We start from the raw sequence: 49,023 nt of genomic DNA, 5'->3' as shown, positions 1-49,023 counted from the left end.
CCCCCGCCCCCCCCCGGGGCCGGCGCCGCCCCCCCCCCCGCGCCCCCCCCCCGCCGCCCCCCCGCGCGGGGGCCCCCCCCCCCCCCCCCCCCCCCCCCCCCCCCCCCCCCCGCCCCCCCCCCGGCCGGGGTGACCGGGTCAGTGGTGCGTGTGCTTGACCGGCTCGGGCAGGCCTGCGTCCGCGCGGATCGCGCGCGACAGCCCCTCGATCGAGCGCAGCGCGTCGACGAGCTCGGGCACGCGGACCTCGAAGGGCATCGCGTGGATGGTCTCGCCCGGGGCGGTCGCGGCCTCGGCGACGCGGCGCAGGTCGCCCACGTCGGCGGTCGTGAGCCCGATCTCGGTGAGCGTGTTGGGCAGCCCGACGCGCGTCGTGAACTCCACGAAGTCGCGGATCTCCTGCGACGGCGCCCCCTCCAGCACGAGCTGGGTCAGCGAGCCGATGTTGACCTTCTGGCCGTGCGTGAGGCCGTGGGTCTGCGGCGCGGCCGTGAGCCCGTTGTGGATCGCGTGGGCCGCCGCGAGGCCACCCGACTCGAAGCCCAGCCCGGACAGCAGGGTGTTGGCCTCGACCACGGCGTCGACCGCGGGCGTGACGAGGTGCTCCTTGACGGCCTCGATCGCGGGCAGCGAGTTCTCCCACAGGATCTTCCAGGAGAGCTCGGCGAGCGCGGTGCCCGTGATGAGCGGCAGGCCGCCCGCCATGGTCGTCGCGTTGGCCTTGGCCACGGCACGGGCCTCGATCCACGTGGCGAGCGCGTCGCCGATGCCCGCGACGAGGAACCTCACCGGGGCGTTCGCGACGAGCTGGGTGTCCACGAGGACCAGGTCGGGGTTGTGCGGGAAGAAGCGGTACTCCTCGAACGCGCCCTCGTCGGTGTAGATGACCGACAGGGCGGAGCAGGGGGCGTCGGTCGACGCGACGGTCGGTACCGAGACCCAGCGGATGCCCTCGAGGTGTCCGGCGGCCTTGACCGCGTCGATCGTGCTGCCGCCACCGATGCCCACGATCACGTCGGCGCCGCTCTCGCGGATGCGCCGTGCGAGATGGTCGACGGCCGCCGCGGTCGCGTACGTGCCGAAGCCCTCGCGCTCGCGGCGGAGGTTCGCGGCCTGGAACGACTCGGCGACGGTGTCCTCGACGATCTCCCAGACCACGTCGTCGGCCACCAGGAGCGGCTTGGTACCGATTGGGGCGACGAACTCACCGAGCCGGGACAGCGCGCCGCGCGACTGCACGTAGCGCAGGGGGCTGATGAGGGTGCGGATCGGGACCTCGGACATGGGGACCTCCTCGAAGTGCTGGACAGGGCGTCGCCGGACCCGCACGGAGGGTCGCTCCTCGCGGACCGCCGACACCTCGACGCTATGTCTAGGCACGCCCGACCGCCCGGTGGGGCCGTGTGACGTCCGTCGTCGTCCCGCGGTCCGAGACGTGGCGCGTCAGTCGACCGTGACGGCCTCCAGCACGGGCAGGCGCGAGGCCCGGATGCCAGGCCAGACGCTCGCGACGAGACCGATCACGACCGCGAGCCCCAGGACCGCGAGCACCTGCCCCCAGGGGATCGCGAGGCTCGTGAGGCCCTGCTCGGCGAGCACCCCCGGCAGGGCGGCCGCGATCGCGATGCCCGTGAGCACGCCCAGCACCGTCCCGTAGACCGCGGTCAGGACCGACTCGATCGTGATGATGCCCGCGAGCTGGAGGCGCCCGAGCCCCACGGCCCGCAGCAGCCCGATCTCCCGCGTGCGCTCGATGATCGACAGCGCGAGCGTGTTGACGATGCCGAGCAGCGCGATGACGATCGACAGCCCGAGCAGCGCGTAGAGGATCACGAGCACCTGGTCCACCTGCGCCGCGGCCGCGTTGGCGAGCTCCTCGCGGTCGAGCACCGAGACGACGAGGAACGGCTTGACGGCCTCGGTGAGCGCGGCGCGCAGCTCGGTGGTCGAGGTCCCCGGGGCGGCCGTGACGTACACGGCGTACGTCGGGATCTCCGTGGCCCCCACGTCCGCGTACGTCGCGTCGGCGAGGACCAGGTCGGACGAGATCACCTGGGTGTCGATGATCGCCCCGACCTGCACGTCCTGGGTCCGGGTGCCGTCGTCGCTCGTGAGGGTCAGGGAGTCGCCGACCGCCCACCCCTTGTCCCGGGCCGCGGTCCGGCGGACCACCGCCTCGCCGTCGGCGAGGGCCTGGTCGGGGTCGCCCTCGACCACGGGAGCGTCGAGGGCCTCGGTGAAGAACCCGGGCGGCACGACCGTGGCCCCGCTGGGCTCGCCGTCGACGTCGAGCGTCCCGAGCCGCAGCGGGAGCGCCTGCCCGACGGCGGGGAGCCCGGTCACGGCATCGGTGACCCCCGGGGGGAGCGCGCCCGTGGCCGCGGCACCCTGGACCACGTAGTCGGCCCGCATCTGCTCGTCGACGATCGACCGGACCGAGGCCTGCGTCGAGGCCGCGATGACCCCGGTCGCGCTCACGAGCGCCATCCCGATCAGCAGCGCCCCCGCGGTGTTCGAGGTGCGGCGCGGGCTGCGCGTGACGTTGCCGCGCGCCAGGCGGCCGAGAGGCCGGATCGCCGCGACCGCCGGCACGGCCAGCACCGTGATCACGGCGCCGGCGATCGCGGGGGACAGGACGAGGACGCCCACGAGCGCCGCGCTCGCGCCGACCGCGAGCAGGACCCGGGGGTTGAGGTCGTCGACCAGGGCCCACCCGGTCGGGTCGGCCGAGGCCGAGCTCCCGAGCCGCGAGGCCAGGACCAGGAGCCCCGCGCCGAGCACCGTCAGCACGAGCCCGACGACCGCCCGGGTGCCGGTCCCGCGGTCCGGTGCGACGTCGTCGTGCATGGCCTGGACCGGGGGAGTGAGGGCCGCGCGGCGGCCCGGGACCGCGGCCGCGACGACGCTCACCAGGACACCCAGCGAGATCGCGACCACGACCGAGGTCGCGCTCAGCGGCACACGCCCCGACAGCTCCATGCCCGTCGAGCCGAACACCGCGCGCAGGCCGCTGACCAGCACCCGGCCCAGCACCACGCCCGTCGCCGCGCCGAGTACCCCGACCGCGACGGCCTGCGCCAGGATGGACGCGAACACCTGCGCGGGCGAGGCCCCCAGCGCCCGCAGCAGGGCGAACTCGCGCTGACGCTCGCGCACCGACATCGCGAACGTGTTGGCGATGATGAACGCCCCCACGAACAGCGCGATCGCGGCGAAGACCAGCAGGAACGTCTCGATGAACCCGAGGATCTGCTCGACCCCCTGGCGGGCCTCCTCGCGCACTGCCTCGCCCGTGAGGGACTCGGCGCCCGCCGGGAGGACCTCGGCCACGCGCTCGGCGAGCACCTCCTCGGACACGTCTCCCGCGGCGTAGACCGAGATCGTGGGGACCGTGCCGTCGGGGGCGTAGGTCGCGAGCGCGGTCGCAGGGTCGAGGCCCACCAGGATCGTGCCGGCCGCTGCCGCCTCGATCGCGAAGACCCCCGTGACCGTGACGGGCTGGGGAGCGCCCGCCAGGACCACGGTCGTCGTGTCTCCGGTGGTCAGGTCGGCGGCCGACGCGGCGCTCTCCTCTAGGGCGATCTCGGCGGGCCCCACGGGCCACGCGCCGCTCGCGAGCGTCACGGTCGGCTCGTCGGGCCCCACCGCGATCCCGATGCTCGGCGGGCCCGACGTCGTGACTGCCGTGCCGTCCGCCGCGACCAGGACGATCGGACCCGACGCGTCGGGCACGGCCCGAGCGACGCCGTCGATCCCCGCGACCGTGTCCGCGAGGGAGACCGGGACCGGGGAGTGTGGCGTCCCGAAGGTGCTGCCCGCCGTGGTGGAGTCGTCGATCTCCTCGGCGCCGCGCACGTACACGTCGGCCACGAGAGTGGTCGCGATGATCTCGTCGAACGTCGAGGACAGCATCGCGCGGAACGTGAACGTCCCCACGACGAACGCGACCCCGAGCATCACGGCGAGCGTCGACAGCACGAAGCGGACGAGGTGCGCCCGGACCCCGCGCAGCGCGACCCGCAGCATCAGTCCTCCTCCGCCTGCCCGAGCGCGTCGAGGATGTCGCGCCGCGTCGGGGCCGCGAGGTCGGCGGTGATCCGCCCGTCGGTGAGGAACAGGACCCGGTGCGCGTACGAGGCCGCGCGCGGGTCGTGCGTGACCATGACGACCGTCTGCCCCAGCTCGTCGACCGACCGCCGCAGGAACCCCAGCACCTCGGCGGACGACCGCGAGTCGAGGTTGCCCGTCGGCTCGTCGGCGAACACCACGGACGGCCGCGAGACCAGGGCCCGCGCGCACGCGACCCGCTGCTGCTGCCCGCCCGAGAGCTCGGACGGACGGTGGTGCAGGCGGTCGCCCAGCCCCACCGCGCCCACGACCTCGTCGAACCACGCCCGGTCCACGGGGACCCGGGCGATGTCGAGCGGGAGCGTGATGTTCTCCGCCGCGGTGAGCGTCGGGACCAGGTTGTAGGACTGGAACACGAACCCGATCCGCGTCCGCCGCAGGGCCGTGAGGCGCCGCTGCGAGAGTCGGCTCACCTCGGTCCCGTCGATCACGACCCGGCCCGACGTCGGTGAGTCCAGGCCAGCCATGCAGTGCATGAGCGTCGACTTCCCCGAGCCCGACGGCCCCATGATCGCCGTGAGCTCGGCCGCACGGAAGTCCACGTCGACGCCGTCGAGCGCACGCACGACCGTCTCGCCCTGGCCGTACGTCTTGACGAGGTCTCGCGCCCAGGCCGCCGTCCCGTCAGGTGCGTCCGGGGGCAGCGCTGGCGCGGCACCGGTTCCCGAGCGGGTGGGCGCGGGTGGGCCGGGCGAGGACGGGGCGGGCTCCATCGGAGCTCCCTTCGGTCGGAACGTCTCCATCGTGGCCCCGAAGGCAGGTGACGTGCGACACATCCGTTGATCTCGCGTCAAGACCCTGCCGCGCCGTGGTCCTCCCCAATACCACGGACCACCCGTCCGTGCGACCCGACGGCTCGACCCCCCTGCCCGCCGGGCACCACCCGAGGAGCCCATCATGACGAACCACACTCAGGCCGGATCCCCCCGGCACGCGGCGGTGCTCGCCGTGCCCCCCACGACGAGGCCCCCCACGCTCGCGTGGCGCCTGCTGTCGACGGCGCTCGCGGCCCTGCTCGTGCTCGTGGGCGTCGTCGCGATGCCCCGCACGGCGTCCGCCGCGGAGCTCGACGCCATCAAGACGGTCACGCTCACCCAGCCGCTGGACGAGGTCCACCTGTGGCAGTCGCTGCGGATCGAGGCCACCTGGGCCGTGCCCGACGGCTCGCACGCGGGGGACACGTTCACCCTGGCGTTCCCGGACTCGCCCCGCGTGACGGGGTTCGCGCAGACGTTCGACCTCAAGACGCCCGCCGGTGCGGTCGTCGGGACGTGTGACGTCACGCAGGACGGTTTCGCGTGCACGCTCAGCTCGTACGTCGAGACCGCGACCAACGTCCACGGCACGCTGTTCTTCTACGCGCAGGTCAGCAGCGTGGGCGAGGGCGGCACGTTCACGTTCACCACGGGCAACGAGATGGTGATCGAGGTCCCCGTCCCGGGTGGCGAGGTCGTCCCCGGGAGCGGCTGGTCCGCCCCGGAGCAGCCCGTCAAGGGCGGCTGGGTCAGCACGGACGGCAGGACCGCCGTCTGGGAGGTCTACGTGCCGAGCGAGTTCCTGGCCGCGTCGGCCGGTGGCCCCGTGGTCGTGACCGACACCTACGACCCGCGGCTGTCCATGCGCGACGACTCGCTCGTCGTCGCGTACGTCCCCCTGGCCGACTGGAACAACGGTGACTACGGCTCGAGCGCGGTACGCCTCAGCCCCGGGACCGGGTACGTCTACACCCCGGACGTGGCCGGCTCGTCGTTCGACCTGACGTTCGTCGACCCCGTCACGGACGGCTCGCGCATGTACATCTTCACGTACCGGATGTCGCTGCCCGTGGGCGTGCAGGACGGCGACACCTTCGCCAACCAGGTCGCGGGCAGCACCGGCTGGGACGACCAGCGCGTGCTCGAGTACGCGGCCGCCGGTGGAGACGGCGGCGGTGACGGCAACGGCGAGCTCCGCCTGACCAAGCACGTCACGGGCGAGGGTGCGGCGTCGGTCCCGGCGGGCACCGAGTTCACCGTCGACTACACGACGGACCGGAACGGTGCGACGACGTCGGGTCGCCTCACGGTGACCGACGGTGCGACGGTCACGATCCCCGGTCTCGCCGCCGGGACCGTGGTGACCCTGAGCGAGGTCTCGCCCGCCGCGATCGACGGGGTGACCTGGGGAGAGCCCGTGTTCTCGGGAGAGGGCGTGACCCCGGTCGAGGGTGGTGCACAGGTCACGGTCGGTGCGGAGGGCGTGGTCGAGGTCGCGCTCGACAACCCCGTCGCCCCCGTGGACCCGCCGGCCCCGCCGGTCCCTCCGACGACGGTGCCGCCCACCACGGTGCCTCCGACGACGGTGCCTCCCGTCACGACGCCGCCCGCCTCGGTCGTCCCGCCGACCAAGGTGCCGACGGTCAAGGCGACGCCCCAGGCGACGACGAAGCACGCGCGTGGTGCGCTCGCGACGACGGGTGCGACGGTCGGCCTGGTCGCCGGTGCGGCCGTGCTGCTCGTCGGCGCCGGGGCCACGCTCGTGGCGCTACGTCGTCGGGGGTCGAGCTCCTGACGGCGGCCTGAGTGCTGCGGCCATCTCGCGGCCCCTGGGCGACCGGGCGATCGACCGGTCGCCCAGGGGCCGCGGCGGTGCTGCGGCACGGCCGCAGTAGCGTGGACGCATGGTCTCTCACGCAGTGGTGAACGTGCTCGACGCCGTGCTCGACCCGGGCGACGCCCCTCCCGTGCGCTGGGGGATCCTGGGGGCGGGGAGGATCGCGGGCTCGTTCGCCGACGAGGTGCGGGCCTTCACGCAGGGCCACGTGGCGGCCGTGGGCTCGCGCGACGAGCACCGGGCGCGGGACTTCGCGCAGCGGCACGCGCCGTCGGCGACCGTGCACGGGTCGTACGAGGCCCTCGTCGCGGACCCCGACGTCGACGTCGTGTACGTCGCGACCCCGCACTCGCACCACCGCGAGCACGGGCTGCTCGCGGTCGCGGCGGGCAAGCCGGTCCTCATGGAGAAGGCGTTCACGCGCAACGAGGCCGAGGCGCGCGAGGTCCTGGACGCCGCGCGGGCGGCGGGAGCGTTCGTCATGGAGGCCGTGCTCACGCGGCACCTGCCGCACGTCGCCGCGATCCGTGCGCTGATCGCGCAGGGGGAGATCGGCGAGGTCCGGTCGGTCACGGCGTCCTACGGCTCGAACGCGGCGTACGACCCGGCGAGCCGGCTCTTCGCGCCCGAGCTCGCGGGCGGCGCGCTGCTGGACATCGGGATCTACCCGCTCGCGTTCGCGACGGACCTCCTGGGCATGCCCGACGACGTCACGGCGGTCGGTCTGCAGGCTCCCACCGGGGTGGACGCCCAGTCGACCGTGGTGCTGCGGTACGGCGACCGGGCGACGGCGACGCTCTCGTCGTCGGTCCTGGCGCAGTCGGCGACGTCGCTCGTGGTCGCGGGCACGGGCGGCCGGATCGAGGTCGTGGACCGGTTCATGGTGCCCACGACGTTCAGCGTGGTGTGGGCCGACGGGGCGCGGCGCGAGTACGACGGGTACGCGACGGGGGCCAAGCAGTACGAGGCGGCCGAGGTCGCGCGCTGCCTGGCGGCGGGGCTGACCGAGAGCCCGCGCATGACGTGGCAGGACACGCTCGACCTGATGCGGGTCATGGACCTGGCACGCGCGCAGCTGGGGGTCGTGTACCCGGGGGAGTAGCGGTGCCGAGAACGAGGTTGGGGCCGTTCTGGCTGCGCGAACGGCCTCGATCGCGGGGTTCGACCGCGCGGAACCTCGTCCTCGGCACGGCGGCCCACCTGGGCGCCGGGCGACCACGCCTCGGGCAATACCCCGTGGCACCGCTCTCACGGGGTTAGCGTGAACCCATGAGCAACGACGCCCGCGCCGCGGCACCGACCGACCAGCCCGCCTCCCTGCCCGACCTCGTCGCGACCGCCGCCGACCTGCCCGAGGTGGTCTCCGGCGTCGTGCCCGATCCGCGGACCGCTCCCACCGTCCGCTGGGGGATCCTGGGCGCCGGAAACATCGCCGGGTCGTTCGCCGAGGCCGTGCGCGACCACACGCGGGCGCGCGTCGTGGCCGTCGGCTCGCGCGACCGCGTCCGGGCCGAGCGCTTCGCGACCGAGCACGGCATCCACACCACGCATGCCGACTACACCGAGCTCGTCGAGGACCCGCAGGTCGACGTCGTGTACGTCGCGACGCCCCACTCGCACCACCGCGACCACGCGCTGCTGGCCATCGCCGCAGGCAAGCACGTCCTCGTCGAGAAGGCGTTCACGCGCAACGAGGCCGAGGCGCGCGAGATCCTCGACGCGGCGCGGGCCGCGGGCGTCTTCGTCATGGAGGCCATGTGGACGCGGTTCCTGCCGCACGTCGCCGCGCTGCGCGGGGTGATCGCGCGCGGGGAGATCGGCGAGATCGTCAACGTCACCGCCGACCACGGCCAGTTCTTCCCGTTCGACCCCGAGCACCGGCTCTACGCCCCCGACCTCGCGGGGGGAGCGCTGCTCGACCTGGGCGTGTACCCCGTGTCGTTCGCGCACGACGTGCTGGGGGCGCCGTCGTCGGTCACGGCGGTCGGCGCGCTCACGGAGACGGGCGTCGACGGCCAGCTCGGCATCACGCTCGGCTACGGCCAGGCCATGGCCACGCTGTCGACCACGCTCTGGTCGCAGACGCCCAACGTCGCGTCGATCTCCGGGACCGCGGGGCGCATCGAGATCGAGGGCACGTTCTACGCCCCGACGTCGTTCCGCGTGATCCGGCACGACGGCGCGCAGTGGCGCTACGAGGGTTTCCGCGGCGAGGGCAAGCAGTACCAGGCGGCCGAGGTCGCGCGCTGCCTCGAGGCCGGCCTGACCGAGAGCCCGCGCATGACGTGGCAGGACACGCTCGACGTCATGCGGACCATGGACGAGATCCGCCGCCAGACGGGCGTGGTCTACCCGAACGAGTGACCTGGGTGTGTCGAGAACGGGGTTGAGGTCGTTCTGCCCGTCAGGACGACCTCAACCCCGTTCTCGACGCCGCGGGCGGGGGTGGCGTGCGGGGCTAGCTCGCCGTCGGCTCGTCCGTGTGCTCGACGACGTAGCTGCGGCCGTCGGGGCCCGTCACGTACTCGAAGCGCGTCTTGAGCTCGCGGTCGCGCTCGGCCTCGGCCGCGGAGACGCCGCGCCCGGGGGAGCCCTGCTTCCCGACCTGTGCCGGTCCGAAGATCGGCAGGAACGTCTCGGTCATGCGCAGGCCCAGGGGGCGTCGTCGCTGCTTGTCGGCCATGCGCCTCTCCTCTCGAGAACGGTGCAAGTAGATGGTGCACCAATGATTGGTGTACCAAGCATAGGGGAGAACTGGCTACGATGACGACATGACCACGTCGATCGAGAGCGCCCCGCTGCCCGGTACCGACCCGCTCGCGCTCGAGTCCCAGGTCTGCTTCGCGCTGTCGGCCGGCGCCCGCGCGATGGTCGCCATGTACAGGCCGCTGCTCGAACCCCTGCGCCTGACCCACCCGCAGTACCTCGTGATGCTCGCGCTGTGGCAGGACGCCGCGGCCGGCGAGCGCACCACGGCCACGTCCCTCGCCGAGCGGCTCCACCTGGACCCCGGCACGCTCTCCCCGCTCGTGCGACGGCTCGAGACCACGGGGTACCTCACGCGCTCGCGCAACGAGCACGACGGTCGCGTCGTCGACGTGACGCTGACCCCGGCCGGGCGCGACCTCCGCACGCAGGCCGAGAAGGTGCCGCCCGCCATCACCGCCGCGACGGGTCTGACCCTCGACGAGCTCATGGAGGTCCACGCCGCGGCCTCGAAGGTCGTGTCCGCCGCGCTGCGCGCCGGCGTCATCTAGCCCGGGCGCCCGTCCCCGGGCGACATGTCGTAGGTGACCCACGGGGTTGCGGTCGCGACCGAGTCGTAGAGCCGCCTGGCCGTGGCGTTCGCCGGGTCCGTGATCCAGCGCACGACGCTCGCCCCCAGGTCCCCGGCGTGCACACCGACGGCCCCGAGCAGCAGGCGCCCGGCCCCGGCCCCCCGTGCCGCCTCGGCGACGAACAGGTCGTCGAGCCAGCACCCGTGCGACCCGTCGAGCGGGCGCTCGAACGTCCGCATCACCGCGATGCCGCCCAGGCGCGTCCCGTCCGTGGCGACCAGACCGCGGACCCCCGAGGCGCCGTCGTGCAGCCAGGACCAGACCAGGCGGTCCCGCGCCGCGTCCGCGGGCATCTCGTAGAACGCGCGGTAGCCCGCGTACAGGTCGAGCCACTCGGGCTCGTCGTCGAGGAGGACGGGGCGCACCCGCCAGGTCGTCGTCACGGCGACACCGTACCCACCCGGAGCCCGCCCCTGCGGGCCCGTCCGAGCCGTGCCTAGGGTGGCGCGATGACCACCCCTGCCCTCCCCGCCCCCCGGGCGACCCGGGCGCGCGGCCTGGCCGCCGCCGCGCTCCGCCAGTGGCACCTGCACCCCCGGTGGGCCATGGCGCTGCGCGGCGCCGTGGCCGCCGCCGTCGCCTGGGTCGTCGGGATCGTGCTACCGCAGCCCTTCTCCGACTACCCGTACTACGCGCCCCTCGGGGCGGTCGTCGCGACCACGAGCACCGTGGCCCGCTCGGTCCGGGAGTCCTTCCAGGCGGTCGGCGCGATCGTCGTCGGGGCGCTCGTGGCGCGCGGCGTGGACCTCGTGCTCGCGCCCAGCGCCCTGTCGATCGCGCTCGTCGTCGCCGTGGCGATCCTCGTCGCAGGGTGGGGGCTCCTGGGAGACATGGGGTCGTGGGCCGTGACCTCGGCGCTGTTCGTCCTCATCATCGGGAACGCGGACAAGGTCGGGTACATGGGGGCGTACATCGGGCTCGTCCTGATCGGGTCGCTCGTCGGGATCGGGATCAACCTGCTCTTCCCGCCGCTGCCCCTCGCGGCGTCCGACGTCGACCTCGACCGGCTCAAGGACGCCCTCGCGGACCAGCTCGACCACCTCGCGGACGGGCTCGACAGCGACGTCGCGCCCTCACCCGAGGAGTGGGACGAGCGGCGCCTGCACCTCGGTCCGGTGGTCGACCGGTCGCAGCGGTCCGCCGAGCAGGCGCGCGAGGCGGCGCACATCAACCGTCGCGCCCGCCGGTACGCCGAGGCGACCCGCGCGCAGGGCTCCCAGGCAGCCGCGCTGGGCGTCACGTCGTCGGTCGTCGGGGACCTGACACGCCTCGTCACCGGGTGGGAGAGGCAGGACCTCGACGACCTCGCGTTCGGCGAGTCCCTGCGGCCCCTCGTGCGCGACGCCCTGCGCGCGTACGCGGACGCCGTGCGGTCCACGGCCGGGGCGCTCGCGGAACCCGAGGCGCTCGACCGCGTCCGTGACACGACCGAGCGCCTGCGGCGCGCCGTGCGCGACGTGCGCAGCGGCGCGGACGAGGACTACTTCGTCGCGGGGGCGACCGTGCTCGCGATCCGGCGCGGGGTCGCGGCGCTGGGCGAGGAGTAGGTCCTCGTCAGGCGTCGGTCACGCTGATCGACCCGTCCTGCCCGACGGCGAAGCGCACCGTGTCGAGCCCGCTCGCGCCCGCGTCGGGAGCCACGGCAGCCTGCGCGAGCTGGGCGAGCGTGTGCGTGCCCTCGACGACGAGCACCGCGCACCCCGCGGCCCGGCCCGCGGCGACCCCGGCGGGCGCGTCCTCGACCACGAGGCAGCGCGACGGGTCGACGCCGAGCCGCTCGGCGCCCAGCAGGAACGGGTCCGGGTCGGGCTTGCCGTGCGTCACGTCGTCGGCCGTGACCACGACCGCGGGCGGCACGAGGCCCGACGCCCCGATGCGCGCCGCCGCGAGCGGGCGCGTGCACGACGTGACGATCGCCTGACGCGTCGCGGGGAGCGACGCGAACGCGTCGACCGTGCCCGGGAGGACGCGCACGCCCTCGGTGTCGTGGAGCTCGAGGTCGTGGATGCGGTGGTACGCCTCCTCGACCAGGTCGGCGGGCAGGAGGCGCGCGATGAACGTCCGCGCCGGGGTGCCGTGCTCGATCTGGAACGTGTCCGCGTCCGGCAGGCCGTACTCGTGCGCCCAGCGGCGCCAGTTCCGGTCGACCGCGGGCACCGAGTCGATCAGGGTGCCGTCCATGTCGAACAGGATCGCGTCGAACGTGCGCCCCGCGAACGCGACGCCCGGGGTGGGGAGCGCGGGGGAGTCGGGGAGGCCAGGACCGGGTACGGGGAGGACGGACATGCCACCGAGGCTACCGGCCGTGTCGCGCGGCCCGTCCCGTGCCGTGCGACCTTCCCTTGTCGGGTGGCCCGACTATCGTGGGCGCGTGAGCACACCCGGTTACTTCATCTCGTTCGAGGGCGGCGACGCCGTCGGCAAGTCCACCCAGTCCCGTCTCCTGGGGGAGTGGCTGGGCGAGCTGACCGGCCGCGAGGTCGTGCTGACCCGCGAACCAGGGGGTACCGAGCTGGGCGTCGAGCTGCGTCAGGCCGTGCTGCACGGCCGGGACATGGACGCCCGCACCGAGGCGCTCATCTACGCGGCCGACCGCGCGCACCACGTCGCGCACCTGGTCCGGCCCGCGCTCGAGCGGGGTGCGGTCGTCGTCACGGACCGCTACCTCGACTCGTCGGTCGCCTACCAGTCGGGTGGCCGTGAGCTGGGCGTCGACGAGGTCGAGCTCATCTCGCTGTGGGCCGTCCAAGGACTCATGCCGCACGTGACGGTCCTGCTGGACCTCGACCCCGCGGTCGCGGCCGAGCGGCTCCAGGGGAAGCCCGACCGCCTGGAGAGCGCGGGGCTCGACTTCCACCGGCGCACCCGCGAGGCGTTCCTCTCGCGTGCCGCGGCGGACCCCGAGCGGTGGGTCGTGATCGACGCGACCGCGTCGATCGACGACATCCAGGCCCAGATCCGGGTCGACCTCGCGGCCCGGCTCGAGCTCACCCCCGTGGTCGAGGAGGCCGAGGACACGGTCGAGGCGCTGCCCGACGACGGGTTCGACGACTCCGACTCCGCGATCGGCTACGCCCCGGACCTCGCCGACCTGCCGGTCACGCGTCCCGTGACGCACCCGGCGCCCGGTCCCGCCGCCGAGACGTCCGCAGGACCCGCCGCCACGGGCGCCGCAGAGACGGCCGCGCCGTGACGGTCTGGGACGACGTCGTCGGGCAGGAGCACGCGGTCGAGATGCTCTCGGCCGCGGCGACCGACCCCGCGGCCATGACCCACGGGTGGCTCCTGACCGGCCCGCCCGGCTCAGGGCGGTCCAACGCGGCCCGGGCGTTCGCCGCCGCGCTGCAGTGCGAGCAGGGCGGGTGCGGCGTGTGCCAGGCGTGCACGACCACGCTCGCGGGCACGCACGCCGACGTGACGATCGTCGCGACCGAGAAGGTGACCATCGCGATCGACGAGGTCCGCGACCTCGTGGGCGTCGCGAGCAGGCGTCCGTCCCAGGGCCGCTGGCGCGTCATCATCGTCGAGGATGCCGACCGCATGGCCGAGCGGACCACGAACGTCCTGCTCAAGGCCATCGAGGAGCCACCGCCTCGCACGGTCTGGATCCTGTGCGCGCCCAGCCCGCAGGACGTCCTGGTGACGATCCGGTCCCGCTGCCGGGGCGTCGCGCTCCGGGTCCCCCCGGTCGAGGCCGTCGCACGGCTGCTCGTCGCGCGGGACGGCGTCGACCCGGTCGTCGCCGAGGCCGCGGCGCGTGCCGCGCAGAGCCACATCGGCCTCGCCCGGCGCCTGGCCCGGGACGGCAGGGCGCGCGAGCGCAGGTCGTCGGTGCTGGCCCTCGCGCGCCGGATCCGTGGCGTCGGGGACGCCGTGGTCGCCGCGGGCGAGCTCGTCGAGGTCGCGCAGGCCGAGGCCAAGGCCGCGACCGAGGAGCGCGACGCGATCGAGAAGGCCGAGCTCCTGCGCGCCCTGGGGGTCGAGCCGGGAGGAACCATGCCGCCCCGGCTCCGGTCCCAGCTCACCGACCTCGAGAAGGACCAGAAGCGTCGCGCGACCCGTCACCAGCGCGACGTCCTCGACCGGTCGATGCTGGACCTGCTCTCGCTCTACCGCGACGTGCTCGTGGTCCAGCTCGGGGCGCAGGTCGACCTCGTCAACGCCGAGCTCGCGGAGACCGTGCAGGCGCTCGCGGAGGACTCCACGCCCGAGCAGACGGTGCGCCGCATGGACGCGATCGGCGTCGCGCGCGAGCGGCTCGGCGGCAACGTGGCGCCGCTGCTTGCGCTCGAGGCGATGGCGATCGCGCTCCGTCCGCAGGGCTGAGCGGGCCGGCAGGGGGCCGGCCTCAGACCGTCGACGCCTCGCGCGCCGCGGCGATGCGGTCGCCGTGGATCTCGCACCAGGCGCGGATCGCGTCGACGGGCTCGAGCAGGGAGCGCCCCAGGTCGGTCAGCGTGTACTCGACGCGCGGCGGGACCTCGGCGTAGACGGTGCGGGTCACGATCCCGTCCCGTTCGAGCGAGCGGAGGGTCTGCGTGAGGACCTTGGGGGTCACGGCGCCGATCTTGTCGCGCAGCTCGCCGAAGCGCAGCACGCCGGGTCGCAGCGCCATGAGGACGAGCAGGGTCCACTTGTCGCCGAGGCGCTCGACGACGAGCCGCGAGGGGCAGGACGGCGAGAACACGTCGGGCACGTCCTCGACCGGGACCGCAACAGTATCCATGAGGTAATAATGGCACGTTGAAGTCATTGGTACCCGCTGGATACTGTCGCCTCATCGCGACGCGCCAGGCGTCGCCGGCACCCCGGGTGGGGTCGAGGAGGCTGACATGAAGGTTCTGCTCACGGGTGGCACGGGGTACATCGGGTCCGCGGTGCTGACCGCGCTCACGGCGCACGGCCACGAGGTGACTGCGCTCGTCCGCAGCGAGGGGTCCGCGCGCACGGTCGAGGCCGCGGGCGCGACGCCCGTGGTCGCCGACATCACCGACACGGCCGCCGTCGGCGCGCTCCTCGTCGACGTCGACGCCGCGGTCCACGCGGCGGCCGCGAGCGACGGCACGAGCCTCGCGATCGACACCTCGGTCGTCGACGCGGTCCTCGCGACGTTCGACGGCACGACCAGGCCGTTCGTCCACACGGGCGGCATCTGGGTCTACGGGGACGGGGACGCGATCGTCGAGGACTCGCCCCTGGACCCGCCCGCGATCGTCGCGTGGCGCGTCCCGATCGAGGAGCGCCTCCTCGCGGCCGCGGCCCAGGGCGGCGTGGTCGCCTCGGTCGTCGTCCCTGGCGTCGTGTACGGCCACGGGGCGGGCATCCCGCCCCTCCTCGCGGGGGCCCCGCGCACAGGTCCCGACGGCGCCGCGCTCACCCTGGTCGGCAGCGGCACCCAGCACTGGGCGACGGTCCACGTCGACGACCTCGCCGAGCTCTACGTGCTCGCGCTCGAGCAGGGGCTCACGGGTCGCCTCCTCGGCACGGGCGACGACGGCGCCACGGTCGCCGACCTCACGCGGGCCGCGAGCCGTGCTGCCGGGCTGGGCGGCGCCGTCGGGCCGGAGAGCGACGACGCGAGCCGCGAGCGGCTCGGTACGCCCTTCGCCGACGCGCTCCTGCTCGACCAGCGCGCCGCGACCACGACGCGCTCGCGTGCGGCGGGCTGGGCGCCCACGCGGCCGTCGCTCACGCAGGAGCTCGAGACCGGGAGCTACGCGCCCGCCCCCGCGGCGCACTGAGGCCCACCGGGCCGGGGCTGGACGCAGCCCCGGCCCTCCGGGAGGATGTGGCGACCCGCCCCGCGACGAGAGCGAGACCATGGCCGACAGTGCTTCCCCCCGGACGTCCGACCGTCGCGAGGCCCGCGCCCGCGACGAGGGCAAGGCCGGTGCGCTCGCCCTGACGGGTGCCGTGATCGCCTGGGGCCTCGCGCTGATCCACCTCGTCAACGGCTTCACCCGGCCGCTCGGGCTCGTCGACGTGCGCCTTCTCGACGCCGCCAGGGCCACCGGTGCCGCGGAGGTCGGGACCGACGAGGTCGGGGTGACCGCCGTCCTGGGGGAGTCCATGCCCTGGACCGACGTCTACCTCCACCGCCCCCTCGACAAGGTCGACCTGATCGCGTTCTTCGCGCTGGCCGGCGTCGCGCTGTTCCTCACCTACCTGCTCGCCCGGCGAGGCCCGCGAGGAGCGCGCGCCGTCCTGCACGGCACGGCGACTGCCGGCTGGCTCGGGATCGTGCTCGTCGCCGTGGGCGTCGTGCCGGCGCTCGCCCAGGAGCAGGGCACCCTCGTGCGCCTCGCCGACGCCGGCCTCTCGGACGTCCTCGCCCCGGCACACCCGGACCTCGGGTGGGGGTGGATCGTCGCGGGGATCGGCGTGACGTTCGTGGTCCCGGCCCTTCGGAGGGCGTCGCGGCGGGGTCGCGCCTGACAGGACGGGAGGCACGCGACGTTCATCGGATCGTCGTGCGGGCGCCCCGCGGGGGACACCGCGGCGCCGGACGTCGGGGCTAGCGTCGCGAGCGACAACGCACCGGACCACCGGAAAGGGCACTTCGACGATGACCCTCACACTGACGCTCGTCCGCCACGGCCAGACCGTCCTCAACGCCCGCCGCCACCTGCAGGGCGCGTGCGACTCGCCGCTCACGCGGACGGGCCGCGCGGGGGTGCGCGTCACCGCGCAGCACCTCTCGCGCCACGAGTTCGACGCCGCCTACTCCTCGCCCCAGGGGCGCGCCGTGCTCACGGCGATCGAGATACTGCGTCACCACCCCGGCCTGAGGCTCTCGGTCGACGAGGACCTGCGCGAGCTGTCCTTCGGCACGTTCGAGCGACGGCCCGAGCGAGAGCTCGACGCGGTCGTCCCGTGGAGCACCCTCGTGCCCGCGGTGCTCGCGGGCACCCACCCGGGCATCGGCGGGGGAGAGCCCGGTGCGGAGTTCATGGCGCGCGTGCGGGCGGTCCTCGACCGCATCGTCGCGGCGCACGACGACGCGGCGGGCGCGGGCCGTGACGAGCACGTGCTCGTCGTGGGCCACGGGCTGACGCTCGGCGCGATGCTCGCGACGATCGACCCGACTGGGCTCGTCGCGCTGCCCAACGCCTCGGTCTCGACGGTCGAGGTCTCGGGCGGTGTCGCGCGCGTCGTCGCCGCGGGGATCGACGTCGCCGGGCATGGATCGCTCGCTGTGTCACTGGCGGCCCCGGCCGCGGCGCCGCTGTCCGCCTGAGGTCCGCCTGAGGCCGGCCGGGCGTCCGCCGGGCACTCGCGGCACGTCCGCCGGGGGCTGCCGCGCATACGGTGCCGGACCGCCGCCCGCCCGCTGCCGACCGCCCGGTGAGGCGTGCGTCACTCCTGCCCCGGAACGGGTGCCTCGGTCATCCGTCGTTCAGGTACCCGACATGTCGGGCCACCTCCGGTTCACACCGGTTTCCTATGGTCCAGCGGAACCCCCACGACCGGGAAAGACCGGAGGAACCCGCATGTCCCTGACCAGACGACTCACCGGCTGCGTCGCCGTGGTGTCGATCGGCCTCACGACGGCCGTCGGCACCGCGGCGGTCGCGACGGCCGGTGCGCCGACAGCGCCCGCGGCCCTGGCGGCCCTGCCCCACGCTGCCGCGAGCACGCCGTTCCCGCTCTTCGTCTCCGAGCTCGCCCCGGACAACGCCGGCGTCGACGACTTCGAGTACGTCGAGCTCTTCAACCGCTCGGACGCGCCGGTGGACCTGACGGCAGCGGGCATCGGGCTCGCGTACACGTACGCCGACTCGGACGACCGCTCGCGCGACGTGCCGCTGAACGTCCCGGCGGGCACGGTCGTGCCGGCCGGGCAGGCCGTGGTCCTGTGGCTCGACTACACGTCGGGCAACGTCGACACCTCGGTCCGCACCGAGCAGGACTTCCGCGACCACTACGCCGCCGCGGGCGCGACCGCGAGCGACTACGTGCTCGTGCGGGTGAGCGGCCAGGCGGGCATGGCCAACGGTGGGGACCGTGGCATCCGCGTCCTCGGGCCCGACGGCGCGTCCCCCACCTGGTCGTTCTACCCGGCCGGGTCGGTCGCGGCCGGGCGCACGGCGCACTTCCAGGTGCCGGCCGCAGGTGCGGCGTCGGCGGGGCTGCTCGAGGCGAAGGGCGTCCCGTCACCCGGGGTCGTCGCGCCCGAGGCGCTCGTCCCGCCCGTCACGCCCGACCCGGAGCCCACCCCCGAGCCGACGGACCCGCCGACGGACCAGCCCACCGAGCCGACGCCCGGCCCGGGCGAGACCCCGACCGACCCGCCCACGACCGAGCCCGCCCCGGGGAACGGCGCGCACCTCCAGGTGACCGAGCTCCTGCCGGACTCCTCGAACGTGGGCACCGGGGACGGCTACGAGTTCGTCGAGCTGTACAACGCGTCGAGCACCCCCGTGGACTTCGACGACTACACGCTGAACTACCTCTACCCGCTCGACGACCTGACCAACAGCCAGGTCGTGGAGTGGCCTGCCGTGCCGGGCGACGTCGTCGTGCCCGCGGGCGGGACGCTCGTGCTGTGGGTCAAGAACGGCCAGAACGACCACCTCACCGGGGCCGACTTCAACGCGAAGTTCGGCACGCACCTGGTGGCCGGGACCGACCTGCTGGAGATCCACTCGGGCGGCATGGCCAACGGTTCGCCCCGTGGGCTGGAGATCGCGACTCGCACGGGCTTCGCGCTCAACCGCGCCTACTACAACCTGGGCGGCGTGAAGGACCCTGTCGCGGACCGCGGCATCCAGTACGCGGCCGACGCCGCCGACGCCATGGTCCAGCGCAAGATCGGCGTGAGCGCCGCGACGCCCGGCGCGGTCTCGGCCGCGCAGAGGCCCGCCACGCCCGTCGAGGTCCCGGCCGACACGGTCGCGCCGAAGGTCGCGGACACGACCCCGGCGCAGGTCGACCCGGCCGACGAGCTCGCGATCGAGGCGACCGTGACCGACGACGTCCAGGTGCGCTCGGTGCGGCTGCTGCTGCGCAGCGACGTCGACGCCGACTACCAGCGGATCGACCTGACGGCGGGCCTCGCCGCGGACGGGTCCGGTGCCCGGACGGCGTTCCGGCACGCGATCCACCCGGCCGACCTCACGGGCAAGCGCTGGTACGAGTACGTGCTCGTCGCCTCCGACGGCACCCACCAGACCCGCACGACCCCGCGCCGGATCGAGATCACGGGGGTCGACACGGCGCCCGTGCGCCTGAACGTGGACGAGGGCGAGTTCGTCACGGGCACGACGCCCGTCGCCGCTGCGGGCGACACGTACCCGAGCCCGCTGTCGCTCACGATCGACGGCACGAGCGTCGCCCCCGTGGCACCCGCGCTCGAGGACGAGCCCGTCTTCGCGTTCGAGGCCGGCGGCGTCAACACCTTCTTCCGCAACGGCGTGCTGTCGGGCGGCGAGGTGCTGAACATCTTCGACGACGGCATCTACGAGGGCTACGAGACGATCGCGACCGACGTGCCGCTGCGCATGGTGCGCCAGGGCGACGAGCTCGTCGTGAGCGTCTACGCGGGCACCAAGGCGGCCCCGGAGATCGACCCCGACGAGAACAACGACGACTTCCAGATCAAGAACCTTCGCCTGGTCCTGCCCGACGGCCGCACGCTGCGCCCCGCCGGGTACGACGACCCGACCACGGTCCTCCAGATGGGCGACAGCGTCGGCAAGCTCGACTTCCTCGACGCCCGCTTCACGCTCCCGGACGACGCCTTCACCGCGGTGTCCCACGCCTGGGACACCACGGCCGTGGCCGACGGCGAGCACACGGTCGCCGCGACCGACGGTACCGGCTCGGCGCGCGCCACCGTGGTCGTCGACAACACGAGCCCGGTCATCGCGACCGACGCCGTGGACGGCACGGACTACCGCGGCGAGTTCACGCTCGACGCGTCCGCGACCGACACGGGCTCGGGGCTCGCGTCGCTCACCGCGACGCTCGACGGCCAGGCCGTCACGCTCCCGTACGCGACGTCCTCGCTCGTCCTGCCCGACGGCGAGCACACGTTCGCGCTGACGGCGCGCGACGTCGTCGGGAACCGGAGCGAGCGGACCGTGACCTTCACGACCCCGGTCGAGAACCCCGGTTCCGAGGCCGTCTCGCCCGCGGGCGGTACGACGGTCGAGGGCGAGGAGGTCGAGCTGCGCGCCAAGGTCACCGACCCGAGCGGCGACCGCCTCGACGTCTCGTTCCGCGAGGGCTACCGGCTCGACGACGAGGACGCGGCGGTCGTGACGACGTCGGGCACGACGCGTGTCGCCGCCGACGCCGCGCTCGCCCTGCCCGGACCCGGCGCCCGCGCCGGCGGCGCGACCACGGCCTCCGACTCCCAGTTCCCCTACCGGACCTACCAGGTCACGATCCCCGAGGACGCCGGCGAGGACTACGCGACGCGCCTCACGTGGGACGGGTCGGCCAACGCCGACGCCAAGGTGCTCCTGTACGTGCTCAACACCGCGACGGGCGACTGGGACGAGGTCGACCGGCACGTCACCGCAGCCGCGGCGACCGAGCCCGAGGCGTTCACCCTCGCCGCGACCGTCCCCGCGAAGGACCACGCGCGGGACGGCGTCCTCACGGTGCTCGTGCAGCACTCCGAGGGCTTCGCGGGCGAGGACCTCTCGACGCGCCAGACGCCCGTGACCCCGAACCACCCCGAGGACACGCCGCGCTCGTCGTACGACTTCACGCTCGGCTGGGAGTCCGACACCCAGTACTACAACGACTCGTACTACGACCGTCAGCTCGACATCCACGACTACTTCCTCGACCAGCGGGACGACGTCAACCTGCAGTACGTCTTCCACACGGGCGACATCGTGGACAACCACACCCAGCCCCACCAGTGGGCCAACGCGGACGCGGCGTACTCGATGCTCGACGACGCCGGACTGCCCTACGGGGTGCTCGCGGGCAACCACGACGTGGGCCACAAGGAGATCGACTACGGGCCGTACTCTCAGCTCTTCGGCGAGGCCCGCTACGCGGCCAACCCCTGGTACGGCGGCTCGTACCAGGACAACCGCGGGCACTACGACCTGATCACCGCGGGCGGCATCGACTTCCTCATGCTCTACATGGGCTGGGGGCCGGGTGACGACGAGATCGCGTGGATGAACGAGGTCCTCGCGCGCTACCCCGAGCGCGAGGCGATCATCAACCTGCACGAGTACATGCTCACGACCGGTGGCCTGGGCCCCGTGCCGCAGCGCATCTACGACGAGGTCGTGGCGACCAACCCGAACGTCAAGATGGTCTTCTCGGGCCATTACCACGACGCGTTCACGCGGGTCGACGCGTTCGACGACGACGGGGACGGCGTGACCGACCGCTCGGTCCACCAGATCCTCTTCGACTACCAGGGCCTCCCCGAGGGCGGTCAGTCGTTCCTGCGGCTGCTCCAGTTCGACAACCAGGGGCGGACGGTCCACGCCCGGACGTACTCGCCGTACCTCGACCGGTACGGGTCCGACGACCCGTCGCTCGCCCCCGAGCACCAGGACTTCGTGATCCCGTACGCGGCGCTCGGCATCGAGCCGCGGACCAAGACCCTCACGTCGGACGCGTTCACCGCCGAGGTCCTCATGACGCGGTCCATCGCCGAGTTCGACGACGTCGAGAGCGGCACCGAGCTGTCCGCGACCTGGCAGCGCCCCGGCGCGGGCGAGCACGGCTGGTACGTCGTGACCGCCGACCCGTACGGCGGCACCGACTCCTCGGAGGTGTACCTGGTGAACTTCGCCGAGGTCACCGGCGGCGGTGACGGTGACGGCGGTTCGACGGGCGGCACGGGCGGTACGGGCGGTGGGGGAGCCGGTGGCTCGACCACCGACCCGGGAGCGGGATCCGGCACCGGCGGGAGCGCCGGCAACGGTTCCCGGCTTCCCGCGACCGGGACCCAGGTGGGTCTCCTCGTCGGGCTCGCGCTGCTGCTCGTCGCGGGCGGCGGAGTGCTCGTCGCGCGCACCCGGCGCACGGCGAGCGCCCCCGCGAGCGGTGCTGGGGACACGGGCGACGACGCGCCGTAGCGCGCGCCACGCCCACGCCCGACGGCGCCGCTCCCCTCCCCGGGGGAGCGGCGCCGTCGGGCGTGGTGGCCGGGCGGATCCGGCGGCTGCGCGAACCCCGAGGGTCAGTCCTTGTGCAGCGCGTCCTTGACGACGCCCTTGGCCTTGTCCAGGGTGTTCGACGTCGGCGTGGTGCCGTGGAACCTCGGGTCCGGCACGGTCGGCGCAGGCATCGGGACCCCTGCGGGCGGCGTCGGGACGTACTCGAACTCGCCCCTTCCGTCGGGCGTGGGGCCGGAGGCCCAGCGGCCCTCCGACGCGTGCTCCCCGTCGGAGAAGTTGATGTACTGGTACGACACGTCACGGTCCTCGTTCGACAGCGGGAACGTGCTCGGCACGGGCAGCTCCTCGACCCCCTCGTCCCGCAGCTCCTGAGCTGCGGCGAGCCACTGGTTCTGGTGCATGGTGTCGCGGGCCAGGAGGAACGCCAGGAGGTCCTTGACGCCGTGGTCGTCGGTCATGTGGTAGAGCCGGGCGACCTGCAGACGACCCTGCATCTCGGCGTTCGCGTTGGCGGTGAAGTCGGCCAGGAGGTTGCCGCTCGCCGTCACGTACCCGGCGGACCACGGGTTGCCGTTGGAGTCCACCGGACGCGCTCCGGCACCCGCGACGATGGCCTGCTGGGGGTCGGTGCCCCCCACGACGGCGGCGACGGTCGGGTCGTCCTGGACGGCTCCCTCGACCACGCCCAGAGGAGCGTCGGCCAGAAGCTGGGCGATCATGGTCGCGAGCATCTCGACGTGCCCGAACTCCTCCGCCCCGATCCCGTACAGCAGGTCGCGGTACTTCCCGGGCAGGTGGGCGTTCCAGGACTGGAACCCGTACTGCATGGCCACGGTGATCTCGCCGTACTGGCCGCCGAGCACCTCCTGCAGCTTGCGGGCATAGACCGCGTCAGGGCGTTCGGGGGTCGCGGAGTGCTGAAGCTCTTGCTTGTGGAAGAACATGGACCGGCTCCTTCGAGAAGGTGGTCCGGCACCGGCCCGCTCACGGCTTCCCGTCGCGTGGCAGCAGTGCCAGGGGGAGGCGCGCACTGGTCTCGACGCGTTGGAAAATCACGGTCCGTCCACTGTGACCACACCGGCGCCGGGCCCGCATCTCGGACGGGCAGACCTCGAACCGACGGGCGAGGACGGCAGCATGGCACGTGGAGCAGCGCGGACGGGGTCGCGTCACCGGCACGAAGAGACCCCCCCACCCAGTGCTGGTTCCCGCTCTTTGAGTTCCAGCCTGCTGCTTCCTGGGTACCCCGTCGTGCGAAGCGCTCTCATTGTGTTCTGCCGGGACGCCCGGGCGCCAGCAAGGAGCGACGAGATCACCCGCTCTGGCGAGCGGGAGGCGTGCGTCGTACCGTCGGAAGCACGCAGCGAGTCAGGACGCGGCTCCCCTCCCGGTCTGAGGAGACCTGGCCATGACGTCCTCCACCCACCAGCCCCCGCATTCTCGGTACAGGGGGCGCCCTCCGCGTTCCACCGGTACGCGCTCTCCACGAGGTCGCCCGCTCCTGGCCGTCGCCCTGCCGTGGGCCGTGGCCTCTCTCGGCACGGTGGTCCTCGGCATCTGGTCCTTCGACTGGACCTGGTTCGTCGTCGCGGCGGCTGCCGCGACGATGTCGGTCGGGACCCTGCTCAGACACTCCCGGCAGCCCGCGCGCCCGTTGGCGGCCGGGTACACGATGCCTGACCGGAGGGTCGCGCAGGACCCATGGCACGGCAAGCGGCAGACGAGTAAAATCGAGGGCACGATCTGCGGGTCAGGCAGCCGGCTCACGCATCCTTCGCCCAGGAGACGCACTGTCATGTCCATCGAACGTCGGGCGTTCGTGCGCCCTCTCGACGATGCACCCGAACGCCGCACGCCCGGTCCCGGTGAGCACCACCAGCAGCCCACCACCGGCCAGTGGCGGTACGAACTGGCCACCGGGCAATGGTGGTGGTCGGAGGAGAGCTTCCGGCTCCACGGCTTCGAGCCGCACGAAGTGGTGCCCACGACCGCCCTGGTGCTGGCGCACAAGCATCCGGAGGACCGGGAGGCGTTCCGCCGGCTGCTCGACTCGGCCAAGGCCACCGGTGCGCCGTTCCACAGCATCCACCGGATCCTCGACGCGCGGAGCCACGAACGTGTGGTGGTCGTGGTGGGCCAAGGCCGCCGCGATCCGGACACCGGCGAGGTCGTCGAGCTCATGGGGTACCTGCTGGACGCGACCCGAAAGGTCGGCGACCGGGCGGAGGTCATGGCGGGTGACCACATCCGCGCCGCGGCCGCGCACCGCGGGGTGATCGAGCAGGCCAAGGGCATCCTGTCGGTGACGCACGGCCTGACGATCGACCAGGCGTTCGAGACGCTGCGGACCACCTCGAACCAGCGGAACGTCCCCGTGCGGGTCCTTGCCGAACGCCTGGTGAACCTCGGACGTGTCCTGCCCCTGGACGAGCATCGTCGGCACTGTGTCGACGAGTTCCTGCGCAACCCGCTGTGACGGCATGTTCAGCGTGACGTCGCTTGCCGAGCTGGGGGAGCTGGCCGAGACCGGCGTGCCGTTGTACGTCCGGTACAGCAGAGGACCCGAGGCGGATGCGGGCGAGGTGAGCGTCGACCACGAGAGCGGCTGCCGACTGCCCGGCCTGTCGGTCAACCCTCTTGATCCCGAGCCGTGGTGGGACCGGCCGGTGCAGCACTGGGTGGCGCGGCAGCTGCGCCAGTACGTCCACCTCGCCGAAGGGGACCGTTACGCCTGGGTGCTCACGGGAACGGTCGTGGGCAGGGGCCCGGACTGCGAACCGCTGCTCACGTCGGTCAGGCCGGTCGCACGCCTGAGCGACCAGGTCCTCGACGAGGCTGCCCGCCTCTACCGGCAGGTCTTCGACGTCGGCGACGACGGCACCTGACCGTCAGCCGCCAGGAGCCCGTGGGTGCGGTCGGGCGGCATCGGTGCGTCGCGAGCGCCGTCGACCCTCGGCGCGGGTGCGAGCCCGCAGCCCTCGTGCGAGCCTGCTGGAAGCCTGGTCCGGCGTGCCCTGCCGGTGACCGTCCCCGTTCCCTCGCCCGGCCCGAAGGAGAGACCGTATGAGCTCGACCCCCGTGGACCTCTCGAAGCGCGACTCGGTCCGTGTCGTCCGTGACGTGCTCGGACCGATGGTCGCGCAGGGCGCGATCATCCGGCGACCTCGCGTCACCGGGTGGGCCGAGCGGCGTCAGGTCGACGCCCGCGGCCGGGCGACCCTGACCGACCTGCGCCGCGAGCACGGTGCCGCGCCCCTCCGGTTGCGCCTGGGACCGCGCACCATGGTGCTGCCCACCGACGCTCGCGACGTGCGCCGGCTGCTCCAGGACTCGCCTGTGCCGTTCACGCCCGCGTCGAAGGAGAAGCGGGGAGCGCTGAGACACTTCCAGCCCGACGGAGTGCTGATCTCGACGACCTCCGAGCGCGCGCGCAGACGACCGTTCAACGAGGTGGTTCTCGACATGCACGAGCCGGTCCACCGCGACGCGACGTGGTTCACCGAGGTCGTCGACCGCGAGACCGCGCTGCTCGCGAGAGAGAGTCACCAGCAGGGTTGCCTCGACTGGGAGACGTTCTCGGCGGCGTTCTGGCGGGTCGTGCGTACCGTCACCCTGGGGGAGAGCGCGCGCGACGACGTCCGCCTCACGAGCGTCCTGAACGCGCTGCGCCGCGACGCGAACTGGTCCTCGTTCCGGCCCCGGCGGCCGCGTCTGCGCCGCGAGCTCGAGTCGCGGTTGTCCGGGTACGTGGAGGCCGCGACGCCTCCGACGCTCGCCGCACGCGCCCAGGACGTCGGCGACGGCGTCGACCCGGTGGGGCAGGTCCCGCACTGGCTGTTCGCCTTCGACGCCGCGGGCATCGCCGCGTTCCGTGCGCTGGCGGTCCTCGGCGCACGGGCCGAGGAACGGGACAAGGTCAGGACGGAGGCGCTGTCGCCCGGCCCGCTGGCGGCCCTGCTGCCCTACACCCGGGGGGTCGTGCTGGAGTCCGTGCGTCTGTGGCCCACCACGCTCGTGATCCTGCGGGACAGCACCGACGTCACGCGATGGGGAGAGGCCGAGGTGCCCGCAGGGACGGGCTTCGCGATAGTCAGCAGCTTCTTCCACCGCGACCCCCAGCGGTCCGACCTCGCCGACGCGTTCGCGCCCGACGCCTGGCTCGACGGGCGGGCCGACGACGACTGGGGCCTGGTCCCGTTCAGCGGGGGCCCCGTCTCGTGTCCCGGCCGTAACCTCGTCCTGCTCGTCGCCTCGCAGTTCCTGGCGCGGACTGCCGCGCTGGACCTGCACCTCCCGCGCGGCAGGTATCTCGCCCAGGACCCGCTGCCGCTGACCATGGACTACGCGGGCCTGAGGTTCCTCGTGCCCTAGCTCGCCGGGTGTGGAGTCCGGTCATCGGGCCGCGAAGGGTGCCCTTTCCCGCCCCTGACCCGTGCCCGTGCCAGTGGCAGAGGGGTCGGCTAGCGTGAGATCGGGGTCGAGCCAAGGCACCGTCGCAGCACTACGCTCCGGTCGCACCCGCCGCAGTGGTACGGGTCGCGGGCGGCGCACGCCACCGGGAGGACCGATGACGATGACCACCGCCCGCCGTCGAGCACGAGCTCTCGGAGGGAAGCCATGACGGCGACGGCGACGCCCCAGGTCGGCTGCGCGTCGATGCCGATGCCTGGTCCGCGCGGCCCGATGGGCGAGGCCCTGGTGGCCCTCCTCCACGGGCACCCTGCAGCGACCGACGTTGCCGGGCTCCGTCGGCAGGCGGACCGCAACGCCCAGGAGGGCGGCCGCGCGACCGACGACGAGGACCTGCAGCACACGCTCCTGTGCCTGTACGAGCTGCACTATCGCGGGCTCGCGGGCGTCGACGACCGGTGGGAGTGGCATCCGGACCTCCTGGCCGTCCGTGCTGCCCTGGAGGAGCGGTTCGAGGACGAGCTGCACGAGCGGGTCGTTGCACCGGCGTCCGAGCGCTCTGACGCGCGGGGTGTCGCCGACACGCTGTTCGCACTGACCGCCGACGACGGGGGACCCAGCCTGTCTCGCTTCGTGGCCAAGAAGGCCACGGAGGAACAGCTGCGCGAGCTCCTCGTCCTCCGGTCGGTGTACCAGCTCAAGGAGGCCGACCCGCACACCTGGGCGATCCCGCGGCTGAGCGGTGCCCCCAAGGCCGCGCTGGTCGAGATCCAGGCGGACGAGTACGGAGACGGCCGACCCGAGCGGATGCACTCCGCGCTGTTCGCGCAGGCCATGCGGGGCACGGGCCTCGACGACACGTACGGCGCCTACGTCGACCTCGTGCCCGCCTCGACCCTGGCCTCCCTGAACATGATGTCGATGTTCGGTCTGCACCGTCGGCTGCGCGGCGCGATCGTGGGTCACCTGGCTGCGTTCGAGATGACGTCGTCCATCCCCAACAAGCTCTACGGGAACGGGTTCAGACGCCACGGCCACGACGCTGCGACCACCCGGTACTTCGACGAGCACGTGGAGGCCGACGCGGTGCACGAGCAGATCGCAGGCCGCGACCTCGCGGGCAGGCTCGCCGAGCAGGAGCCCGCGCTGCTGCCGGACATCCTCTTCGGGGCCGCGGCATGCCTGGCGGTCGACGGCTGGGCGGGGGAGCGGACCCTGGAACGGTGGCAGAGGGGCGAGAGCGCCCTGCGAGCGAAGGTCTCGCATGACTGAACCCCGCGACGGTCGGATCGCCGACGCCGTGTACGTGCTGCCGCTGCGCTGGTCCCGGGCGGACGACGGCGACCTCACGGCCTACCTGACGCGGCTCTCCTCGTGGATCGAGGTCGTCGTGGTCGACGGTTCGCCACCCGACGTCTTCGCCGAGCATCACGCACGGTGGGCGGGACTGGTGACCCACGTCGCGCCCCGCCCGCCGGGGGACGACGAGAACGGAAAGGTCGTCGGAGTGCTCTGCGGTCTGCGGACGACTCGGAGCTCCCTCGTCGTGGTCGCGGACGACGACGTGCGGTACGACCGTGCCGACCTGGTCCGCCTGGTCGAGCTGCTCGGCGACGCCGAGCTCGTCCGTCCGCAGAACGTCTTCCGGCCGATGCCCTGGCACGCCGTCTGGGACACCGCGCGCACGTTGATCAACCGGGCGCTCGGTGGGGACCACCCCGGCACGATCGGGTTCCGGCGTGCTGCGCTGCCGGAGGGTTACGACTCGCACGTCCTGTTCGAGAACCTCGAGCTCGTGCGCACCGTGCGGGCGGGCGGGGGGCGCGAGATCCGGGCGCAGGACCTCTTCGTGGAGCGTCGACCGCCTTCCACCGCGCGCTTCATCGCGCAGCGGGTCCGCCAGGCCTACGACAGCCAGGCGCAGCCCGCGCGCCTCGCCGTCGAGCTCTCACTGCTCCCCGCCACGCTCTGGGCTGCCAGACGTCCCTGGCGCCTCGCGCTGCTCGCCTGCGCAGCCGTCCTCGTGGCCCAGCGCGGGCGGCTGCGTGCCGGTGGCCGGGAGCGGTTCCCGGCAGCCGCCCTCGCGTTCGCTCCTGTCTGGGTGGTCGAACGTGCGCTGTGCTCCTGGGCGGCTCTGGGGTGCCGGCTGACCGGAGGCATCGGCTATGCGGGATCACGCCTGCGCACCGCGGCGCACTCCGAACGCTGGATCCGGCGCCACCGGCCACCGGGGACACCGACGACCCGGAGCGTGGGAGCGAGCAGGGCCAGGCCCGCCCCGCTGTCGAGAGAGACGAGCCGGCGATGAATCCCGACGCCACGGCGGACGGCGCCCACCTCGCCGAGGGGGAGGACCTCTCGATCACGCTGTGCCCCGACGGGCCGCTCCTCGTCCGCGGGCGCCCCACGATCCTCGACGGCGACGGGAACCAGGTCGACGCGCGCCGCGGGACGGTCGCATTGTGCCGATGCGGCGCGTCAGCCATCAAGCCCTTCTGCGACGGGACCCACAAGGTCAACGGGTTCCGGTCGGGCGACTGAACTGCTCGGGCGGTGCGGTGGGGAGAAGCGCTTCCGCGAGTCTCCCGCTTCCCGTCTCCTCTCCGAGGAGAGGAAAGGAGAGGAGTCCGGGCCCGAGGGTCCCAGGGCGAAATGGTCGACCATCGCCACAGTTCTCCTTCGGACACAGAGGAACTTCGTCGAAGGCATCGCCACGACGGGCGCCGTGAGCCCGCCTGCGCCCGCAGAGCGTCGTGCTACGACGTCGCGAAAAAATGGCCCGAGCGGTGGCGAGCGCGCCGAAGAGGACTACGTTCGGAAGAGGTCATGAAGTGGCCGACAGGGAGCCCGGGCACCGGACCGCTCGATCACTTCGCGAGCCGGGACCGACGCCGCAGGGCTCACCCACCTCGCCCACCCGCCCACTCACGGGACGACCGTCGACGGGGACGGCGAGGACGACCTTGGGAGAACACCATGAGCGAGAGTCATGTCCCGACCCGGACGCCGACGGGCGTCGACCCGGCACGGTCGCAGGACCCGCCGTCGGCTGGGGCGCCCCAGGACAGTGAAACGGGCGGCGTCCAGGACCGGGTGAAAGAGACGACCCACCAGGCGACCGAGTCGCTCGGAGACATCGCGCACGAGGCCCGTGACCAGGCCTCGGAGGTGGCTGGCGCCGCCACCAAGCAGGTCAGGAGCCTCGCCGACCAGGCCCGTGGCGAGCTGGACGCACAAGCGCAGTCGCAGCAGAAGAAGGCAGCGGAAGGCCTGCGTTCCCTGAGCGCAGAGCTGTCGAGCATGGCCCGGAGCAGCGAGGATCCCGGCTACGCCACCGACCTCGTCCAGCAGGCCTCGGACGCGACCGACCGGGTCGCGTCGTGGCTCGACGAGCGTGACCCCGGCTCCCTCGTCCGGGAGGTCCAGGACTTCGCCCGACGGCGTCCCGGACTCTTCATCGCCCTGGCGGCCGGCGCGGGGCTCCTCGTCGGAAGGCTCGCGAGGGGGATGAAGGATGCGCCGTCGTCCGGGCAAGGGTCGTCCGGGCAGGGGGAACGATCGACGACAGGTCCGACGGTCGCCGCGCCGGGCGGAGCCAACGCTGGATCGGCGGGCACGCCTGACACGCTCGGCACGACCGGGAACCTCGGCGTGCCGGGGAGCACAGGCACGGGTGCGACGGCGCAGCCGGACACGAGCGGCGCGCACAGCGCCGGCTGGTCGTCCTCGTCGAGCCTCCTCGATCGGGAGTCGCTGGGGGCGGCGTCGGGGACGACGCCGGTGACCTCCGCGCCGGCCGAGGGTGCGAGGCACGGTGAGACCGATGACGACCGCGTCTGAGCCGGGCGGCTGGGCGCCCGCGTCGGCCCCCGGCCAGGACGACCGCGCCCGGAGGCCGGATCCCGCTGACGGCCCCCCGGAGGATCCCTCCCGGCAGAGCGTCGGCGAGCTGTTCGCCGATGTCACACGCGACATGTCCACCCTGCTGCGTCAGGAGGTGGCCCTCGCGAAGGCCGAGGCCACTGCGTCCGCACGGCGCGCGGGCAAGGGGGCCGGGATGTTCGCCGGCGCCGGCGTCGCGGGGCACATGGTCCTGCTCTTCCTCTCGATCGCCCTGTGGTGGTCGGTGGGGACGCAGATCGGGCACGGCTGGTCGGCGCTGGTCGTGGCCGGCGTCTGGGCGGTCGTGGCGGTCGTGCTCGCGCTCGCGGGGCGAGCCGAGACCCAGAAGATCAAGGGGATGCCGGAAACCGTGGACTCCGTCAAGAAGATCCCGCACGCACTGCAAGGGCACGAGGAGAAGAACTCATGAGCACCGATCCGGAACAGCTCAGGAACGACATCGAGCGCACGCGCAGCGAGCTGAGCGACGACGTGGACGCGTTGGGCGACAAGGTCAACCCCACGCACGTCGCCCGGCGCCAGACCGACAAGGTGCGGCGCTCCTTCACGTCCGTCAAGGACAGGGTGATGGGCACGGGGAGCGCAGCCGTGCACTCGACCCAGGACGCTGCGTCCTCCGTGACCGACCGTGTCAAGGGTGCTGCCGGCACGACCTCGGAAGGGATCTCGTCGGCCGCGTCCACGGTGCGCGACCAGGCGGAGGGCAACCCGCTCGGGGTCGGCCTGGTGGCGTTCGGCCTGGGCCTGGTCGTCGCCAGCCTGCTGCCTGCCACCCAGGCCGAGCAACGTGCCGCGAGCAAGGTGCAGGATGCTGCGGCGCCGCTGGTCGACGACGTGAAGGAGGCGGCGAGCACCGTGGCCGACCACCTGAAGGAGCCCGCACAGGACAGCGCCCACGCGGTGCAGGAAGCCGCCAAGGAGGCTGCGTCGTCGGTCGCGGAAGGAGGGAGAGAAGCGGTGTCCGACGTCCGCTCGACCGCCCAGCAGGGGTGAGGCCCCGGGCTCTCGCCGCAGCGCGTCCCGCGGCGAGAGCCCGGGTGCTCCGGTGACCCCGGGAGTTCCCGGTGCGCCGGGGCCCCGGCGCACCGGGACACGCGGCCCTTCGAGCCGTCAGTGCCTGCGAGCCTCGTCGATCGTGGCGGCTGCCGCCGCCGTGAGCGACGTGCTGTCTCGTTCGCTGCGCCTCAGGAGCTCGTCATACGCGGCCGCCATGTCGATGTCGAGCTGGTAGGCGAGGACCCCCTTGGCCTGCTCGACCACGACGCGCCCCTCGAGCGCACGACGGAGGTTACCGAGAAGGTCGGACTCGTCGACGTGCTGTGGCTGCACGATCACGAGCGCCGCCACGTCGGCGAACGTCTGACCGAGCTGACGGCTGTCCTCGCTGAGCGGCTCCTCGCTGACGGCGAACAGGTTCAGGCCGCCGATCGCGCGGCCGTGCCAATGCAGCGGAAAGGCGAAGACCGAGGAGAAGCCGGCCTCGATGATGGCTGGACCGACCGTCGGCCACCGGCCCGTGACCTGATCCTCGCCCAGCGCCTCGACACGTTCCCCGGATCGCACGACGTCGACGCACGGGCCCTCGTCGCGCTGCGCCTGGTAGAGCTCGAGCTCGGTGGTCCGGGGGGAGGTCGCGCTGAGAAACTCCAGCTGGTCGCTCTCGCTGCGCAGCAGGAGTCCCGCGGCGTCTGCGGGGACGAAGGCGGGCACTGTCCTGGACCAGTCGTGCGAGCAGCCCCGTGACGTCGTGGTCCTGGAGCAGGGCCGAGGTCACGGCGGCCAGTGCCTGGGCAGACGTGCGGGGAATCATGTCTCCTCGTTTCCGGGCGTCTCGCGCGAGACGACCCCGTCGGACGTGCCGTCGCGGCGAGCGAAGTTCAGGTGGCCGGTGACGACCTCTCCGGCGACCTGGTCGAGTGTCTCTGAATGGGCGTACGCGCTGGCACGCAACAGTGCGAGCGCGTCCTGGGGCCCGACGCCGAGCTGGGCCACGACCATCCCGGTGGCCTGATGGACGCGGGCGCGCTCCGGCCAGGTGGGGAACGACAGGGCGTTGACGGACACCGGGTCCCCCAGGAGCGCCGCACCGACGGCGTCCGCGAGGAACTGTGCGTCCGGGGTGCTGTAGGTGAGCGATCCGGCGACGGAGTACACCGTGAGCACCCCGATCGTGTGGCCTGCCGGTCGCATGGGCACCGCGTAGAGGGTCACCGGGCCCGAGATGTCTTCTGCGAGCTCGCTGAAGACGGGGAAGCGGGCGCTGTCGACCCCGTCGATGACCTCCACCACTGTCCGGCCCTCGCTGTACGCGACCTGCCCGGGCCCCTCGCCCAGGACCTCCTGCAGGTCCTCGAACCGTGCCGAGGTCCCGTTCGACGTGCTGACCGTGAGTCGTTCCAGAGTGGTCGAGGACAGCGTGAGCGCGCCGCCGTCCGCCGCGAGGATCTCCACGCAGGCCCGGCACAGCCGCACCGCGAGCGGGGCGGAAAGGTCCCCACCGGCGAGCGAGCGCGCCAGCAGGCCGAGCATCGCCGCCTGGCCGACCATCGTTGCCTCCGTCTCCCCGTCCGTTCTCCTCACGTCCCCCCACAAGTCTTGCACCACCCGCGACCGGTTCGCAGGAGGCGTGTGCGCACCTCGTCGGGCGCTCTGCGAGAGGGCACCGGCCCGGCCTATGGTGGAAGGAGGTCGAGACGGGGCCGTGGCGTTCGTGCCCGCGGGAGCGGGAGGGTGGGGTCGGAGCGATGTTCCCTCGGATCGAGACGTTCTACGAGGACAACCTGTGGAAGAACCGCCGGTCCGGCGACGCCCAGGTCTTCGCGGTCTTCGACACCAAGGCGGAAGCGGTGCTCGCTGCGCGCGAGGCGGCGCTCCGGGAAGGCGCCGAGCACGTGGTCCGCGGGGTCGGGGGCGACGTCGAGCAGATCGTCTTTCCGGGCGACCGGCCCTGGCGGCGAGTCGGGTGACCCGTCCGCAGCCCTGTTGCGGGGATCCTGGGCGTGCCTACCATCGGTAGGGAAGGAACCAGGCGGAGGGCAGCCGCCGGGGAACACTGGGGAGCGTCGACGTGATGGCACGGGACGAGAAGGACCAGGACGGCGGCGATCTTGACGCGGCTCTCCTCTCCGGCGGTCGGCAGCCGGTCGCGCGCTACACGCTCGACGTGCCCAGCGGCCGGTGGTGGTGGTCCGACGAGCTGTACGAGATGCATGGTTTCGCGCCCCACGAGGTCGTCCCGACGACGCAGCTCATGTTGGCCCACAAGCACCCTGACGACGTGACGCGGGTCGCCGGGATCCTCGCGGACGTCACGCGTACCGGCGACCCGTTCAGCTGCACGCACCGGATCATCGATGCCGCCGGGCGGACCCGCGTCCTCGGGGTCGTCGGCCAGGGCGACGTCGACGCGGCCACCGGCGAGATCACACAGGTCACCGGCTACTTCATGGATCTCACCGGGTCGCAGGAGGCGTTCGCCCAGGCGCAAGCGACCGAGGCCGTCTCGGCGTCAGCGGCGCGCAGGGCGACGATCGAGCAGGCCAAGGGCGCGCTCATGGTCGTCTACGGCCTGGACGACGCAGAGGCGTTCGAGGTGCTCCGGCATCACTCGTCGGTCACCAACGAGCCGGTCCGCGAGCTGGCGGAGCGGCTGCTCGCGAGCCTCGCGGGCGCTCATGACGGTGCGTCGCTGACCCGGGACGACCTGGACCACTTCTTCGAGACCCCGCGACCACCGACGTGGGCGAGCCAGGTGGGCTAGGCGACCCTCCGCCGTCGGGCCGTCTCCGACGGAGGCTCAGGCGGAGGGCGTGCCACCGGCGGCGGACGCGCGTCGCGAGAGCGCGACGTCCCCCAGGATCACCGCGAGCAGCACGCCGTTCGAGACCCAGTTGACCGCGAGCGGCGACAGCACCGGGTACGAGGCGTAGAGCAGGCCCAGCGCAGCCACGCCCGCGAGGTGCGGCACCGACCACGGCCCGCCCGTCGCACGCCGGAACAGCGTGTTCCCCACGAGGTAGACCATGCCGGCGCCGCAGATCAGCGCGGCCGTCCACGGGTCGGAGTGCCCCGCGTCCTCGTGGCCCAGAGGGTGCAGCAGGACGATCTCGTCCGCGACGGCCGTGAGCACGATCCCGACCACGAGCAGGTACGGGACGTACGTGTACGCCGTCTGCGCGATCATGCCGGGCGAGTCGGACCCCGCGAAGAACGCCGTCGCCCGCCGCTCGGAGCGGTCGAAGTACAGCAGCCACATGAGGACCGTCGACGCGAAGGCCGCGAGGAACGCGAGGAGCACCGTGCCCGTCAGCTCGAGCTCCCCGAACGCGGTCCCCGTGACGATGATCGACTCGCCCAGGCTGATGATGATGAACAGTCCGACGCGCTCGGCCATGTGCCCGCCGCGCACGACCCACGTCGCGGGATCGGTGGGCCCCAGCACCGGGACCCGGAACAGCGCGCGGGGTCCCGCGTAGTCGACGAGCACCGCCGCGACCCACAGGAGCAGGCGCCACGACCCGTCCGGGGCCAGGGCACCCGCGACCCACAGGATCCCCGAGGACACCTGCCACACCGTGATGCGCACGAAGTTCGTGCCGTTCTCCGGCCAGTGCCGGTGGAGCGCGTACGCCGTCCACGCCGAGCGCCCCACCTGGATCGCGACGAACGTCCCCGCGAACAGCAGCGCCTTGTCGCCGAACGCCTCGGGGATCGCGCTCGACATGAGCAGCCCCAGCAGCATGAGGACGATCAGCAGGGTCCGCACGGGCGTGCGTTCGGGGTCGAGCCAGTTGGTGACCCACGTCGTGTCGATCCACAGGTACCAGACCGCGGCTCCGAGGACGAGCGTCTGGACCAGGGTCGTGCCGTCGGGGTGGGCGATGAGCGAGTGCGAGAGCTGGGTGACCGCGAAGACGAACACCAGGTCGAAGAACAGCTCGACGTAGCCGACCTTGTCCGAGTCGTGGCCGTGGCCGTGACGCAGCACGTCGGTACGCATGCCCCAGGAGCCGGGCGGGCCGGAGGGGGCCGTGCGGGGCGCGGCGGCGCTCATGGTCGCGATCCTCGCACGCGGGGCACGCGGCGGCGCGGGGTGCAGGTCGATGCGCACGACGACGTGGGCCGGGCCGGCCGGGCCGGGCGCTTCAGGTCGCGGTGTACGGCTTGCTGGGCCAGTACGCCCACTCCGCGAAGTCCTCGACGCGGCCGTCGTCCGCGAACCGCAGGATCCACAGGTCGCGGTACTCCTGCGGCGTCGGCCCGTCGTAGCGGACCTCGACCCGGACGACGGCGGCGAGCCCGTCGACCGCGACGGGCTGGGCCGTCATGGTGAACGTCTCCCCGGCGTCGGCGAGCCAGAAGTCGCGGATCGCGTCGTGCCCGCGCAGCGGGTCGTCGTAGGGCGACCGCGCATAGGTGGCGTCCTCGGTGAACAGCGACGCGACGGCCCCCCGGTCCTCGCCGCGCCAGGCCGCCTCGTAGGCAGCCACCCAGCTCATGACGGACTCGCGGTCCATGCGTACCTCCGGGGGTGGGGTCCGGCCGGCGGGGCCTGCGAGGGGGCCCGGCCGGCCGGGCGGTTCAGCGGACGTCCGTCCCTTCGAGGACCTTGCGGAGCGCGGACGCGAACCCGTCGGGGTCGCCGGGCATGCCGTACTCGTCCCCCATGAACCCGCCGTGCCCGCTGGGGAACGCGACGGCCTCGGTGCCGATGTTCCTCGCGACCCCGCGGGCCGCGCGTGCGGCCATCTGCTCGCCCGACTCCTCACCGGCCGCCAGGACGACGCGGGTCGAGACGCGGGACAGCGCGTCGTAGTCGTGCTCGTAGTGGGTGCAGCTGATCAGGTTCTGCCCCAGCAGGGCGTCGTCGCGCGACCCGTCGTCGTCGGTGGGGAACCCGAACGCGCCCGGGTCGGGCGCAGGCTGGTCGGCGAAGTCGTCGGGGAACGGGCCCTCCCAGCTCGTGAGGGCGATGAAGTGCGCCATGCCCGCGCCGAACCCCTTGTCCTGGTAGGACCGCGAGACGGCCTGCACCGCGGCGAGCGCAGCGTCGCGGTCCGGCAGCGCGGGACCCGACGGCGGCTCGTGCGCTACGAGCGTCCGGACCTGCTCGGGGTGCTGGGTGACGAGCGCGAGGGCGTTGACCGCCCCGCCGCTGCTCGCCAGGACGTCGACCGGCCCGGCACCCAGTGCCTCGATCACGAGGTGCAGGTCGTCCGCGTGGTGGTCGGGCGTGACGGGCGCAGACGGGTCGGTGCGGGTGCTGCGGGACACCCCGCGCGGGTCGTACGTCACGACCGGCCGGTCCGTGAAGTGCGAGGCCAGGGTGACGAACCCGTCGGCACCCATGGGGGAGCCGACGATCAGGAGCACGGGGGCCTCGGGGGTGGTGTCGGCGAGGTTCCCGCGGACGTCGTAGGTGATGGTCGCCCCCGGGGCTTCGAGGGTGCGGGTCTCGATGTCGGTCACGGTCGTGCCTCTCGGTCGGGTGAGCGGGACGGCGTGGGTGCCGGCCGTCTCAGCGGTATGGGAACCAAGACCTGCCGCGTCGTCGGAACTCATCGCACCGTCTCGTCCCACCCTGCCTCGCGGGTGGTGGTCGTGCACGGTGAGCGGGTACCGTCGCGAGAGCGCTGGGTGCCTCCGCCGGTCTGCGGTCAGGATGCACGGGACGAGAAGGAGACCACGCATGGTCGGTACGGCAGCGGTCCTGGGCATGACGGCGGTCGCCCTCGGGATGGTCCTGACCCCCGGGCCCAACATGGTCTACCTGGTCTCGCGCAGCATCAGCCAGGGGTGGCAGGCGGGCATGGTCTCGCTCGCGGGGACGGCCGTGGGTTTCCTCGTCTACATGACGATGGCGAACGTGGGCCTCGCGGCGGTCTTCGTGGTGGTGCCGTGGCTGTACGTCGCGCTGAAGGTCGCGGGCGCCGGCTACCTGCTGTACCTCGCGTGGCGGACCCTGCGCCCGGGCGGCCGCGGTCCCTTCGAGGCGCAGGACCTGCCGCGCGACTCCCGCGGCCGGCTGTTCCGCATGGGGTTGCTGACGAACCTGCTCAACCCGAAGGCCGCGATCATGTACCTCGCGCTCATCCCGCAGTTCATCGACCCGGCTGCCGGGGGCGTCATGGCGCAGGGGTTCGTGCTGGGCGGGGTGCAGATCGGGGTCAGCATGGTCGTCAACGCCGCGTTCGTGCTCGCGGCGGGCAGCATCGCGGTGTTCCTGCGCGCGCGGCCGACGTGGATGCGCTGGCAGCGCCGCGCGACCGGGACGCTGCTGGGCGCCGTCGGGGTGAAGCTGGCGATCGACGCCCCGTCCCCGGCGACCGCGTGAGGACCGTGGACCTGGGCGAGCTCGACCGAGGGTCGTGGGTCCGGCTCGGGGTCCTCGCCGTCCTGGTGCTGGGAGCGGTGGTGTGGTGGACGTCCTCCGACGCCGCGCTCGTCGCCCGCGGGGGAGAGGAGCTCGACCTGATCCGGGACTACTCCTCGATCGACGAGCTGGCGGACGAGGCCACGGACGTCGCGGTCGTCGAGCCGACGGGCCGGACGTGGACCGAGCGCGTCGGTACCGCGCCCTTCGCCGTGACCGAGGTCCGGGTCGTCACGTCGGACGGTGGACCGCTCGTGACGGACGATGTCGTCGCGGTCCGCCAGGACTCCGGCCACTACGTCAACGCCGCGCCGACGCCCGAGGAGGGCGAGCGCTACCTGGTGTTCCTCCACCCGTCGGGGGTCGAGGCGGACGGGCGGCAGTACTCGGTCGTGGGCGCTCAGGCGGTGTGGCGTCTCGACGGGTCGACGGGGCGTCTCACGACGCCAAAGAGCTCGTTGCCCCGCCGGGTGTCGGTCGAGGGCGCGGACGGGCGGCTCGTCGCGTCGTCCCGGTAGCGGGCGTGCGCAGCGAGCGCGACCCCAGCGTGAGCAGCGGTGCCGTGAGGGTCACCGCGGCGACGAAGATCGCGACCCCGGGCCACCCGGCGTGCACCCAGGTCACGCCGCCGAGCCAGCCGAGCAGGCTCGACGCGGCGTAGTAGAAGGCGTTGTACAGGGAGGTCGCCTGCGAGCGGCCCACGACCGCCCGGTGCCCGACCCACCCCGACGCGACCGCGTGCGCGCCGAAGAAGGAGGCGGTGAGGATCACGAGCCCCAGCAGGATCAGGGGGATCTGGGGGGCGAGCGTCAGGAGGGCCCCGGCGCTCATCGTGGCGCCCGCGACGGCCAGGACCCGTCGGCGTCCCCAGCGGACGGTGAGGCTGCCCGCGAGGCGGGAGGACACGGTCCCGCCCAGGTAGGCGAAGAACACGAGCGACGTGACCGCCGGGGACAGCAGGTAGGGCGGTGCCTCGAGGCGGAACCCGAGGTAGTTGTAGATCGTCACGAACCCGCCGATGACGAGGGCGCCGTTGGCGTACAGGACGAGCAGGCCGCGGTCGCGCAGGTTCGTCAGGACGAGCGAGCCGACGTGCCGCAGCCCTTCGCGGTCCGGCACGAAGCCCCGCGCCCGCGGCGCGAGCACGACGAACGCGACGGTCGTGAGCACGCACAGCCCCGACACGGTGGCCAGGCCCACGCGCCAGCCGGCGAGCTCGGCGACGCCCGCGGCGAGCACCCGGCCCGCGAGCCCGCCGATCGACACCCCGCCCACGAACATCCCCGCGACGACCGCGGTGTGCGCGGAGTGGATCTCCTCGTGGAGCAGGGTGACGGCGAGCGCCGGCACCCCGCCGAGCGCGGCGCCCTCGAGGAAGCGACCGACGACGAGCAGCTCGATCGTGGGCGCGAACGGGGCCAGCAGGCCGATGGTCGTCGCGGCGATCAGGGCGATCTGGATGGCGCGGACGCGGCCGATGCGGTCGGCGACCACGGACCAGGGCAGGACGGCGAGCGCGAGGCCCAGCGTCGCGGCCGAGACCGTGAGCGAGGCGGTGGGGGCGGCGACCCGGAGGTCGGAGGAGATCATCGGCAGGATGCCCTGCGGCGAGTAGAGCTGGGCGAACGTCGCGAGCCCCGCGCACACGAGCGCCACGACCGTCCTGCGGTAGCCCTGGGAGCTGCGCCGGTGTCCGGTCCACGGGGTGTGTGGTGGGACGACGAGCGCACGGGTCGTGCCCGGTGCGGGGGGTGTGTGCATGGTTTCGACGCTAGGAGCCTTCGACTCTTGCGTCCAATGCATGTATCTATGGTGAACGATACGCTTTGAGCATGGATGCCGCGCTGGACGAAGAGACCCGCCGCCTGCTGCCCCTGCTGCCCGCGTTCGTCGCGGTCGCCGAGGTCGAGCAGGTCACGCTCGCGGCCGCGATGCTCCGCGCCCCGCAACCGACCGTGTCGCGGGCCGTCGCGCGTGTCGGCGAGGTGCTGGGCGTGCCCGTGGTCGAGCGCCGCGGGCGCGGCATCAGGCTCACCGACGCGGGCCGTGCCCTCCTGCCGCACGCCCGCCAGGCGCTCGCGGCGCTCGGCGCCGGTGTGGACGCGGTGCGGTCGAGGGAGGCGCTCGCGCGCGGCACCCTGTCGGTCGCGTTCCAGACCTCGCTCGGCGAGTCCGTCGTCCCGGCCCTCATCAAGGAGTTCCTCGCCGACCACCCTGCCGTGCGGTTCACCATGACGCAGGGCGCCCGCCGCTCGTGCCTCGACGCGCTCGACGCGGGCGAGGCCGACATCGCGCTCGTGTCCCGGCTCGTCCCGGCCCCGGCCGGTCGCGAGATCCTCACGCTCTTCCAGGAGCCGCTCGTCCTCATCGTCCCCGCGGGGCACGAGCTCGCGTCGCGCCCCGGCGCCACGCTGCGCGAGGCCGCCCGCTCGACGTTCATCACGCTCAAGCACGGGTTCGGCCTGCGGGGGACGGTCGACGCACTGTGCGCCGCCGCGGGCGTGCGCCCGACCATCGGGTTCGAGGGCGAGGACCTGCACACCGTGCGCGGCCTCGTCGCTGCGGGCCTCGGCGTGAGCGTCCTGCCGCCGGCTCGTCAGCCCGTGCACGACGTCGTCGAGATCCGCCTCGACGAGCCCGTGCCGTCGCGCGACATCGGCGCGGCCTGGTCGCCCGACAACACCTCGCCGACGCTCGCGGCGTTCGTCGAGATGCTCCGTGCGGGGGTCGTGGACACCGGCACGCCCGACGGCGGCGCGCCCGGCCGCTGAGCGGCGCCGTGTCGCCACGCAAGAACCGCGGTCCCCACGACATGATGAGAGTGAGGGGTGTACGCCACCGCGGCGCCCGTGCCGAAGCCCGAAGGAGACCCCGCCCATGACTTCCCTGCGCCGACTCGCCCCCGCCGTCTCGCTCGTCGCGCTCTTGGCGCTCACCGCGTGCGGGACGGACACCGACTCCGGCGGGAACGCCTCGGACACGCCCAGCGCCGAGGAGAGCACCGCGGACGAGAGCACGCCCTCCGACGAGTCGCCCGAGGCGCCCCTCGACGCAGCCGACCTGCCGATCGAGGCCGGTGCGAACGGCGTCGACCTGCCCGCGGGGATCGACGCCCCCACGAGCGGCGGCACGGGCGCGGCCTGGACCGCGGAGGACGGCTACCTGTACGTCGTGACGTTCGGGTCGAGCACGTGCCCGCACATCGCCGAGGGTGACGCGACGCTGGACGGGAGCGACGTCGTCGTGACCTTCCAGAAGGTCGACGAGACCAAGCCCTGCACCATGGACCTGCGCCCCTGGACCACGGTCGTCAAGGCCCCTGAGGGTGTCGACGAGTCGGCCGACGTGACCGTGCGCCTCGACGAGGCAGGCTCTGTCGTGCTGGCGCCGCGCGCAGCCGCCGGGCAGGTCGGCGAGGCCGCATGGGTCGCCCAGTCCTGACCTGGTGACGGGGGCGGTCGTGGCCCGGGGCGGCGCGCGGGCCCGCCGCCCGTGAAGTTCGCGTGAAAGGGCAGGGCCGGGGGCGTCGTTCGAGGTCCCCGGCCCAGCCCGACCCGTTACCGTTGCCGGGTGAAGACGCCCCACCGCCGCACCACAGCGCTGTCCGCCGCGACGCTCGCCGTCGCCCTGCTGCTCGGGGCGTGCGCCCCCTCGCCCAAGGTGCAGAGCCCCGCCGAGACGGGGTCGTCCTCGACGGGGTCCACGGGGACGGGCGAGGACGTGCCGGCCGAGCTTGCGGAGTTCTACGGGCAGAGCCTCGTGTGGGACGACTGCGGCGGCGGGTTCGAGTGCGCGACCGCGATCGCACCCCTGAGCTGGGACGACCCCGCGCAGGGCAAGACCGAGCTCGCGCTCAAGCGGCTGCCCGCCTCGGGCGAGAAGATCGGGTCGCTGCTGACCAACCCCGGTGGGCCGGGCGGGTCGGGCATCGAGTACGTCACGAGCGCGGCAGGCAGCATCGGCGAGCCCGTCAAGGAGGCGTACGACGTCATCGGGTTCGACCCGCGCGGCGTCGGTGCCTCGACGCCCGTCGTGTGCCTCGACGACGCGGCCAAGGACGCCTCGCTGTCCCGCGCCTACCCCGACAGCGGCGAGGGCCGCGCCGAGATGACCGCCGACCTCAAGGCATGGGCCGACGCGTGCGCGCAGAACACGGGCGACCTCCTCGGCAACGTCGACACCCAGAGCGCCGCGCGCGACATGGACATGCTGCGCGCAGTCCTCGGCGACTCGACGCTCAACTACCTCGGCTTCTCCTACGGGACCCAGCTCGGCGCGACGTACGCAGGGCTCTACCCGGAGAAGGTCGGGCGCATGGTCCTCGACGGTGCGATCGACACCACGCTGACCTCCGACGAGGTCTCCGCACAGCAGGCCGTCGGCTTCGAGAACGCGCTGCGCGCCTACGTGAAGGACTGCCAGGGCGGCAAGGACTGCCCGCTGACCGGCTCGGTCGACGACGGCATGGCCCAGGTCAAGGCGTTCCTCGACCAGGTCTCCGAGCGCCCCCTGCGGACCTCGAGCGACCGCCGACTGACGTCCACGCTCGCGTTCTACGGGATCGCGCTGCCGCTCTACAACAACGAGAGCTGGTACGCCCTGACGGCCGGCCTGGACGCCGCGCTCAACGACGGCGACGGCACCATGCTGCTCGGCTTCGCCGACCTGTACAACGGCCGCAACGCCGACGGCACGTTCAACGACAACTCGGCCGAGGCGTTCCGAGCCGTCAACTGCCTCGACGCGCGCGGCAACCCCGACCCCGCGTTCATGGCCGAGCAGGCCGCCCAGATCGAGGAGGCGGCCCCGACCATGGGCTCGTTCTTCACCTACGGCGGCCTGTCGTGCGTCGACTGGGCCTACCCCGTCGTGGACCAGGAGCTCGACCTCCACGCCAAGGGCGCCGCGCCGATCGTCGTCGTCGGGACCACCAACGACCCCGCGACCCCGTACGTCTGGGCCGAGGGCCTCGCCAAGACCCTCGACTCCGCGACGCTCCTCACCTGGGAGGGTGAGGGGCACACGGCCTACGGCCGGTCCAACGCGTGCGTCGCCGACGCCGTGGACGCGTACCTGGTCGACGGGAAGGTCCCGGAGGACGGGAAGGTCTGCTGAGGGTGCTCTGACCTGGTGGCCCACGGGCCCCTCGTGCGGGCGGCCTCGCAGGCGGCCCGACGGCGCCGCGGCAGCCAGTTTGTCCTCACGCCCCCGCGTTGGGTACAGTTGCGACGCTTGCTGAAACGGAGCGCCGCAAGGCGTGACGTCCGGTACGCGCCGCCTTAGCTCAGTCGGTAGAGCGTCTCACTCGTAATGAGAAGGTCATCAGTTCGATTCTGATAGGCGGCTCAGGCACGAAGGCCCGGAACCTCAACGGTTCCGGGCCTTTCGCGTTGTCGGGGCTGGTGGGGAACCTCGAGCTGCGCCTCTCTGGGTGGCCGCTTTCGCGCTCCAGTGGTCGATGACCTGACGAGTGTGTCGACCAGCCCGTATTGTCCCTGCATGACGAGTGCGACCTGCGCCCTGGTGGCTACCGTGATCCCGGTGTTCCTCCTCGCCGGCTTTCTCGGGCAGGGACTGCTTCGCAAGTCCCGGACGTTCAGGGGCTCCACGAGGTTGCTCCTCCTGGGCTACGTGGCATTCTCTGCAGGAATGACGTTGGTCGCAGCGGTCGGTGCGAACGATGACGGGCTGTCCGGGGTTGCGGCGTGGCTCGCGTGGACGGCTCTCTCCCTGGGAGTTTTCGCGATCACCCTGGAGGCATACATCCAGATCTTCGAACCGTCCGCTGAGCAGCGCTGAGTACCTGCCGCCGGATCGATGCGCTTGAGCACCACCTAGGCTTGTCCCCATGTTCACCTTCGGCCGTCGTCGCCCCGCCACCTACGTCCTGGGCCAGCCGGTCAAGTCCTTCCCGGAGATCGCCCCCGAGGTCGAGCGCGGCAACATCCTGCGCATCACCGAGATCGGCGAGTCCGTCCTGCACACCCCGGCCCGCGAGGTGACCGAGTTCGGCACGCCCGAGCTCGCGCAGCTCGTCGACGACCTGTTCACGACGATGTTCGTCGCGGAGGGTGTGGGCCTCGCGGCGCCGCAGGTTGGCGTGGACCTGCGGGTCTTCGTGTACGACGTGGAGGACGAGAACGAGGACCGTCACGTCGGGCACATGGTCAACCCGGTGCTCGAGGTCTTCGACGGACCCGAGGACGAGATCGAGGAGAGCGACGAGGGGTGCCTCTCGATCCCGGGCGCGTACTCGCCGCTCGCCCGCCCCGTGAAGGCGATCGTGCGCGGGTTCGACCAGCACGGGAAGCCGGTCGAGCTCACCGGGTCGCACTTCCTGGGCCGTGCGCTCCAGCACGAGGCGCAGCACCTCGACGGGACGCTCTACTTCGACCACCTCACGCCCGCCGCGCAGGAGGCCGTGATCGCCGAGATGCACCGGGAGCGCCCCGGGGTCCTGGAGGAGCGGCTCGAGCTGTCCGAGGCCCTGGGCAAGACGCCGGCCGAGTACCCGGCCGCGCCGCTGCGCTGACCGCACCTGTGGATCACAGGTGAGAGGGGTGGGGGGGGGGGGGGGGGGGGGGGGGGGGGGGGGGGGGGGGGGGGGGGGGGGGGGGGGGGGGGGGGGGCGGGGCGGGGCCCGCGGCCGCCCCCCCCCCCCCCCCCCCGCGCCCCCCCCCCCCCCCCCCCCCCCCCCACCCCTCTCGTCCTGGGGGAAGCGTCAGGCGCGCCGCGACCGGCGGCTCAGCAGCACCGCGACGATCCCGGCGGCCAGCAGCACGACCGCCCCGCCCGTGACGAGCAGCGCGTTCGAGCCGGTCGCCGCGAGGCCCTCGTCGTCGGCCGCCGTCGCCGTGCCGGTTGCCGCCGCACCAGGCGTGGCCGCACCAGGTGCCGCCGACGGGACGGCCTGCGCGACCGGTGTCGCACCTGCCACGGGAACGTCCTCGGGCGCGGGGCCCGTCGCGGCGAGCTCGCGCTCGGTGACCGGAGGCGCCGTCGTCGGGGTTTCCGCGACCGGAGGCGAGGTGGGCGCCTCGACCGGTGTGCCGCCGTCGGGCACCTCGCTGCTCGGGACCGGCGACGGGGCGGGCCGCGTGACGGGCGGGGCCGGGCTCAGCGGTGTCGGCTCGGGCGTGCACTCGGGCGCCTGGCCGCCCTCGCCGAAGTGCTCGTCGAACCCCTCGACCTGGACCCACGTCACGCAGAACCCGGCGGGGAACGCGGCGACGGCGCCCGCGAAGTCGAGAAAGCTCGCGCCCACGTAGGCCGCGGTCGATCGCCCGTTGGCCGTCTCGAGGTGGACGTTGAAGCTCTGCTCGCCGGTCCCGTCGAGCGCGGTCGCGCGGTAGTTGACGTGCCCGTGCTCGCGGAACACCTGGCCTGCGGGCAGGCTCACGCCGCTCGCGGTCACGGTGTACGGGGTGGGGGAGTCGGACCCTGCGGACGCGATCGTGGGGGTGGCCACGAGGATCGCTGCCGTGAGGAGGGCGACGGGCGCTGCGCGCATCGAGGAGGACCTTTCGGGGGGGGTGGTCGGAGGGGCGCGCCCTCGGCTCTCGGGTGCGAGCGGGGCTGTGCCGGACGGTTGATCACCGTACTCGTCCGACATGCTCGGATCGACGGGGCGAACGCGACATATCAGCGCCAAAGGTACTCGGGACCGGGTGATTGTGGAAGCGCTCCCAGCGTGTCGCTCGCGTGTCGCCCGCATGTCCGTTCGCCCAGGGGCGACGACCGACGTGGCTACCCTCGTCGCATGGCTCCCGCGAGCACGCCCCCGGCTCCTACCCCGCCCCTGCTCGTCCCCGTCCCCGGCGGCGCGCTCGCCCTGCGCGACGCGCGCACCGGATCAGCCCGGGACGTCACCCTCCAGGGCTTCGAGATCGGTCGGACCCCGATCACCTGGGCGGAGCTCCGCTCCGTTCCCACCCCGCCGGGCAGCACGCCCCAGAGCAGCGCGCCCCCGGACGGCTCCCGGCCCGGCGACGCCCCCGCGCACCCCGTGACCTGGTTCGACGCGGTGCGCTGGTGCAACGCGGCGTCGGCCGCCGCAGGCCTGGCTCCTGCCTACGTGCTCGACGGCCGTGCGGTCCGGTGGGACGTCGGCGTCGACGGGTTCCGGTTGCCGACCGAGGCCGAGTGGGAGTGGGCGTGCCGCGCGGGGACGACCACTCCGACCTACGGGCCGCTGGCCGCCGTCGCCTGGACCGCTGCCGACCAGGTCCAGGGCCCGCAGCCGGTCGGCCGCAAGGTACCCAACGCGTTCGGTACGCACGACCAGCTCGGCAACGTCTGGGAATGGTGCTGGGACCACGCCGACACCGCCCGCTACGGCGACTACCGCAGCCTGCGCGGGGGAGGGTGGGCAGACCGCGAGTGGAGCGTGCGCGCCTCGGTACGCCGGGGCAGCGCGCCCGACGCCGTCCTCGAGGACGTGGGCTTCCGGGTGGCGCGTGGCGCCGTCGGGCAGCGCGGGGCGCTCGAAGCACAAGGGTGGTCGGCTGCGGCCGACCGCGAGCGTGCCGACGTCCGCGGACCGCGGCCGGTCGGCTGGACCCCGCTGCGCGGGCTCTGAGCGGCGGAGCTCAGAGCGTCGCGAGCCACCGCACGACGGCGTCGCTCACCGCCGCGTGGTCGTTGCGCACGTCGTGGGCGCCGGGCAGGCGCACCTGGGTGACGGGCCCCGGGATCGCGGCGACGTGCTCGTCGAACTCCTCGGGCGAGCCGAACGGGTCGGTCGTCCCGGACACGAACAGCACGGGGACCGTGAGCTGCGGCAAGTGGTCGACGCGCAGCTTGTCGGGCTTGCCCGGCGGGTGCAGGGGGTAGCTCAGCAGCACGAGACCGGCCGCAGGCAGGCCCTCGGCCACGGCGATCGAGCACATGCGCCCGCCGTAGGAGCGGCCGCCGAGCACGAGCCGGTCGGGCGCGAAGCCTTCCTCGGTCGCGAAGCGGGCGGCCTCCTCGACCAGGTGCGCGACCGCGACCGGCGCCCGGTCCGGCATGCGCTTCCCGGCGAGCCGGTACGGGAAGTCGACCCGGCGCACGGGCAGCGGCACGACGGCCTCCTCGACCGCGACGAGCGTCGGGTGGTCGCGACCCGCCCCGGCCCCCGGCGTGAGAAGAAGCCCGCCGACCGCTGCGCCTGATGATCGCGTCATGGTTCTAGTCTGGCAGCGGCGGCTGACCAGGACCTTTCCTGCGGTCGACCACGGGGTTGAGGTCGTCAATCTGCCCAGAACGACCTCAACCCCGTGCTCGGCACCTGGCTGGAACCGCTAGAGGGCCAGCAGCAGGTCCTGCATCTCCGCGATCTCCGACTCCTGGGCGTCGATGATCTCCTGGGCCAGGGCGAGCGCCTCGGCGTTCTCACCGTCCGCGATCTCGGCCTTCGCCATGTCCACGGCGCCCTCGTGGTGCGCGATCATGCCCTCGAGGAACAGTCGTGAGACGGTCGCGGCGTCCGCCGCCTCGAGCGCCTGGATCTCCGCCTCGCTCAGCATCCCGTCCATCTCGTGGCCCGAGTGGTCGCCCATCGGCTCGGCGCCCCACTCGTCGAGGAAGCCCTCCATGGTCGCGATCTCGGGCTCCTGCGCGCTCTCGATGCGGGTTGCGAGGTCGACGACCGCAGGGTCGACCCCCTCCGTGTCGAGCACGATGCGCGACATCACGAGCGCCTGCTCGTGGTGCGGGATCATCATCTGCGCGAACATGACGTCCGCGTCGTTGGCCCCGGCTGCGTCCGCGCCCGTGTCCTGCGACGGCGAGCCGTTGCCCATGTCGTGGCCCTCCATGTCTGCGCCGTCGCCGGCGTCGGCGCAGCCCGCGAGGACCAGTGTCGAGCCGAGGGTCAGGCCGATGCCGACCTTGGTCAGGGTGTGCTTGTTCATGAGTCGTCCTTCGGGTGATCGGTCGGTGTGCCACGGGTGCCCCGCGGCGGTGACGGTCGCTGCGGCCCTGGTCGGGCCGAGCTCCTATCTCCGACTGATCCCGAGCGCGACGAGCGACGGCGGCCGCAGCACCGACCCGAGCCGCCACCAGGGCGCGACGACGCGCGCGAGGTGCGTGACGCCGTCGGGCAGGCGACGCACCAGCGCCGGGCCACCGAGCGAGACCATCGCGACGAGCACCAAGAGGCACATGGCCTCCATCTCGCCGTGCCCCGTGCCCGACGGCGCCTCCTCCTCCGCGCCCACGTCGCCCGAGGCATGGGGAGCCGCCTCGGCGGCGACGGTGTGCGCGGGCCCGTGCGCCACGGGGCTGCCCGACATCTGGTGCATCCCGACGAACCCGCCGAGCAGCACCACCATCCCGAGCAGCACCACGAACCGCCGGACGAGACCGGCGGTTCGGGAGGGCCGGACCGCGTCGCCCAGGTGGGCGGTCGACACGGCCCCGGCCGGGGCGATCGGGGACATCTCGGACATCGCCTACGAGGCTGCCACGCGCTCGGGGTCGAGGTCCAGCCGGCGCAGGAGCTGCGCGTTGAGGGCCACGATCACGGTCGACAGGGACATGAGCAGCGCGCCCACCGCCATGGGCATGACGAACCCGACCGGCGCCAGGACGCCCGCCGCGAGGGGCACCGACACCAGGTTGTACCCGGCGGCCCACCACAGGTTCTGCTTCATCTTGCGGTAGCTGGCCCGGGACAGCTCGATGACCGACAGGACCGAGCGCGGGTCGTCGCTCGCGAGGATGACCCCGGCCGACGCGATGGCCACGTCGGTGCCCGCACCGATCGCGATGCCCACGTCCGCCTGGGCGAGCGCGGGGGCGTCGTTGACGCCGTCGCCGACCATCGCGACCTTGTGCCCTCGCGCCTGGAGCTCGGAGACCTTGTCGCCCTTGTCGCCCGGGCGGACCCCGGCGAAGACCTCGTCGATGCCGAGCTCGTCCGCGACCGACTGCGCCACCGCCTGTGCGTCACCCGTGATCATGACGACCCGGATGTTGCGCCGGTGCAGGGCGTCGATCGCCTCGCGGGACTCGGGCCGGATCTCGTCGGCCAGCGCGAAGCCGCCCAGGACGCGCGGGGTACCGGAGCCCAGGTCGAGCGCGTGCAGGACCGTCGCGCCCTCGCCCTCCCACGCGGCGGCGTCGGGCGCGGGGTCGAGGCCGTGCTCCCGCAGGAGCGACGGGCCGCCCACCGCGACCCGGCGACCGTCCACGAGACCCG

At 73.3% G+C, this 49,023-nt stretch carries 48 protein-coding genes, 1 tRNA gene and 1 pseudogene (1 of these 50 cut by a window edge); 31 read left to right on the top strand and 19 right to left on the bottom strand.

The genetic code is table 11. The annotated features are described in order from the left end of the window. Window positions 1-138: 138 nt before the first annotated feature. The 3 genes from WFH32_RS16545 to WFH32_RS16535 form a co-directional block, all read right to left on the bottom strand. Window positions 139-1,284 (bottom strand): glycerol dehydrogenase, encoded by a 1,146-nt coding sequence (locus WFH32_RS16545; protein ID WP_138826084.1) that lies wholly within the window; start codon window positions 1,282-1,284, stop codon window positions 139-141. A 159-nt stretch (window positions 1,285-1,443) separates the two neighbouring features. Continuing rightward, window positions 1,444-4,026, bottom strand: coding sequence for an ABC transporter permease (locus WFH32_RS16540; RefSeq protein ID WP_336708417.1), 2,583 nt, complete (start codon window positions 4,024-4,026; stop codon window positions 1,444-1,446). Next, on the bottom strand, window positions 4,026-4,841 hold the full coding sequence (locus WFH32_RS16535; RefSeq protein WP_336708416.1) for an ABC transporter ATP-binding protein: 816 nt from the start codon (window positions 4,839-4,841) through the stop codon (window positions 4,026-4,028). Before WFH32_RS16535 ends, WFH32_RS16540 begins: the two co-directional genes overlap by 1 nt. Before the next feature lie 184 nt (window positions 4,842-5,025). Between WFH32_RS16535 and WFH32_RS16530 the strand changes: the two genes are divergently transcribed. The 3 genes from WFH32_RS16530 (at window position 5,026) to WFH32_RS16520 (ending at window position 9,084) form a co-directional block, all read left to right on the top strand. Next, complete coding sequence (locus WFH32_RS16530; protein WP_336708415.1) at window positions 5,026-6,678, top strand: Ig-like domain-containing protein; 1,653 nt, start codon at window positions 5,026-5,028, stop codon at window positions 6,676-6,678. A gap of 109 nt (window positions 6,679-6,787) precedes the next feature. Further along, window positions 6,788-7,822: a Gfo/Idh/MocA family protein gene (locus WFH32_RS16525; protein WP_336708413.1), complete on the top strand. Its 1,035-nt coding sequence runs from the start codon at window positions 6,788-6,790 to the stop codon at window positions 7,820-7,822. 167 nt (window positions 7,823-7,989) lie between these two features. Further along, window positions 7,990-9,084, top strand: coding sequence for a Gfo/Idh/MocA family protein (locus WFH32_RS16520; protein WP_191797235.1), 1,095 nt, complete (start codon window positions 7,990-7,992; stop codon window positions 9,082-9,084). A gap of 94 nt (window positions 9,085-9,178) precedes the next feature. Here WFH32_RS16520 and WFH32_RS16515 read toward each other — a convergent pair whose 3' ends face one another. Beyond that, a complete protein-coding gene (locus tag WFH32_RS16515; RefSeq protein ID WP_191791796.1) occupies window positions 9,179-9,403 on the bottom strand; it encodes a hypothetical protein in 225 nt (74 codons plus the stop codon). Window positions 9,404-9,491: 88 nt separating this feature from the next. Here WFH32_RS16515 and WFH32_RS16510 point away from each other — a divergent pair, with 88 nt between their 5' ends. Further along, complete coding sequence (locus tag WFH32_RS16510) at window positions 9,492-9,977, top strand: MarR family winged helix-turn-helix transcriptional regulator (protein WP_191797233.1); 486 nt, start codon at window positions 9,492-9,494, stop codon at window positions 9,975-9,977. Here the strand turns inward: WFH32_RS16510 and WFH32_RS16505 are convergent. Next, a complete protein-coding gene (locus tag WFH32_RS16505) occupies window positions 9,974-10,441 on the bottom strand; it encodes a GNAT family N-acetyltransferase (protein WP_336708411.1) in 468 nt (155 codons plus the stop codon). The genes WFH32_RS16510 and WFH32_RS16505 overlap by 4 nt on opposite strands. Before the next feature lie 66 nt (window positions 10,442-10,507). Between WFH32_RS16505 and WFH32_RS16500 the strand changes: the two genes are divergently transcribed. Then, entirely contained in the window at window positions 10,508-11,605 is a 1,098-nt protein-coding gene (locus WFH32_RS16500) for an FUSC family protein (protein WP_336708409.1), read from the top strand. A gap of 7 nt (window positions 11,606-11,612) precedes the next feature. Here WFH32_RS16500 and WFH32_RS16495 read toward each other — a convergent pair whose 3' ends face one another. Further along, window positions 11,613-12,344 carry an HAD-IA family hydrolase gene (locus WFH32_RS16495; protein WP_191797229.1) on the bottom strand — a complete coding sequence of 244 codons (732 nt, stop codon included), beginning with the start codon at window positions 12,342-12,344 and terminating at the stop codon, window positions 11,613-11,615. 85 nt (window positions 12,345-12,429) lie between these two features. Here WFH32_RS16495 and tmk point away from each other — a divergent pair. Together tmk and WFH32_RS16485 are read left to right on the top strand one after the other, a co-directional pair. Continuing rightward, a pseudogene (gene tmk, locus WFH32_RS16490) lies at window positions 12,430-13,050 on the top strand (dTMP kinase); the annotation flags it as partial. A gap of 197 nt (window positions 13,051-13,247) precedes the next feature. Further along, window positions 13,248-14,384 carry a DNA polymerase III subunit delta' gene (locus WFH32_RS16485; protein WP_191797225.1) on the top strand — a complete coding sequence of 379 codons (1,137 nt, stop codon included), beginning with the start codon at window positions 13,248-13,250 and terminating at the stop codon, window positions 14,382-14,384. 22 nt (window positions 14,385-14,406) lie between these two features. Here WFH32_RS16485 and WFH32_RS16480 read toward each other — a convergent pair whose 3' ends face one another. Further along, window positions 14,407-14,784, bottom strand: a complete 378-nt coding sequence (locus tag WFH32_RS16480; protein ID WP_191797223.1) for a winged helix-turn-helix transcriptional regulator — start codon at window positions 14,782-14,784, stop codon at window positions 14,407-14,409. 106 nt (window positions 14,785-14,890) lie between these two features. Between WFH32_RS16480 and WFH32_RS16475 the strand changes: the two genes are divergently transcribed. The 4 genes from WFH32_RS16475 to WFH32_RS16460 all read left to right on the top strand — a co-directional run bounded on the left by WFH32_RS16475 (window position 14,891) and on the right by WFH32_RS16460 (window position 22,114). Next, window positions 14,891-15,799 carry an NAD-dependent epimerase/dehydratase family protein gene (locus WFH32_RS16475; protein ID WP_336708407.1) on the top strand — a complete coding sequence of 303 codons (909 nt, stop codon included), beginning with the start codon at window positions 14,891-14,893 and terminating at the stop codon, window positions 15,797-15,799. 79 nt (window positions 15,800-15,878) lie between these two features. After that, a complete protein-coding gene (locus tag WFH32_RS16470; RefSeq protein ID WP_191797270.1) occupies window positions 15,879-16,493 on the top strand; it encodes a hypothetical protein in 615 nt (204 codons plus the stop codon). Between the two features lie 130 nt (window positions 16,494-16,623). After that, window positions 16,624-17,295 carry a histidine phosphatase family protein gene (locus WFH32_RS16465; RefSeq protein ID WP_191797221.1) on the top strand — a complete coding sequence of 224 codons (672 nt, stop codon included), beginning with the start codon at window positions 16,624-16,626 and terminating at the stop codon, window positions 17,293-17,295. 253 nt (window positions 17,296-17,548) lie between these two features. Beyond that, window positions 17,549-22,114, top strand: coding sequence for a metallophosphoesterase (locus WFH32_RS16460; RefSeq protein ID WP_336708406.1), 4,566 nt, complete (start codon window positions 17,549-17,551; stop codon window positions 22,112-22,114). A gap of 104 nt (window positions 22,115-22,218) precedes the next feature. Here the strand turns inward: WFH32_RS16460 and WFH32_RS16455 are convergent, their stop codons facing one another. Beyond that, window positions 22,219-23,100, bottom strand: coding sequence for a manganese catalase family protein (locus WFH32_RS16455; RefSeq protein WP_336708404.1), 882 nt, complete (start codon window positions 23,098-23,100; stop codon window positions 22,219-22,221). A 599-nt stretch (window positions 23,101-23,699) separates the two neighbouring features. Here WFH32_RS16455 and WFH32_RS16450 point away from each other — a divergent pair. From WFH32_RS16450 to WFH32_RS16410, 9 genes are all read left to right on the top strand, one after another. Further along, window positions 23,700-24,632 (top strand): PAS and ANTAR domain-containing protein, encoded by a 933-nt coding sequence (locus WFH32_RS16450; RefSeq protein WP_336708403.1) that lies wholly within the window; start codon window positions 23,700-23,702, stop codon window positions 24,630-24,632. A gap of 4 nt (window positions 24,633-24,636) precedes the next feature. Beyond that, a complete protein-coding gene (locus WFH32_RS16445) occupies window positions 24,637-25,041 on the top strand; it encodes a DUF6098 family protein (protein ID WP_336708401.1) in 405 nt (134 codons plus the stop codon). A 178-nt stretch (window positions 25,042-25,219) separates the two neighbouring features. Beyond that, the gene (locus tag WFH32_RS16440; protein WP_336708400.1) at window positions 25,220-26,527 is read left to right on the top strand and encodes a cytochrome P450; all 1,308 of its coding nucleotides are present in this window, start codon (window positions 25,220-25,222) and stop codon (window positions 26,525-26,527) included. Between the two features lie 285 nt (window positions 26,528-26,812). After that, complete coding sequence (locus tag WFH32_RS16435; protein WP_336708426.1) at window positions 26,813-27,838, top strand: iron-containing redox enzyme family protein; 1,026 nt, start codon at window positions 26,813-26,815, stop codon at window positions 27,836-27,838. Continuing rightward, window positions 27,831-28,874 carry a glycosyltransferase family 2 protein gene (locus tag WFH32_RS16430; RefSeq protein WP_336708398.1) on the top strand — a complete coding sequence of 348 codons (1,044 nt, stop codon included), beginning with the start codon at window positions 27,831-27,833 and terminating at the stop codon, window positions 28,872-28,874. Before WFH32_RS16435 ends, WFH32_RS16430 begins: the two co-directional genes overlap by 8 nt. After that, window positions 28,871-29,107: a CDGSH iron-sulfur domain-containing protein gene (locus WFH32_RS16425; protein ID WP_336708396.1), complete on the top strand. Its 237-nt coding sequence runs from the start codon at window positions 28,871-28,873 to the stop codon at window positions 29,105-29,107. Before WFH32_RS16430 ends, WFH32_RS16425 begins: the two co-directional genes overlap by 4 nt. 435 nt (window positions 29,108-29,542) lie before the next feature. Further along, on the top strand, window positions 29,543-30,406 hold the full coding sequence (locus WFH32_RS16420) for a hypothetical protein (protein ID WP_336708395.1): 864 nt from the start codon (window positions 29,543-29,545) through the stop codon (window positions 30,404-30,406). Then, the gene (locus WFH32_RS16415; protein ID WP_336708393.1) at window positions 30,390-30,878 is read left to right on the top strand and encodes a phage holin family protein; all 489 of its coding nucleotides are present in this window, start codon (window positions 30,390-30,392) and stop codon (window positions 30,876-30,878) included. Before WFH32_RS16420 ends, WFH32_RS16415 begins: the two co-directional genes overlap by 17 nt. Continuing rightward, window positions 30,875-31,462 (top strand): DUF3618 domain-containing protein, encoded by a 588-nt coding sequence (locus WFH32_RS16410; protein WP_336708391.1) that lies wholly within the window; start codon window positions 30,875-30,877, stop codon window positions 31,460-31,462. The genes WFH32_RS16415 and WFH32_RS16410 overlap by 4 nt, the downstream gene beginning before the upstream one ends. A 117-nt stretch (window positions 31,463-31,579) precedes the next feature. Here WFH32_RS16410 and WFH32_RS16405 read toward each other — a convergent pair whose 3' ends face one another. Next, a complete protein-coding gene (locus tag WFH32_RS16405; RefSeq protein WP_336708389.1) occupies window positions 31,580-32,179 on the bottom strand; it encodes a GAF and ANTAR domain-containing protein in 600 nt (199 codons plus the stop codon). A 96-nt stretch (window positions 32,180-32,275) separates the two neighbouring features. After that, window positions 32,276-33,016, bottom strand: coding sequence for an ANTAR domain-containing protein (locus WFH32_RS16400; protein ID WP_336708388.1), 741 nt, complete (start codon window positions 33,014-33,016; stop codon window positions 32,276-32,278). Between the two features lie 197 nt (window positions 33,017-33,213). Between WFH32_RS16400 and WFH32_RS16395 the strand changes: the two genes are divergently transcribed. Both WFH32_RS16395 and WFH32_RS16390 read left to right on the top strand, forming a co-directional pair. Then, on the top strand, window positions 33,214-33,435 hold the full coding sequence (locus WFH32_RS16395) for a DUF2188 domain-containing protein (protein ID WP_336708387.1): 222 nt from the start codon (window positions 33,214-33,216) through the stop codon (window positions 33,433-33,435). Window positions 33,436-33,539: 104 nt separating this feature from the next. Beyond that, on the top strand, window positions 33,540-34,229 hold the full coding sequence (locus WFH32_RS16390) for a PAS and ANTAR domain-containing protein (protein ID WP_336708385.1): 690 nt from the start codon (window positions 33,540-33,542) through the stop codon (window positions 34,227-34,229). A 36-nt stretch (window positions 34,230-34,265) separates the two neighbouring features. On the opposite strand, the gene WFH32_RS16385 is transcribed toward WFH32_RS16390, so the two are convergent. The 3 genes from WFH32_RS16385 to WFH32_RS16375 form a co-directional block, all read right to left on the bottom strand. Continuing rightward, window positions 34,266-35,522, bottom strand: a complete 1,257-nt coding sequence (locus WFH32_RS16385; protein WP_191797215.1) for a low temperature requirement protein A — start codon at window positions 35,520-35,522, stop codon at window positions 34,266-34,268. A 91-nt stretch (window positions 35,523-35,613) separates the two neighbouring features. Continuing rightward, window positions 35,614-35,985: a nuclear transport factor 2 family protein gene (locus WFH32_RS16380; protein ID WP_191797213.1), complete on the bottom strand. Its 372-nt coding sequence runs from the start codon at window positions 35,983-35,985 to the stop codon at window positions 35,614-35,616. A 64-nt stretch (window positions 35,986-36,049) separates the two neighbouring features. Further along, window positions 36,050-36,937: an alpha/beta fold hydrolase gene (locus tag WFH32_RS16375; RefSeq protein WP_336708382.1), complete on the bottom strand. Its 888-nt coding sequence runs from the start codon at window positions 36,935-36,937 to the stop codon at window positions 36,050-36,052. Window positions 36,938-37,157: 220 nt separating this feature from the next. Between WFH32_RS16375 and WFH32_RS16370 the strand changes: the two genes are divergently transcribed. Next, the gene (locus WFH32_RS16370) at window positions 37,158-37,802 is read left to right on the top strand and encodes a LysE family translocator (protein ID WP_191797868.1); all 645 of its coding nucleotides are present in this window, start codon (window positions 37,158-37,160) and stop codon (window positions 37,800-37,802) included. Beyond that, the gene (locus WFH32_RS16365) at window positions 37,799-38,359 is read left to right on the top strand and encodes a hypothetical protein (protein WP_336708380.1); all 561 of its coding nucleotides are present in this window, start codon (window positions 37,799-37,801) and stop codon (window positions 38,357-38,359) included. Before WFH32_RS16370 ends, WFH32_RS16365 begins: the two co-directional genes overlap by 4 nt. Here the strand turns inward: WFH32_RS16365 and WFH32_RS16360 are convergent. Beyond that, window positions 38,280-39,602: an MFS transporter gene (locus WFH32_RS16360; RefSeq protein ID WP_336708378.1), complete on the bottom strand. Its 1,323-nt coding sequence runs from the start codon at window positions 39,600-39,602 to the stop codon at window positions 38,280-38,282. The genes WFH32_RS16365 and WFH32_RS16360 overlap by 80 nt on opposite strands. A gap of 71 nt (window positions 39,603-39,673) precedes the next feature. On the opposite strand from WFH32_RS16360, the gene WFH32_RS16355 reads away from it, so the two are divergent. The 6 genes from WFH32_RS16355 to def all read left to right on the top strand — a co-directional run bounded on the left by WFH32_RS16355 (window position 39,674) and on the right by def (window position 44,373). Further along, window positions 39,674-40,612, top strand: coding sequence for a LysR substrate-binding domain-containing protein (locus WFH32_RS16355; protein ID WP_336708377.1), 939 nt, complete (start codon window positions 39,674-39,676; stop codon window positions 40,610-40,612). A 106-nt stretch (window positions 40,613-40,718) separates the two neighbouring features. After that, window positions 40,719-41,282 carry a hypothetical protein gene (locus WFH32_RS16350; RefSeq protein ID WP_191797863.1) on the top strand — a complete coding sequence of 188 codons (564 nt, stop codon included), beginning with the start codon at window positions 40,719-40,721 and terminating at the stop codon, window positions 41,280-41,282. 129 nt (window positions 41,283-41,411) lie between these two features. Further along, window positions 41,412-42,956, top strand: a complete 1,545-nt coding sequence (locus WFH32_RS16345; RefSeq protein WP_336708375.1) for an alpha/beta hydrolase — start codon at window positions 41,412-41,414, stop codon at window positions 42,954-42,956. Between the two features lie 158 nt (window positions 42,957-43,114). After that, window positions 43,115-43,187, top strand: a tRNA-Thr gene (locus WFH32_RS16340). 153 nt (window positions 43,188-43,340) lie between these two features. Then, window positions 43,341-43,640 (top strand): hypothetical protein, encoded by a 300-nt coding sequence (locus tag WFH32_RS16335; RefSeq protein ID WP_191797859.1) that lies wholly within the window; start codon window positions 43,341-43,343, stop codon window positions 43,638-43,640. Between the two features lie 49 nt (window positions 43,641-43,689). Further along, complete coding sequence (gene def, locus WFH32_RS16330; protein WP_336708372.1) at window positions 43,690-44,373, top strand: peptide deformylase; 684 nt, start codon at window positions 43,690-43,692, stop codon at window positions 44,371-44,373. Window positions 44,374-44,562: 189 nt separating this feature from the next. Here def and WFH32_RS16325 read toward each other — a convergent pair whose 3' ends face one another. Continuing rightward, window positions 44,563-45,351 (bottom strand): hypothetical protein, encoded by a 789-nt coding sequence (locus tag WFH32_RS16325; RefSeq protein ID WP_336708370.1) that lies wholly within the window; start codon window positions 45,349-45,351, stop codon window positions 44,563-44,565. A 249-nt stretch (window positions 45,352-45,600) separates the two neighbouring features. On the opposite strand from WFH32_RS16325, the gene WFH32_RS16320 reads away from it, so the two are divergent. Next, window positions 45,601-46,419 (top strand): formylglycine-generating enzyme family protein, encoded by an 819-nt coding sequence (locus tag WFH32_RS16320; protein WP_336708367.1) that lies wholly within the window; start codon window positions 45,601-45,603, stop codon window positions 46,417-46,419. Between the two features lie 10 nt (window positions 46,420-46,429). Here WFH32_RS16320 and WFH32_RS16315 read toward each other — a convergent pair whose 3' ends face one another. The 4 genes from WFH32_RS16315 to WFH32_RS16300 form a co-directional block, all read right to left on the bottom strand. Continuing rightward, on the bottom strand, window positions 46,430-47,005 hold the full coding sequence (locus WFH32_RS16315) for an alpha/beta hydrolase family protein (RefSeq protein ID WP_191798222.1): 576 nt from the start codon (window positions 47,003-47,005) through the stop codon (window positions 46,430-46,432). Between the two features lie 117 nt (window positions 47,006-47,122). Continuing rightward, the gene (locus tag WFH32_RS16310) at window positions 47,123-47,734 is read right to left on the bottom strand and encodes a DUF305 domain-containing protein (RefSeq protein ID WP_336708365.1); all 612 of its coding nucleotides are present in this window, start codon (window positions 47,732-47,734) and stop codon (window positions 47,123-47,125) included. Window positions 47,735-47,818: 84 nt separating this feature from the next. Continuing rightward, a complete protein-coding gene (locus WFH32_RS16305; RefSeq protein WP_191798226.1) occupies window positions 47,819-48,271 on the bottom strand; it encodes a DUF6153 family protein in 453 nt (150 codons plus the stop codon). 3 nt (window positions 48,272-48,274) lie between these two features. Beyond that, window positions 48,275-49,023: the 3' portion of a heavy metal translocating P-type ATPase gene (locus tag WFH32_RS16300; protein ID WP_336708362.1), read on the bottom strand. The gene runs 1,543 nt beyond the window's last position; 749 of the gene's 2,292 nt are visible here — the last part of the coding sequence; its start codon lies off the right edge, out of view; it ends in the stop codon at window positions 48,275-48,277.

The organism is Oerskovia sp. USHLN155, from assembly GCF_037145535.1.
GTDB classification, from domain to species: Bacteria; Actinomycetota; Actinomycetes; order Actinomycetales; family Cellulomonadaceae; genus Oerskovia; species Oerskovia rustica.
The sequence above is the reverse complement of the archived record's forward strand: the minus strand, read 5'-3'. Positions and strand labels throughout refer to the sequence as shown.

Coding starts and splice junctions, on each gene's coding strand:
- WFH32_RS16530 (WP_336708415.1), top strand. CDS start 5,026: ATGACGAACCACACTCAGGCCGGATCCCCCCGGCACGCGGCGGTGCTC.
- WFH32_RS16500 (WP_336708409.1), top strand. CDS start 10,508: ATGACCACCCCTGCCCTCCCCGCCCCCCGGGCGACCCGGGCGCGCGGC.
- WFH32_RS16410 (WP_336708391.1), top strand. CDS start 30,875: ATGAGCACCGATCCGGAACAGCTCAGGAACGACATCGAGCGCACGCGC.
- WFH32_RS16335 (WP_191797859.1), top strand. CDS start 43,341: ATGACGAGTGCGACCTGCGCCCTGGTGGCTACCGTGATCCCGGTGTTC.
- def (WP_336708372.1), top strand. CDS start 43,690: ATGTTCACCTTCGGCCGTCGTCGCCCCGCCACCTACGTCCTGGGCCAG.
- WFH32_RS16475 (WP_336708407.1), top strand. CDS start 14,891: ATGAAGGTTCTGCTCACGGGTGGCACGGGGTACATCGGGTCCGCGGTG.
- WFH32_RS16360 (WP_336708378.1), bottom strand. CDS start 39,602: ATGCACACACCCCCCGCACCGGGCACGACCCGTGCGCTCGTCGTCCCA.
- WFH32_RS16315 (WP_191798222.1), bottom strand. CDS start 47,005: ATGACGCGATCATCAGGCGCAGCGGTCGGCGGGCTTCTTCTCACGCCG.
- WFH32_RS16540 (WP_336708417.1), bottom strand. CDS start 4,026: ATGCTGCGGGTCGCGCTGCGCGGGGTCCGGGCGCACCTCGTCCGCTTC.
- WFH32_RS16460 (WP_336708406.1), top strand. CDS start 17,549: ATGTCCCTGACCAGACGACTCACCGGCTGCGTCGCCGTGGTGTCGATC.
- WFH32_RS16310 (WP_336708365.1), bottom strand. CDS start 47,734: ATGAACAAGCACACCCTGACCAAGGTCGGCATCGGCCTGACCCTCGGC.
- WFH32_RS16535 (WP_336708416.1), bottom strand. CDS start 4,841: ATGGAGCCCGCCCCGTCCTCGCCCGGCCCACCCGCGCCCACCCGCTCG.
- WFH32_RS16440 (WP_336708400.1), top strand. CDS start 25,220: ATGAGCTCGACCCCCGTGGACCTCTCGAAGCGCGACTCGGTCCGTGTC.
- WFH32_RS16435 (WP_336708426.1), top strand. CDS start 26,813: ATGCCGATGCCTGGTCCGCGCGGCCCGATGGGCGAGGCCCTGGTGGCC.
- WFH32_RS16390 (WP_336708385.1), top strand. CDS start 33,540: ATGGCACGGGACGAGAAGGACCAGGACGGCGGCGATCTTGACGCGGCT.
- WFH32_RS16395 (WP_336708387.1), top strand. CDS start 33,214: ATGTTCCCTCGGATCGAGACGTTCTACGAGGACAACCTGTGGAAGAAC.
- WFH32_RS16465 (WP_191797221.1), top strand. CDS start 16,624: ATGACCCTCACACTGACGCTCGTCCGCCACGGCCAGACCGTCCTCAAC.
- WFH32_RS16370 (WP_191797868.1), top strand. CDS start 37,158: ATGGTCGGTACGGCAGCGGTCCTGGGCATGACGGCGGTCGCCCTCGGG.
- WFH32_RS16425 (WP_336708396.1), top strand. CDS start 28,871: ATGAATCCCGACGCCACGGCGGACGGCGCCCACCTCGCCGAGGGGGAG.
- WFH32_RS16350 (WP_191797863.1), top strand. CDS start 40,719: ATGACTTCCCTGCGCCGACTCGCCCCCGCCGTCTCGCTCGTCGCGCTC.
- WFH32_RS16320 (WP_336708367.1), top strand. CDS start 45,601: ATGGCTCCCGCGAGCACGCCCCCGGCTCCTACCCCGCCCCTGCTCGTC.
- WFH32_RS16400 (WP_336708388.1), bottom strand. CDS start 33,016: ATGGTCGGCCAGGCGGCGATGCTCGGCCTGCTGGCGCGCTCGCTCGCC.
- WFH32_RS16305 (WP_191798226.1), bottom strand. CDS start 48,271: ATGTCCGAGATGTCCCCGATCGCCCCGGCCGGGGCCGTGTCGACCGCC.
- WFH32_RS16325 (WP_336708370.1), bottom strand. CDS start 45,351: ATGCGCGCAGCGCCCGTCGCCCTCCTCACGGCAGCGATCCTCGTGGCC.
- WFH32_RS16525 (WP_336708413.1), top strand. CDS start 6,788: ATGGTCTCTCACGCAGTGGTGAACGTGCTCGACGCCGTGCTCGACCCG.
- WFH32_RS16510 (WP_191797233.1), top strand. CDS start 9,492: ATGACCACGTCGATCGAGAGCGCCCCGCTGCCCGGTACCGACCCGCTC.
- WFH32_RS16420 (WP_336708395.1), top strand. CDS start 29,543: ATGAGCGAGAGTCATGTCCCGACCCGGACGCCGACGGGCGTCGACCCG.
- WFH32_RS16480 (WP_191797223.1), bottom strand. CDS start 14,784: ATGGATACTGTTGCGGTCCCGGTCGAGGACGTGCCCGACGTGTTCTCG.
- WFH32_RS16415 (WP_336708393.1), top strand. CDS start 30,390: ATGACGACCGCGTCTGAGCCGGGCGGCTGGGCGCCCGCGTCGGCCCCC.
- WFH32_RS16430 (WP_336708398.1), top strand. CDS start 27,831: ATGACTGAACCCCGCGACGGTCGGATCGCCGACGCCGTGTACGTGCTG.
- WFH32_RS16355 (WP_336708377.1), top strand. CDS start 39,674: ATGGATGCCGCGCTGGACGAAGAGACCCGCCGCCTGCTGCCCCTGCTG.
- WFH32_RS16545 (WP_138826084.1), bottom strand. CDS start 1,284: ATGTCCGAGGTCCCGATCCGCACCCTCATCAGCCCCCTGCGCTACGTG.
- WFH32_RS16515 (WP_191791796.1), bottom strand. CDS start 9,403: ATGGCCGACAAGCAGCGACGACGCCCCCTGGGCCTGCGCATGACCGAG.
- WFH32_RS16470 (WP_191797270.1), top strand. CDS start 15,879: ATGGCCGACAGTGCTTCCCCCCGGACGTCCGACCGTCGCGAGGCCCGC.
- WFH32_RS16455 (WP_336708404.1), bottom strand. CDS start 23,100: ATGTTCTTCCACAAGCAAGAGCTTCAGCACTCCGCGACCCCCGAACGC.
- WFH32_RS16495 (WP_191797229.1), bottom strand. CDS start 12,344: ATGTCCGTCCTCCCCGTACCCGGTCCTGGCCTCCCCGACTCCCCCGCG.
- WFH32_RS16445 (WP_336708401.1), top strand. CDS start 24,637: ATGTTCAGCGTGACGTCGCTTGCCGAGCTGGGGGAGCTGGCCGAGACC.
- WFH32_RS16385 (WP_191797215.1), bottom strand. CDS start 35,522: ATGAGCGCCGCCGCGCCCCGCACGGCCCCCTCCGGCCCGCCCGGCTCC.
- WFH32_RS16520 (WP_191797235.1), top strand. CDS start 7,990: ATGAGCAACGACGCCCGCGCCGCGGCACCGACCGACCAGCCCGCCTCC.
- WFH32_RS16380 (WP_191797213.1), bottom strand. CDS start 35,985: ATGGACCGCGAGTCCGTCATGAGCTGGGTGGCTGCCTACGAGGCGGCC.